The sequence below is a fragment of the Pseudomonas graminis genome (assembly GCF_900111735.1).
Classification (GTDB): Bacteria; Pseudomonadota; Gammaproteobacteria; order Pseudomonadales; family Pseudomonadaceae; genus Aquipseudomonas; species Aquipseudomonas graminis.
This window is the reverse complement of sequence record NZ_FOHW01000001.1, coordinates 113,312-170,982: the sequence shown is the minus strand read 5'-3', so window position 1 is coordinate 170,982 and position 57,671 is coordinate 113,312. Positions and strand designations below refer to the sequence as shown.

Genomic DNA, 57,671 nt, shown 5'->3' with positions numbered 1-57,671 from the left:
CGCCTTTGTTGAGCATCACGATGATCGAGCCGATGATTTCCAGGTGGCTCAGCTCCTCGGTGGCGATGTCCAGCAACAGATCCTTGCGACCTGGATCTTCTTCCGCCAGTGCTTGGGTGAAGTAGCGAGTGGCTGCGGCCAGCTCACCCTGAGCGCCGCCAAACTGCTCCAGGAGCAGATTGGCCAGACCCGGATTAGGCTCGGCAACGCGAACCGTGTATTGAAGACGTTTATTGTGCAGGAACATAGTGTTACTCCCTTCTCAGGCTAATGTGATATCAGGATTTATTAACGACAAGTTCAGCTTTTCTATTGCGCCGATCGGTCAACTCAGCAGAACGCACAGATATAAGGAGAGATCGCTGGAGATGGAATTCAGGGAAGCGAACTTGGAACCGACCAATGGTTTACCGCTGGAAGTTTAGTTAGATAGGTGAGCGTACCGACGGGCGGTCTGTTGTTTCACAAACAGTCGAACGGATTAAATTCCTCGACCGTAGGGTATCTAAACGAAGCGTTTTCGGGACCAGAATCGACGGCATTGCGCCGTCGATTGGCACCGAGATGTTTCGCAGATCGTCAGCGGGCCGGCGCAAGTGTGATCAGCTTGTGACGGCGCCCATCGGCCCGCTGGCAATAAGGGCTGCACCACAGGCGGTCTTCATGCCGTTCAACGCAACCGGCACTCCGTCCACAGCGTATGTGCTGCTGCCTTCGACGATGGGGAAAACACCTTTGCATAAAGGGCAGCTGACGTTGTGCCCCACCCCCGCGATGGGCTTGCCGTTGAGGTCGGTCTGCGGAAAAGCCTGAAGCACGACGCCGCCGTGGGTGGTGAGGTCGCCTAGGCGTATGATGTCTTTCATAGTGGTGAAAACTCTCGATCAGTTTGATTGATTAATTATCTATTTACGGTGCGGGGTTATAAGAAACTCAGCACTGCTAATTATTTCCAAGTACTCCTGACTGCAACCGCTTGCTGGCGAACGCGTTGTACCAGCCAACGCGATCCTGCGGCGTCAAGCGGCACGGACGATTTAAATCGCAAGCGGCACCCTTGGAACGTTGCCAATCGAATTACCAACTTCCATAAGGAATGCCGTGTCGGTCTATCCAGGCTTGTGCCGCCGGATTGGGGGCTCGGTAAAACAAGCCTTTTCCGTCCTGGTTGGGTCCGAGGGGACCGACTTCGGCTTGGTAGCGGCCAACTTCTTTGAAGCCCAGGCACGATCCGCCTAACCACACTTTTACAATTCCCCCTGGCGCCATTCCAAGGGTAATTGCGGCGCGATAGTCCTCCTCCTTTTTGCGTGTCCATAAGCAAAATGCTTGCTCTGGCTTGATCATCTGGTCGCGCACCCATTGCGGTATCTGAATACTAAGCTTGTAGGCTTGCGGCTCGACCAGAGATTGCCAGCGCAGAAAGATTCGCTCAGGAAGATCGACGTTGTTGATGGGTTTCGACTTGCCCGCGCCATTTCCCCAGCCCTCTGGCTGACCGGTGTAACTCGCGACTCCACCATGCACACAAAAAAAAGCCAGACCTCGCTCATCGATCACATCAACCGTCTCCACCCACACCTCCTCTGCTTGGGCCCACACGGCATGGGTCTCAACTCTTTGACCGGTTGGAACGCTGGCTTTAAAGGGCTGCGTCATCCACAAATTTTCTCGTGCTCGTGGGAGATAGCCCCCGCCCACATCGGAATGAGCGGCGCACTGGATTCTGAGACGTTCATTTGTGCGGTGGCGCGATGGGTTCGAGGCCGCAGCAGCATTACCAACTGCCATAGGGAATGCCGTGCTGTTCTACGTAAGCTTTGTTCTCCGGTTCGAGCGGGATGTACTTGCCCCTGCTTGCGCCACGGTAGGGGCCGAGCGGTTCGATTTTAGCTTGGTAACGACCGACTTCCTTGAAACCCAGACATGGCCCACCGGCCCAAACTTTCACGATACCTCCCGGAGCCATTCCCAACGTAATCGCGAAACGGTAGTCGTCTATCCATTCTTTTGAGCCACGGCAGTAGACGCGCTCTGGCCTAACCATCTCATCGCGTACCCACTGCGGTATTCGGATGCTGATTTTGTAAGCCTGAGGCTCCACGAGTGACTGCCAGCGCAGAAGTAGTTGGTCTGGTAAGTCGACGTTGTTGATGGGTTTGCCACCAGATGTGCCCTTGTGCCAGCCCTCGGGCTTACGTGTGTAACCGGCGACTCCAGCATGCACGTTGAAGAAAACATATCCCCGCTGATCAAGCACATCGACGCTTTCCACCCACACTTCCATGTGTTTGGGCGCGGCGAAGCCGATGTACCATGCCGGATAAGGCAGCTTGACAGGTGGGGGTACTGAGCCACCCGTGGCACAGGCACTCAGGCTGAGTAGCAATCCGACTGCAAAACCCATGCGCCTCATTCCGGATAACCTTCTTGCGGACGGTTGAGGTGCACGTTTCTACGATTCAGCGGCGCCGGTTTGCTAAGTAAGAAGGGACCTTCAGGGGTCCAGTGCGCGGATATGTGGATGTAACGCGCTCGTAGCAATGCCTCTTGCGCAGGTTCCAAGCTTACGAGCCGGTCCGTCATTACCTGCTGCAAGATTCGCTTAGCGATAGGCATAAGCTCCTCTGGCACTGCGAGTTCAGGCCGCGCTTCCAGACCCTTGAAGGGAACGGCGTGACGTATCCCAAGTTCACGCATGACACGCAGTGCAATCAGGCTAAGTTCGCCATGCACCGGGCGTTCAAGGAGTACGGTTATCCAGTAGTGCTCCATGGCCGACGCAGCTTTGCCGCGAGGGTTGGTTGCTGCAGGCCAGGCTTTCACCGCAACGTAGCCATCGCGGGCCACGCCTGATTCGCGCAATACCTTGGCGTGCGCCTCTGCACGGGCCCATGCGGCATGGGATTCAACCTTTTGACCGGTCGGAACGCTGGCCTTGCAGGGCTGCGTCATCCACAACTTTTCTCGTGCTCGTGGCAGATAGCCCCCGCCGACATCGGAGTGGGCGCCCGGCAGTCCGATCTGGAGGTGCGTGTGGTGGACGTTATTAAGAGAAAAGTCGGCTCGATATTCGTCGAGCGCCTGAAGCTGAATGACCTGCCGCGCGCAGTCGGGTGGCAGATAGAGATTGACGCCACGATTTACGTCGTCGCCAGGACTGAAGTCCCCATGTGCAGGGTCTGAGATGGCTGCAACGGTATCGAACAGGCCGATCAAGTTGATGGATACGTCCGTCGATGCGTCGAAGCTCTGTTGCAGACCATGACTTCTGGCGGTGAGGATTTCTCTAAATACGCCGCACTGGGGTTTGAGAAACTCATTTGCGCAGTGACGCGCGGCCGCTGCACCGCGACTGAAGCCGAAGATATCGATCTCGATCTTTTTAATCGAAATGCCGGGGTTGGTTTGTTCAAAAAAGCTTAGCTGTGTTTTTACTAAGGCTGGCGCCTGCTTCACCCGCGCTACTACCCCCGTCTCACCCTGGCCAAGACCCTGCCCAATGACCGTTGCATCCTTGCCACCGCTGCGAGTACCGATACCTTCTACGTACGCCTTGATATATGCGGTTTTGGCTTCAGCCGAAATACCATCAACCGCGTTGTCCGGATACAGCTGAAACAAATAAGCCACATTGCTCGGCGCATTCCCGTAACTGTTATTCGGCGCGCTGTTGAACGCGCTCCCGTCAAACTCACCAAACCCATACTGCTTGCACGTTGCGGCAATGCTCTCCAGCTCTTCACTGCTAAAGGTCTCCAGATCCTGCCGTCGGCAACGCTCCGTCGCCGCCGCATTGCTCTGGTTATTCCCCGTCCCGTCAAAGAACAACCCGATGCGCAGCGTGATGCCTTCGGTGATTTCCTCTTCCTCTTCTTCCTCCTCCAGTTCAGGTGTGGGACGCGGCTTCAGTCTTTCTTCGGACTGCGGAAAGTCGATCGCCACATGTCCGGGCAGCATCGTGTGGACGGGCATGGTCTTCCCGTCCTTGTCGGTCACGCCGTTGAACACTTCGCCGTTCTGCGTAGTGATCCGGTAACGGACGAAACGGGCAGCGGCCTGTTGCGCGTCGACCAGGGTGTACCCCGCCCCATAGCCATAAGGTATTGGCGTCACCGGCGTTGTCAGCGTGGTAGCACCGGCCTTCAGCACATAAGCGGCCCGGTGATAGATATTCCCCGGCGCGCCCAGCTCGATTTCGCCATCCTTGATACGGATGAATGCGCCGCCGCAGCTGAGGACGAGTTCCTTCGGGGCGCTGATTTCGATCCGGCCGGCCAGGCTTTCGATCTTGATGTCGTCTTGTGCGAGCGCATGCAGTGCGGCACTTTGGGCGTGAAGCTGAACGTCGCCCTGAACCGCTTTAACTTGCAAACCCTTGGTCACAGCACACAGGCTGATCGCACCTTCGGCGGTGCCGGTGATGTTGCGTCCGGCGCTGAGGTCGGTTGAGCGTGACGAGGTGATGGCGACGCTCTCGCGACCGGAGGAAACGCAGATCGCTTCAGGGGTGACGATGCCGATGCCGGCCGGCGCGTGCAGCAGAAGACCGGGCTCGGTGAGGTGAGTCAGCGCGTTGTTCAGTTGCGTATGGCCACTCGTATCGGCGGGAATGGCGCCCGCACTCTTTGCAGCCTGAGCCATGGTACGGGCCAGGGAGAGCGCGGTTTCGAGCTGGTCGATTGCAGCGTCCATATCCAGCTGCATCCCGTGGGCCTTGCTCTGTTCATCCGCACTGATAAACAGCCCGCTTCCCGCCCGAATCGCGCCCCAGCCATCGGTGCGCAATTCAAACCCTTCGCCGCGCTTGTCCTTCTCGTTGTCGACCAGATGCCCAAGGTTCAGCTGGCTTTTGCCGCTGTGCTCGGTGCTGAGTTTGATGTGTTCTTTGCCGCGATCATCTTCCATGCGCAGCTTATTGTTCGCCGGCGTGCGCAGTACGTTGCGTTTGTAGTCACTGCGCGTCAACGTCACATGGTCGGGATGTCTACTGTCATGCAGGGCATGGGCGATGTAGGGCCGGTCCGGATCGCCTTGCCCGAAGGCAATCGCCACTTCGGTCCCGCAGATCAGCGGCAGGTGCAGGCCGTGGGTATCGCCCGCATAAGGTCGGGCAAGGCGCAACCAATGGCTTTCCTGACCCAGCTTCCAGCTGTCGCGGTCGAACAGAAAGCTGACCTTGTAACGACCTTCGCTGTCGATGTGGCTGTAGGGATCGTTGGCCAGCGAGCTGGTGACACGGGCCGGAACAGTGCCGGCTATCGCAGGCTTGGCCAGCAAAGGCGGCCGAAAACACACGCTCTCCGAATACGGAATTGCCTCAAAGCTCAGCTCGAAACTGCGGTCCCGCGCAGCATGCAACCGCAATCGAGTGATCACCGCCCCGGGCTCAAACGCCTGCGGTGCCCCACCGGAAATTCCCAGCACCTGCGCCAATCCCAAAGACGCACTGCTGCTAATCCCGGTCAGGCGAGTTTGGTCATTCAGATACCGCTCATGCCGCAACCGGGCGTAGAAAAACCCGCTTTCGCCTTCTAAATCCTCGTCCAGATCGAGCTTGTCACCCAGCGCTTTGTACGGCTCGGCGTAGTGATACGCCTCGCCATAAGTTGTGGTGTCACCCCGGGTCTGATCCACAGTCCCATCCAGCCAGGCACTCGCATCCCGATGGTGGTAAGCCCGAAAGTGAACGTTCTTCTCCACCACCTCATGACTGACCTGCAGCCCCCAAACCCCATCCTGCCCGCTGCTGCCCAACCCTGACTGAGGCCTGAACGGCAAACTGATCCGAGGGCGAACGTAATGCCGCTGATCGTCATGAAACTCGACCACCGCAATCCCCAACCTTTCGTCATTGGTGAAGCGATACCAGATCCCCACCTCGGCCAACAACCGCGCAATAAACGAAAGATCGCTCTCGCCGTACTGCATCACCTGCTCGCGCTTGGGATATTCCCGCACCAGCGGGAACAGAAAATCCTGCCCTTCGAAATCATGCCGAGTGCGCAAGATGCTTTCGACAATCTGCGGCACGGATTGGTGCTGATAGATCCGGAACTGCCGCCCACGGCCCAGCAACGCCAGCCGCGGCTGCAAAGTAATCTCGTATCTGGCCTCGTCAGCAGAACCGGAAAGCCGCTTAAAACCCGTGACCACCCCATGCAACGTCCGCAGCGCTTCAACCCGAGGCACCGGCAAGCCACGAATCGCAACAGGCAACGTATGTGCCGCAGCATGCAGGCTGAACTGAGCGGTCTTGCCCAGCATCCGATCAGCCCCGATGTCCTGCTCAACACAAGTAAATTCAACGCGATAAAGAAACGGCTGACTCAGCTGTTCTTCACCCTCGAAGGCCAAGACGTCGAGCGCAAAGGGCAAACGATGAACAACAAGCTTGTGGCGACTGTGATCGAAGAAAGGCGGCAATACGGTGAGCATGAATGAGCGTCCGTGTCAGAAGAAACGCCCCCGACCGGTCTGCAGAAAACCGGATCAACTCGTCCATGAGAGAGGGCTGAGGCGAGCGAAGATGAGGCATTTCAAAGTGTGACTCCAGACGAGGAGACACGAAGGAGACGGTTCCAGCGGCATTTGCGGATTAATCCTACAAACAGAAAACCGACAGCAAACCCAGCCACGCTTTCTCTGGCACAATCCCCTTTTTTTTCGAGCAGGACAGGCCAGGACATGGATCTGAACAACGTTTTTCAGCGTTTGAACACCGGCAGCAAAAAGTGGAGCCAGTACCCCGAAGACGTGCTGCCGATGTGGGTGGCGGACATGGATTTTCCGGTGGCCGCGCCCATTGTGCAGGCGCTGAAGAACCGTCTGGAACATCCGCTGCTGGGCTATTCCGTGCCCCAGCAGGCGTTGCGGGAAACGCTGGTCAAGCACCTCGCCGAGCGCTACGGCTGGCAGATCGAAGCGCAGGACCTGGTCTTTCTGCCGGGGGTCGAGCCCGGCGTGAATATGGCGCTCCATGCACTGGTCTCGCCGTCCAGCGCGGTGCTGGTGCAGACCCCCAATTACTCGCCGCTTCTGCACGCACCGGCCAACTGGCAACTGCCGCGCATCGATCTGCCCTTCCATGCCAACGCCCAGGGTGAATACCCCACCGACATCGCGGCGCTGGAACGCGCCCTGCCCGACTGCGGCGCGCTATTGCTGAGCAACCCCCACAACCCGCTGGGCAAAGTCTTTGAGCGTGACGAATTGCTGGCCATCGGTGAGGCCTGTGTACGGCGCGATGCGCTGATCATTTCCGATGAAATTCACGCTGACCTGCTGTTCGACGGCCGACAGCACACGCCGATCGCGTCCCTGAGCCCGGAGATCGCGGCGCGCAGCGTGACGCTGATGTCAGCGAGCAAAGCCTGGAACATTGCCGGCCTGAAAACCGCGTTCGCCGTGGTGCAGAACGCCGAGCTGCGCCAGCGTTTCAATGCCGGGCGGCTGGGGCTGGTGGACAGCGTCAACGCCTTGGGCCTGGAGGCCACCGAAGTGGCCTATCGTGAAGGTGGCGCTTGGCTGGAACAGGTCGTGGCGTATCTGCAGGACAATCGCGATTACCTGGCCGAGGCCATCAAAAGCCGTTTCCCGGGGATCACGATGCACCTGCCCCAGAGCACCTATCTGGCGTGGCTGGATTGCTCCGGCCTGGGGCTGGACAGCCCGCAGCAGTTCTTCCTCGAACACGCGAAAGTCGCGCTCAGCGACGGCCTGGAATTCGGCGACGACTGCGGCCAGTTCGTGCGCCTGAACTTCGGCTGCCCACGGCCGATGCTGGAAGAAGGCCTGGCGCGCATGGAACGCAGCCTGCGTGACATTTGACACATTCCGGGCTAAAGCAGGTCCTACATGGCCGTTCTCAGAAGTACTTGAGCCAGGCAATGTCCCGGCGACTCGCCTTGAGCGCGGCGAACCAGTTCACCGCCGGCCATAGCACGACGGTGAGCACCGCGGCGCAACCCCACAGGCCCAGTACCGAAGTGAACCCAAAGTACTGGCCTTGGGTGGTGCCCCAGATCGCTACCGCGCCGACATACAGCAGCTTCAGCACGTAGAGGTGCAGCAGGTAGAAAAACATCGGCGCCGCGCCAAAGGTCACCAGCGGTCGCAGCCATGCCCGCCCCTGTTGCCGCTCAAGCCAGGCCAGCACCAGTAAACCGACGCCCAGGGTCAAGCTGATGAACAGCAACGACGGCGGGTACTTGGTGACGTTGAGGACGCTCATCAGCGTCTGCGCTGTGGTGTCACCTTCCACCCACGGCTTCTCGCCATAGCCGTTGATCCCGCGCAGGGCAAGAAACAGCGTCAGTGAGCCAAATCCCCAGGCAATCAGGTTTATCTCGCGCTTTTCTGCATTTGCGTGGCGGCCAAACCACGGCCCGGCGGCGTAGCCGACGGCAATCACGCCGATCCACGGCAGCAGCGGGTACGAGGTGCGCAAGCGCAAACTGTCGCCGACCTCGATCCAGCCGCGGTCATGGAGAATCGCCCACGGAATGTGCATCGCCGAGCCCACGGCGAAGTGCACGTCATCCAGCAGGTTATGCCCGGCGATGATCGCCAGTCCCAGCGCCGCCAGGACCCCACGCGGCAATACCACCATCGCTGACAGCGCGATCATGCTCAAGCCAATCGCCCAGATGACCTGTAAATAGATCACCGTCGGCGGAAACTGGAACGTCCAGGCGAAGTTCACCAGCGTCAGTTCCAGCGCGATCAATACCAGCCCGCGCTTGAACAGAAATCCCGCCACCGCGCCCTTGCCCGCGTGTCGTTCGCCATACAGCCAGGCCGAAAGCCCGGTAAGAAACACGAACAGCGGCGCGCAGAAATGCGCGAGCGTGCGGCTGATGAACAGATCGACGCTGGTGTGGGCGACGTCCATCGGATCGCTGACCTGATGGTGCAGAAAGAAGGTCTCGCGCACGTGATCCAGCAGCATGAACACGATGATCAGGCCACGCAGGGCATCGATCGATTGCAGGCGGCCGGGATGGGCGATAGACGTGGCGGGAGATTGCAAGGGGACAGACAGGGTTTGCATACGCGGTGGACTCTCGAAGCGCGATAACCGACAGGCCTGTGAACGACCTGTAAAAGCGAGTTATAACATAACACTTCGAAGCCTCCTGCGCGCAACCAAAATTGCCCGCAGGGTCTTGGTTGGGGAGAACCGGCGCACCCGTCACCGGACAGGAACACCCTGCCCCATCCGGTGAATCGTTTCCCGTCTGGGTTAATAGCCCAGCGACAACCCCGTGCTGCGACGTGGATCGTTGGCACCGTAGAAACGGTTATTACCCACTGGCTTGCCACCCAGGGACGGCGCGCCGACGAGGATCGCGGCCAGGTGGTTGGCGTCCTGGGGACCTGCAAACTTATGGCCCCAGCTTTCGAGGATCTTCTGGGTGTCAGGGCTGACGGCGAAGGCTTCCAGGTTGGTGGTTTCCGGCATCCACTGTTGGTGGAAACGAGGCGCATCGACCGCTTCCTGGATGTTCATGCCGTAGTCGATGACGTTGAGCATGGTCAGCAGGGTGGCAGTAATGATCCGGCTGCCGCCCGGGGTACCCACCACCATCACCGCCTTGCCGTCCTTGGTGACGATGGTCGGGCTCATCGATGACAGCGGCGACTTGCCCGGCGCGATGGCGTTGGCTTCGCCCTGAATCAGGCCGTACATGTTCGGCACGCCCACCTTGGAGGTGAAGTCGTCCATCTCGTCATTGAGGATTACACCGGTACTGCTCGCCATCACGCCTGCGCCGAACCAGTCGTTGAGGGTGTAGGTGACAGACACCGCGTTGCCCCATTTGTCGACGATGGAATAGTGCGTGGTGTTGTTGCCTTCGTGGGGCGCAACGCCGGGTTTGATGTTCTGGGAGATCCCGGCTTTCTGCGGTTCGATGGCGGCGCGCAGCTTGGCGGCGTAGTCGCGGTCGAGCAGATGGCTGATCGGATTCTTGACGAAGTCCGGGTCACCCAGGTAGCTGTTACGGTCGACGTAGGCATGACGCATGGCCTCGATCTGATAATGCAGCCCCTGGGCGGAGTGATAGCCCAGCTCCTGCATCGGATAGCCTTCGAGGATGTTCATGATCTCGCAGATGACCACGCCACCGGAGCTCGGTGGTGGCGCCGACACGACGTGGTAGCCGCGGTAATCACACTCGATCGGCGCCAGTTCGCGGGTCGCGTATTTGTCCAGATCGGCCTGGGTGATGATGCCCTTCCCCGCCTGGCTGGAATCGACGATCGCCTTGGCCACCCAGCCCTTGTAGAAACCGTCGCTGCCTTTTGCGGAGATTTCCTTGAGGGTTTTGGCGAGGTCTTTCTGCACGAGGGTGTCGCCAACCTGCAGTGGCTGGCCCTTGTTCAGGAATATCGTGCCCAGGTCCTTGGCGTCGGCCTTGAATTCGTCGGTGGCGGTGCCAAGCAGATCGACATCGCCTTGCTCCAGGGCGAAGCCGTTTTCAGCGAGCTTGATCGCCGGCGCAATGACTTCCGCGCGCTTTTTGGTGCCGTATTTGCTGAGCGCCATTTCCATCCCGGACACGGTGCCGGGGACGCCGACGGCCAGGTGCCCCTTGGAACTCAAGTCCGGTACGACATTGCCGTCCTTGTCCAAGTACATGTTGGCAGTCGCCGCCAGCGGGGCTTTTTCGCGGAAGTCGAGGAAGGTCTTGCGCCCGTCGGCCAGCTGGATGGTCATGAAACCGCCCCCGCCCAGGTTGCCGGCAGCCGGATAGACCACGGCCAGCGCGTAGCCCACGGCAACGGCCGCATCCACCGCGTTACCGCCGGACTTGAGCACGTCCACGCCGACGTGGGTGGCCAGGTGCTGGGCGGTCACGACCATGCCGTTTTCAGCGGCGGCCGGCGCCACGGAAGCGGCGTGAGCGCAGGACAAGCCAAGGGTGAGCACCGTCGCAACGAGCGACTGGGCGAAGGGTTCGAACTTCATGGGCGGAATTCTCTTTTTCTTGTGATGGGGAAAACGGTGGGCAGAAGGTGCCCGCACTAAAATAGCGCATGCGGGGAAAGTTGCCAGTGATTGCCGGGAATCCCGGTCAGATGAACACCGGGCCCAAGGTGCGTTTCCCCGAGATTTAGCAGTGCAGATATCGGCTTGCCGGCGAATGCGGTGGGTCATCCTGCGCTGCGTCATCTGGAAGATCGCGTTCGCGGGCAAGCGCGCTCCTACAGGTTTGCGGGGATACGGGATGGGTTGGGTGTCAGGTTGAGATTTGGATTCTGCCCGGAGGGCGTAGGAGCGCGCTTGCCCGCGAAGGCGGTGTGCCATTTTGCACACCTTGATCTGAAAGAATGCATTCGCCAGCAAGCCGGCTCCTACAGTGGGCGCGGTGTTTCAGGCGACAACATACTGAATGCAACTTCGTCTTCGCGGGTAAGCGCGCTCCTACTGTAGAAGCCTTTTCAGCCCGCAACTGGCACGGGCGGTTTGCTTCAGAACCAGCGATCGTTGCGCTTGCGGCCCTTGGTCAGCGACGGAAGGATCAGGCCCAGCAGCAGGCCAGCCCCGGCGATGCTGCCGCCGTAGACCATGTAGCGCATCAGCACTTGATTGTTCTCGTCACCCAGTTTCGCCTGGGTCGTGCGCAAGTCCGACTGGGCGCTGGCCAGCTGTGCGTTCAGGTCCTTGGTCCGCGCTTCGAGCTCGTCGACCAGCTTCTTGCGCGACTCCAGGGTTTCCTGCATGCCCTGAACCTTGGTCTTCCAGTCATCGTCGATGGTCTTCAGCTGCGCGCTGAGGTCCGCGGCTTTCTGCGTCAATTGCGGCAAGCGCTCGGCCTGGCCTGGCACTTCCTGCAGGTCAGCGGTGGGAATCCACACGTTGTCGCCGGCGCTGCCGCGCACCTGGCTGTAATCGCCCTGGGTGTTGATCAGCTCCACTTTCTGCCCGGACTTCAGGGTGCCGACGATGCGGTAGCCGTCGGTGGGGCCACTGCGCACGTAGGTGCTGAGGGTGTCGCTGACCCAGCGATCCTTGCTCGTGGTTTCGGCCAGTGCCAAGGGGCTGGCAAAGCCTGCGGTCAACAAGGTGGTCAGCACGCCGGCGTTGAGCAAACGGCGTCGAACGCCCGACACGGTGGAAAAGCGAAGGGAAGCATCGGAGGGAGAAATAGGCATGGTTAATCTTCGACAAATTGAAAAGAAGGCCGGTGGGCGGGCCGCATGCAAGGGAATCACGCCTGGTCGGACAGCACGAACAACGCACTGCAACTGCTGGAAAAGGCATCTGGCGCGGGCGAAATTCAGCCGGACACCCAAAGTCGTGACCCGGGCGTACTGCGCGCGCAGTGGTCAACAGACCATTGAAAAGATGTCAGGTTCAGTAGCGAGGGATGACATTCGTCCGGGAAACGTCCCACACGCTTGTCGGAATGGCTGAAACGACAGTGGGAGCGAGTCTGCTGGCGAATGCCCCGACCCGCCGACAGAGCCGGCGGGTAAAGACGATTCGCGAGCAAGCTCGCTCCCACAAGGTTCACAACAGTCTGGCGGGGGGAATCACCCCTCCTGTTGCAGTTGCTCCACCGTCGGTTTGAGGATCACCACGCCCAACGGCGGCAGGTTCAAGGACAGCGAGAACGCCTGGCCATGACTCTTGAGGTCGTCGGTGCGCACACCGCCGCCGTTACCGAAGTTGGAACCGGCGTAGATATCGGCGTCGCTGTTGAACAGCTCGGCCCACTTGCCGCTGAACGGAACGCCCACGCGATAGGCCTCACGCGGCACCGGCGTCAGGTTGGCGACCACCAGCAATGGTTCGCCCTCCTTGCTCCAACGCAGGTAGGCATAGACGCTGTTGCCGGCGTCGTCACCAATGACCCACTGGAAACCCTGGGGCTGGCAGTCCTGCTCGTGCAGCGCCTTTTCAGTGCGATACAACCGGTTGAGGTCGCTGACCAGCGTGTGCACGCCCTTGTGGTCGGCGTACTGGAGGAAATGCCAGTCCAGCTCGGTGTCGTGGTTCCACTCTCGCCATTGACCGAACTCGCAGCCCATGAACAGCAGCTTCTTGCCCGGGTGCGTCCACATGAACGACAGGTAAGCGCGCAGGTTGGCGAATTTCTGCCAGCGGTCGCCGGGCATCTTGTCGATCAGCGAGTGCTTGCCGTGGACCACTTCGTCGTGGGAAATCGGCAGCACGAAGCGCTCGGACCATGCGTAAACCAGGCCGAAGCTGAGCTGAGAATGATGATGCTGGCGATGGATCGGGTCCTGCTCGACGTACTTGAGCGTGTCGTGCATCCAGCCCATGTTCCATTTGTACGAGAAGCCCAGGCCGCCCTGTTGAGTCGGCTGCGAAACGCCCGGCCACGAGGTCGACTCCTCGGCGATGACCAGCGCGCCCGGCGCTTCGATCGCCACTACGTCATTGAGGTGACGCAGGAAGTCGATGGCTTCCAGGTTTTCGCGGCCGCCGTAACGGTTCGGCACCCACTCCCCGGCGTTGCGCGAATAGTCGCGATACAGCATCGAGGCCACCGCATCCACGCGCAACGCATCGACGTGGAAGTGCTTCAGCCAATGCAAGCCGGACGCGATCATGAAACCGTGGACTTCGGTGCGGCCAAGGTTGTAGATCAGCGTGTTCCAGTCCTGATGGAAGCCCTCATGGGGGTTGGCGTATTCGTACAGCGCAGTGCCGTCGAATTGGGCCAGACCGTGTGCATCCGTCGGAAAGTGCGCAGGCACCCAGTCAAGAATCACACCGATGTCGTTGCGGTGACAGGCATCGACGAATGCGGCGAAGTCTTCCGGCTTGCCATAACGGGCACTCGGTGCGAACTGCGACAGCACCTGATAACCCCACGAACCGCCGAAAGGGTGTTCCATGATCGGCATCAGCTCGATGTGGGTGAAGCCCATATCTTTGATGTAAGGGATCAGGTTATCGGCCAGCTCGCGCCAGTTATACGGGCGATCGGGCTCGTCATCGCCGCCGTGATGCCACTTCCACGAGCCTGCGTGCAGCTCGTAGATCGACAGCGGCTGGTGGATGTCGTGCTTGTCGCCACGGGACTGCATCCAGTCACTGTCCTGCCAGTCAAAGTCCAGCGGCGCAGCGACTTTCGACGCCGTAGCCGGCGGCAGTTGGGTGGCCAGGGCCATAGGGTCGGCTTTCAGCGGCAGAACGCCGTGCTGGCCGAGGATCTCGTACTTGTACGCCTCTCCCGGGCCAATACGCGGAATGAAGATTTCCCACACGCCCGTCGGGTGACGCAGGCGCATTGGATGACGACGGCCGTCCCAGCTGTTGAAATCGCCCACCACCGAGACACGGCGGGCATTCGGAGCCCACACGGAGAAACGTACGCCATCGACACCGTCGACGTTCTTCACCTGTGCGCCCAACGCGCTGCTCAGGTCACGATGGTTGCCCTCGGCGAACAGGTACAAATCCATCTCGCCGAGCTGCTCGCCGAAGCTGAACGGGTCTTCGGTGATTTGCTCGCCGGTGGCCCAGGAGATCTTCAGCAGGTAGGGCTCGCGCACCGCAAAGTGGCCGGCAAAGAACCCCGGCTTGTCGGTCATGCTCAGCTCGCCCAAGTCACGTTCGCCATCGCGAGCAAGCACGCGCACGGCCAGTGCATTGGGCAGATAGGCGCGGATTACCTGGCCTTCAGCGCCATCGCTGTGAGGGCCGAGCATCGAGAACGGGTCGCGGTGCTCCGCGCGGATCAGCGCATCCAGGTCGACGGCGCTGGGCAATATTGCGTGGTTGCCGTTACCGAATTGGTCAGAGGCACTCATTTTCATTCTCCATCAGACAGGTCTAGAAGCCCGCGCAAGCCTTGAAGCGGAACCGACAACCAAGTCGGCCGATTCTCGGCCTCGTAGGCCACTTCATAAGCGGCTTTTTCCAGGGTGAACAGCGCCAGCGCGGCCGCCTCACCTTTGGCATCTTTCCAGTCGTGACCCACTTCCACGGTGGCCTTGCGGTAGCCGTCGAGGAAGGCTTCCCGCGCCTGCAGCAAATACGTCTCGGCCACTTGCTGGCGTGCCGTCTCAGCCTGCAACGAGGTGTCGGCACTTTGCGCGTTGCGCATGGCCATCGCCGCAGCGTAGTCGAACGAGCGCAGCACGCCGCTGACATCTTTGAACGGGCTGTATTTGGCGCGACGTTCCTGCAGCGGACGCGCCGGCTCGCCCTCGAAGTCGATCAGGTAGGCATCGCCCTTGACCACCAGCATCTGCCCGAGGTGCAAGTCGCCGTGCACGCGCATTCTCAAGCCGCCAACCGACTGCTTCGCCAGGGTTTTGACCTGAGCCAGCAGCGCTTTGCGTTTGCCCAGCAGTTCAGTGATGAGCTGCTGGTCCTGGGCTTCCAGGGAGTCACGGTGCTGTTCAAGCAGCTGCAAGGCGCGCTCGATCTGCGCCGAAACGCTCTTCGCCGAGGCCTCGCTGTCCTTGACACTGGTGACTTCGGTTTTGAAGTCCGGGTTATCCGTTGGCGCGCCGAGGATCACGTGCATCTCGCCCAGACGCTGGCCCAGCAGGCCGGCGAAGTCTTTCAGTTCGATCAGCGCGTTGGCTTGCTGCTCCAGCGACGATTGACCGTGGGCCATGTGATCGCGCACGGCGCGTTCGAGATTGTTCTGCGTCCATTCCCACGCATCGCCCTGATTGCTCAGGTAACCCTGAGCGATCATCAGCAGGTTTTTCTCGCCCTGCCCGTCGACGCGCACGACCGCGCCCAACAGCGGCGAGATGTGCGGGTAGCCGGCTTCGGTGAGGTACGCACCCATTTCCAGTTCCGGGTGGGTGCCTGCCGCCACACGGCGAATCATCTTCAGCACCAGCTTCTTGCCGACCACCACCGAGCTGTTGGACTGCTCGGCCGAGAGGTAACGCACCTCGGCATCTTCGTTCAGGCCCAGCGGCGCCAGTTGCGATGTGCTCTGGAATTGCAGCTCACCGTCCGGCGTCGCCAGCACGGTATTGTCCTGCATGCCTTTTATGACGTTGCGAATGAACGGCTCAAGGGTGAATGCATCAGTGATCAAGCCGACCTGACGGCCACGACGCACGCGGGACAGGGCCAACTGTTGCGGCAAGGCGCTGCTGATGTCGTCTTCCGGCAACAGGCCAAACGGCAACTGGTAGCGCACCGTTTCGCCGCCAGAGGTGACTTCGATTTCGCTCAGCAACGCCGGCCGCACCGTGGAGCCGAAGCGCACGGCGTAGGCGATGTGAATGCTGTCGATGGCCGTGCCTTTACCCGCGAACCAGCGGCGTTTCGGCAGATACACCGACAGCGACTGCTGCTCCATGGTCTGGCGCAGGGGTTCTTCGAGCAATTCTTCCAGACGCTGCTTGAGCACCAGAGTCGGGAAGTCCGGCATGCTCTGAGCCGGTTCAACGTGCCAGCTGGGCATTTGATTCTCCGCGGCCAGCAAGAACCAGTAGAAGCCATAGGGTGGCAACGTCAGCAGGTAATTGAGCTGGCCAATAGGTGGAAAGGCGCTGCCGCCGAGCATTTCGACCGGCACTGTCCCGGCGTACGGCGCCAGTTCGAGTTCGGCGGCCTGGGAGGCGGCCGAGACGTTGGCAACGCAGAGGATGATTTCGGTCTTGCCGTCCGGGCCGGTGTATTCGCGGGTGTAGGCCAGGATGCGGCGATTGCTCGGCGAGAGCATTTTCAGGGTGCCGCGGCCGAAGGCTTTCTGCTGCCGGCGCACCGCGAGCATGCGCCGGGTCCAGTTCAGCAGCGAGTGCGGATCGTGATCCTGCGCCTCGACGTTGACCGACTGGTAACCGTACAGCGGGTCCATGATCGGCGGCAGCACCAGGCTCGCCGGGTTGGCGCGGGAAAAGCCGCCGTTACGATCGATCGACCACTGCATCGGCGTGCGCACACCGTCCCGGTCACCGAGATAGATGTTGTCGCCCATGCCGATTTCGTCGCCGTAATACAGGGTCGGAGTGCCAGGCATGGACAGCAGCATGCTGTTCAGCAGCTCGACACGTCGGCGGTCACGTTCCAGCAACGGCGCGAGGCGACGACGAATGCCCAGGTTGATCCGCGCGCGGCGGTCCGAGGCGTAGTAGTTCCACAGGTAATCACGCTCGCGGTCGGTGACCATTTCCAGCGTCAGTTCATCGTGGTTGCGCAGGAAGATCGCCCACTGGCAGTTCTCCGGGATTTCCGGGGTCTGGCGCAGGATGTCGGTGATCGGGAAACGGTCTTCCTGAGCCACCGCCATGTACATGCGCGGCATCAGCGGGAAGTGGAACGCCATGTGGCATTCGTCGCCGTCCTTGCCCTTGCGGTCACCGAAGTACAGCTGGGTGTCTTCCGGCCATTGGTTCGCCTCGGCCAGCAACATGCGGTCGGGGTAGTTGGCGTCGATCTCGGCGCGGATCTGTTTGAGGACCTGGTGGGTCTCCGGCAGGTTTTCGTTGTTGGTACCGTCACGCTCGATCAGGTACGGGATCGCGTCCAGACGCAAGCCGTCGATGCCCATGTCCAGCCAGTAACGCATGACCTCGATCACCGCTTTCATGACTTGCGGATTGTCGAAGTTCAAGTCCGGCTGGTGGGAATAAAAACGGTGCCAGAAATACTGCTCGGCGACCGGGTCCCAGGTCCAGTTGGACTTCTCGGTGTCGAGAAAGATGATCCGGGTGCCGTCGTATTTCTGCGGGTCATCGGACCAGACGTAGAAATCCCGCGCCTTGGAGCCTTTTTTGGCATGCCGCGCGCGCTGAAACCACGCGTGCTGGTCCGAGGTGTGGTTGATGACCAGTTCGGTGATCACCCGCAAGCCGCGGTTGTGCGCCTCTGCGATAAACTTCTTGGCATCGGCCATGGTGCCGTAATCGCTGTGCACGCCCCGGTATTCGGAGATGTCATAGCCATCATCGCGGCGCGGCGACGGGTAGAACGGCAGCAGCCAGATGGTGTTGACGCCCAGCGCGGCAATGTAGTCGAGCTTGGCGATCAGGCCGGGGAAGTCACCGATGCCATCGTCGTTGGAGTCGAAAAACGATTTCACGTGGACCTGGTAAATCACCGCATCTTTGTACCAGAGCGGGTCTTCGATAAAGGCAGCGTTGCGGGGTTTCTTTGCCATGACCACATCCTTTGAATTATTGGTTTGTGGCCTTGATGCGCCAGATGCCGAACGGCTGGTAAGACGGGTCCAGGCGCATGAACTGGGTCTTGCCGTACCAGGTCCAGGAATGCCCGGTCATCAAGTCTTCGCCCAACGTAGCGGCGTCGTCCGGCAGGCCCATTTCCCACAGCGGCAGTTCGAAATGCGCTTCCTGCGCGTTGCGCGGATCAAGGTTCACAGCAACCAGAATGAAGTTGCTGCCGTCCGCCGTGCGCTTGCCGAAGTACAGGATGTTGTCGTTGTACGCGGTGTAGACCTTCAGGCCCAGATGGGTCTGCAGCGCCGGGTTCTGGCGACGGATGCGGTTGAGCTGGGCGATCTCGGCAATGATGTTGCCGGGTGCGGTGAAGTCACGAGGACGAATCTCGTACTTCTCCGAATCCAAATATTCCTCTTTGCCCGGCACCGGCGCGGCTTCACACAGCTCGAAGCCCGAATACATGCCCCACAAACCCGAACCCATGGTCGCCAGCGCCGCGCGGATCAGAAAGCCCGGGCGACCCGAATCGTGCAGGAACGGCGGGTTGATGTCCGGCGTATTGACGAAGAAGTTCGGCCGGTAGCACTCGCGCCACGGCGACTCATTGAGCTGGGTGAAATACTCACTCAACTCCGCCTTGGTGTTGCGCCAGGTGAAGTAGGTGTAGCTCTGGGAATAACCGACCTTGCCCAGGCGCGCCATCATTGCCGGCTTGGTGAAGGCTTCAGCGAGGAACATGACTTCCGGGTGCTTGCTGCGCACGTCGGCAATCATCCACTGCCAGAACGGCAACGGCTTGGTGTGCGGGTTGTCGACGCGGAAGATCTTCACGCCCTCGTTCACCCAGCCGAGGATCACGTCACGCAGCTCGGTCCACAGGCCTGGAATCGCGTCTGGCGCATAAAAATCGACGTTGACGATGTCCTGGTATTTCTTCGGCGGGTTTTCCGCGTAACGGATAGTGCCGTCCGGACGCCACGAGAACCAGCCCGGGTGCTCCTTGAGCCACAGGTGGTCCTGGGAGCACTGAATGGCGAAATCCAGGGCGATTTCCAGGCCATGCTCGGCTGCAGCGGCCACCAGCTCGCGGAAGTCTTCACGGGTGCCCAATTGCGGGTGAATGGCGTCATGCCCGCCTTCAGCGCTGCCGATGGCGTAGGGGCTGCCGACGTCATCCGGCCCTGCGGTGAGGGAGTTGTTAGGCCCTTTGCGGTGGGCGCGGCCGATCGGGTGGATCGGCGGGAAATACAGCACGTCGAAGCCCATGTCGCGGATCATCGGCAGGCGCGTGTGAACGTCCTTGAAGGTACCGTGGCGCTTTTTATCATCGGTGATGGAGCGTGGAAACAGCTCGTACCAGCTGGCGAACTGGGCCAGTTCACGCTCGACGTCCAGCGGGAATTCCAGGCTGCGGCTGAGGAACGCGTGGTTGTCCGCCTTGGCCATGACGGTGGCGGTTTCGCTGTTCAACAACAGTGCGACTTTGGCCTCGTTGTCCGCAGCCTCGCCGAAGCGCTTGATCAGGCTGTCGAGCTGGCCGCGCAATTCGAGGGTGCTGCGCTCGGCGGCGTGCACCAGGTGCAGGCGCCCTTCTTCCAGCTCCAGATCGATGGTCACGCCGGCGGCGTACTTCTTTTCCAGCTCGTAGCGGTAGCTGCCGAACTGATCGATCCAGGCTTCAAGGCGATAAATGTAGCGGGTGAAGGTCGGCGGGGTGAATTCGCCAATCCAGCTGTCGTTGCCCAGCTCGCGCATGGGCACGGACTGCCATTCTTCCTGGTCGACGGCGCGATAAACGATGCGCACCGCCATCTTGTCGTGGCCGTCCGCGTAGATTTTGCTGGTGACCGTGACCGGCTGACCGACAACGGCCTTGGCGGCCAGCTGACCGTTATCGATCACCGGTTGGGTGTCCTCGATCACGATGCGCGGCAACTGCAGGGCTTGGGTCAGGGGTATAGGGTGGATAGAGTGGAGAACATCGTTGGCCAGGGAATCCGGGCCGTACGGCTGATCAGCAGTATCATTCATCGAGCATCACTCCTCACGCCCAGGGACGCCCGCTGTGGGGCGCCCATTGCTTCAGCGTCTTTGTCCATAACATAAGAGAGAGCCACGGGATCAACTCATCCGGACGTGGCAGCATAGGTTCCGAACGCCAGCCTCGGGCAAAAGTTCAAACAGCTTGCGTGACGTTTGACCAAGTCACCGCGCGGATAATGGCAGGCCAGGGGCTGCGCCGTAACGCGGTCTCCAAGCCGATTGAGTGAATCATTGTCAGGGCGATGGGGTCGACATGCTTGCGTGATGGCGGGTGTGATGCAACGTCACCTGACACGCCCCTCTCGACGAACCCAAGGAAGCGAAGACCATGAGCATTCCCGTTCCCGCAGAAACGCCCGATCCGAACATAGACGATCCTGAATTGCCGGTGCCAAAGCCCGAGGAGCCACCTTCCCCGCTCATGCCGCCGGTCATCGAACCACCCGTGGGTGATCCGCCGAGCGGTGAGCCCCCGGCTATTCTGGATGATAAGTTTCCAGAGTGATTCACTGACCCGACGCGGTGATGTAGGACCGGCTTCAGCCGGGCAGCTTTGAGACAGCATGCCGGGATGCTGAGGGTGCGCCAACTGGCCCCTTCCCGGCTAAAGCCGGTCCCACTCACAAACGCTTCGCGTCAGTGGGATCGACACTAGAATCACTGACCCAACGCTGGCTCTTGGTGGGACCGGCTTCAGCCGGGAAAGCGTCAGCCGTCGCACCCTCAAATGACCGCTGGTTCAAGGCTCCTGGGCGTCGCCACCGGTGCTCCGGGCCGGATCCTTTGCCCGTTCTTCTGGCGATTCAAAGCGTCTGACAATCCGTGGCATCAGGCTGAAGATGCCCAGGGCCAACACTGTACTCAGCACCGCCGTCATCTCCCTGCCCATTCCCGCCGCAATGCCAATGGCCGCGGTCATCCACAATCCCGCCGCGGTGGTCAGGCCTTTCACCTGAGTGGCATTGAGCGCGTCGCCCTTGAGGATGGTCCCTGCGCCAAGAAAGCCGATCCCCGCCACAATGCCCTGCACCACCCGGCTGAGTGCTGCGTCGTCGGCACCGGCCATGCGCGGGACCAGCACAAACAGCGCAGCGCCCATGCACACCAGCATGTGCGTTCGAACCCCGGCTGCCTTGCCCTTGTGCTCCCGCTCGAAACCCAGAATCCCGCCCAGCAGCGCCGCAATAACCAGGCGTATGGTCACGCGGGTGATCTGCCCGGCATCGGTGATATCAGAGAACTCGGCCTGCAGCGTCTCCACGACTTCTTCCCACCAGGCATTCATCAGCGCATTCCCCTCATTGTGCGTAAGTGCGGTATGGACCGCAGCAGCGGCCGAGAGTGCGGGAGGCACACATCGTGACTCAGCGGTTGATCCGGTTGTTGTGCGCGAATCTGCATCTGTACTAATCCGCAGGCAGCGGGCATATTCCGCCCCTGCCCCCGGCCCAACCTCCTTTCCCGCCGGCCGGCACTGCATGGCTGCTGCGCCACAGAAGCCACTCAGCACGAGCCCATCATGAAGCGTTATGAAAAGTTTGCCGATGACATTGCCGAGCTGATTCGCACCGGGGTGCTGGCTGCGGGTCAGCGCGTGCCGTCGGTGCGCTACGCCAGCCAGACCCATGGGATCAGTCCGTCGACGGTGTTCCAGGCCTACTACTTGCTGGAACGTCGAGGCCTGATCCGGGCGCGGCCGCGTTCCGGCTATTTCGTCAACGACAGCGTCCGCCTGCAAGGCCTGAGTGACGACGTCACAGAGCAGGATGTGCGTCCCGCGCCGGCGCTGAGCGAATCCACCGAAGTCGACGTCAGCGAACTGGTGTTCTCGGTGCTGGAATCCATCAAGGACCCGAACACCGTGCCGTTCGGCTCCGCCTTCCCCAGCGCCGGGCTGTTCCCCTTGCAGCGCCTGGCCCGCTCCCTGGCCAGTGCCACCCGCGACATGGACCCGCGCATGGTGGTCAGCGACCTGTCGCCCGGCAATCCGGCCCTGCGCCGGCAGATCGCGCTGCGCTACATGGTCGCCGGGCAGATGTTGCCCATGGACGAACTGCTGATCACCAACGGCGCCCTTGAGGCCTTGAATCTGTGCCTGCAAGCAGTGACCGAGCCCGGTGATCTGGTGGCCATCGAGGCGCCGGCGTTCTACGCCTGCCTGCAAGTGCTCGAGCGGCTGAAGCTCAAGGCGGTGGAAATCCCGGTGCACCCGCAACAGGGCATTGATCTGGCAGTGCTTGAGCAGGCGCTCGAGCGATACCCGATCAAGGCCTGCTGGAGCATGACCAGCTTTCAGAATCCCACCGGCGCAACCGTGCCTGAGGCGCGCAAACGGGCGCTGGTGGAGTTGCTGCGCGAGCACGAGGTGCCGCTGATCGAGGATGACGTGTACGCCGAGTTGTATTACGGCCAGCACGCGCCGAAACCGGCAAAGGCGTTCGACACTGAAGGTCTGGTCCTGCATTGCGGCTCGTTCGCCAAGAGCCTGGCGCCCGGGTATCGGGTGGGCTGGGTCGCTGCCGGGCGTTATGCGCAGAAAGTCGAGCGGCTGAAGATCATGACTTCGCTGTGCGCCTCGATGCCGGCACAGGCCGCCATCGCCGATTACTTGCAGCACGGCGGTTATGACCGGCACCTGCGCAAGTTGCGCCACAGCCTGGAAGACCAGCAGCGGGCCATGCTTGGCGCCATCGCCCGGTACTTCCCCGCGCAGACCCGTGTCAGCCAGCCCACTGGCGGATACTTCCTGTGGGTTGAGCTGCCGGCACAGATCGACTCGCTGAAGGTATTCCAGGCCGCCCTCGCCCAGGGCATCAGCATCGCCCCCGGCCCGATGTTTTCGCCAACGCGGCGCTTCCAGCCCTTCATCCGCCTGAACTACGGCAGCCCGTGGGGCGAAACCCCTGAACGGGCGATGGAGACCCTGGGGAAGATCATTCGCTCGATGATGGCGGGTTAGGACATTGCTATCAGGATCGCGACAGTATCAGGCCAGGAACGTGGTGGCGCCGCGGTGATGGTTTTTGATTCTGGCCGAAGGCCGTAGGAGCGCGCTTGCCCGCGAAGGCGTCAGTACGGACCCGAGAAAGGTGGCGGATGTACCTGCCCTTTCGCGGGCAAGCGCGCTCCTACAGGGGATTACGTTTCAGCAGGGAGGTCGCGTGCAGTCAGCAAGGTCCCACGACAGTCGGATGACCTCCCTACCTCGCAGCATCAGCGGTATCGCTATCGTCCCCCGCCCAGATCAATGAACGAACCGGTCGAATATGACGCCTTGTCCGACAGCAGCCACAGAATCGCTTCTGCCACTTCAGCGGCCAGACCGCCACGGCCCATGGGGATGGTCGGTTCCAGTTTGCTGACGCGATGGGGATCGCCGCTCAGGGCGTGGAATTCGGTAAAGATGTAACCGGGGCGCACGGCGTTGACTCGCACCCCCTCGCCTGCCACTTCCTTGGCCAGCCCGACGGTGAAAGTGTCCAGCGCGCCCTTGGACGCCGCGTAGTCGACGTACTCGCCAGGTGATCCGAGCCGGGCGGCCACGGACGAGACGTTGACAATGCTGCCGCCGCGCCCGCCGTGGCGGGGCAACATGCGCAGCAGTGCGTGCTTGCTGCAGAGCATGGGCCCGACGACGTTGCTCATCATGATCTTCAACAGGCGAAACTCGGACATCGTGTCGAGCCGCGAGGCTTCGCCCACCGTGCCGGCGTTGTTGACCAGCGCGGTGATCGGGCCCATTTCGGAATCGACCCGGGCAAACAGACGAATGATCTCGTCCTCGTTGCTGACGTCGGCCTGCACCGCGATGGCATAACCGCCCGCCTCGCGAATCTGCCCGCACAGCCGTTCCGCCGAGGCGTGATCGGACAGATAGTTGATGCACACGCGATAAGCCTGCGCCGCTGCCAGAACTGCCGTGGCGGCACCGATACCCCGGGAGCCGCCGGTAATGAGCAGATTTTTATCCATAAATGTTCCCAGTCGATCAATGCGTGGAGGTGGGATTGGCGTTGACACTCAATCGGTGATTTCGCTGAGACGTCGGGCGGCTTCGATGTCCGCCATGAACCGCTCCGCCGGCAGCGGATAACCCAGCAGGTTACCCTGCAAGGCGTCGCAGCCCAGCCGCGTCAGCAAACTCTGTTGGCTGGCGGTTTCGACACCTTCGGCGACGATGCGCAGGTTCAGCGCCTGACCCAGCGCAACGATGGCCGACACAATGGCCGCATCGTCGCCGTCGTGCTCCAGATCGCGCACGAAACCGCGATCGATCTTCAATTCGTTGGCCGGCAGGCGTTTGAGGTACATCAGGCTGGAGTAGCCAGTGCCGAAGTCGTCAATGGACAGGTCCACGTCCATGTCCGAGAGCTTCCGCAGCACGGTCATGCTCGCGTCGGCATCGCTCATGGCCGTGGTTTCGGTGATTTCCAGGGTCAGGCAGTTGGCCGGCAGCCCGTGGGTCGCCAACGCGTCCGCGACCGTCTCGACCAGCCCGACATGGCTGAATTGCAACGCCGACAGGTTCACCGCCATGCGCCAGTCGGTGTTGCCGGCGTCGTACCAGCGCTTCATCTGCTGGCAGGCCTCGCTCATCACCCACTCGCCGATAGGAATGATCAACCCGGTTTTTTCCGCCAAGCCGATGAATTGCTCCGGCATCAGCAGTCCGAGCTGCGGATGATTCCAGCGCACCAGCGCTTCGGCGCCCACCGGCCGGTGTGAGCTTGCGCAGAACTTGGGCTGATAATGCAGGCAGAATTGCCCGTCGCGCAGCGCAAGCCGCAGGTCCTGCAACAGCTGCAGCTTATTGCGCGCGTTGGTGTTCATCGAGGCATCGAAAAAGCTGTAGCCGTTCTTGCCGGCGTTCTTGGCGTGGTACATGGCGGCGTCGGCGTTCATCAGCAATTCCTGCTGGGTACGGCCGTTGCCCGGATACAGGCTGATACCGACGCTCACCGTCACCTGCAGATTATGTTCCTGCACGCTGTACGGCTGACTTACCAGCGAGACCTGCCGCGAGGCCACGCTGACCGCTTCTTCGGCATCGTCGAGTTCCACGAGCAACACGAATTCATCACCGCCGATGCGCGCCAGGGTGTCGTGGCGGTGGAAGTTCTCGCGCAATCGCATGGCCACTGCGCGCAAGAGCTGATCGCCGACGTGATGGCCGAAGGCATCGTTCACCGGTTTGAAGCCGTCCAGATCCAGAAACATCAGGGCGAACATACCGCCCTGGGCGTCCACCTTGCGCATGGCCTGATCGATACGATCGGCCAGCAGAATGCGGTTGGGAAGCCCGGTCAGATTGTCGTGCTGGGCCAGTTGCGTGAGCTCGCGATTGGCTTCTTTCAACGACAACGACAGTTGGGCGGTGCGCGCCGCCATGCGCGCGTCAAGCACCGACGTGACCAGGGTGATACCCAGTACCGTCAGGCTGGTGACCAGTACCAGCTTGTCCAGACCGTCGGTGTGCAGGCCGGTGGGAAGCGCGCCACAGAAACTGCCCGGTGGAAAATTGGCGGCAGTCATGGCGGTGTAATGCATGCCAAGGATCGCGAACCCCATGACGACCGCCGCGCCGCCGCGGGCCAGGCGTACGTAGGGGGTTTCCTTGCGCAGCCGCACGGCGATGGCCAGCGCTGCGGCGGACGCGGTGACGGCAATCAGCACCGACAGGCCGACCAGGTTGGGGTCGTAGTCAATGCCCGGCTGCATGCGCATCGCCGCCATGCCGGTGTAATGCATGGCACTGCTGCCCAGGCCCATGACCAATGCGCCGACCAGAATATTCGACAACGGGACGTGGTCGTGGCTGACCAGCCACAGCGCAAAACCCGAGGAAAGGATAGTGATCAGCAGCGAGAGCAGTGTCAGCGGGATGTCGTACGCCAGCTGGATAGGCAGTGTGAACGCAAGCATGCCGATGAAGTGCATGGACCAGATGCCGACGCCCATGGACAGCGCGCCGCCACACACCCACAGCATTCGCGCGCGACCACTGGCAGAGGCAATGCGCCCGGCCAGATCAAGGGTCGTGTAAGACGCGAGAATCGCCACAAGGACTGAAATCAGAACCAGCGGATAGGTGTAATGGCCGATCAACATGGGCTGGCCCTTGGCTCAACGGAGTGCGGCCTTTCAGACCTGATGAATTCGGCGGCGATTGTACCGAAATTCCACTGAAAGTCCCGTCACTCCGTCGCAAAGGTGGCACATCGCTAGTTAACCGGGTTAACGATCGGACACCTCAGGGCCCGGTGTCAGGCCGGTCGCTGCATCCCAACCGCCGCCCAACGCGGCAATCAACTGGGCGCTGGCGACCAACCGGCTTTCCAGCACATTCAGCACACTGCGTTCGTTGCTCAGCGCGGTGGTCTGTACGTTCACCACGTCCAGGTAGCCAATCAGCCCGGCTTTGTACTGGTTGTTGGTCAGGCGCAGGGAGTCACGCGCCGATTGCAGCGCTTCATCGCGCACCCCGGACTCCTGCTCATACACGCGCAGCTGGGCCATGTAATCCTCGACTTCCTTGAAGCCGTCGAGCACGGTCTGGCGGTACTGGGCGACAGTCTGGTCATAGACCGCTTCGGTGCGGTCCACTTCGGCAGCGCGCTGGCCACCATCGAACAGGGTCATCGCCAGTTGCGGGCCGACCGACCAGAAGCGGTTGGGCAAGGAGATCCAGTTGCTGACGGTGCTGCTGCTGTAACCGCCGCTCATGCTCAGGGTCAGGTCCGGGTAATACGCGGCCTTTGCCACGCCGATATTGGCATTGGCGGTCATCACCGAACGCTCGGCGGCGGCGATGTCCGGGCGGCGTTCGAGCAATTGCGACGGCAGCTGCGCCGGGATCTGCGGCACGGCCGGAATCGACGTGGTCGGCGCGAGGCTGAAGTCCGCCGGGGCCTGGCCCATCAGCACGGCAATGGCGTTTTCGAACTGGGCGCGCTGCCATTGCAGATCGATCAGGTCAGCCTGGGTGCTCTTGAGTTGCGTCTGCGCCTGGGCCGTTGCATCGCGGCCGGAAATCCCGGCGCGGTACTGGTTCTGGGTCATGGTCAGCGAGCGCTGATAGGCATCGACGGTCGCTTCCAGCAAACGCTTTTGCTCATCGATCACCCGCAGTTGCAGGTAGTTCTGCACCAGTTGCGATTGCAGGCTCAGGCGCATCGACGCCAGATCGGCGAGGCTCGCCTGGGCGCTGGCCTTGTCGGCTTCCAGCCCGCGGCGCAACTTGCCCCACACGTCGGCTTCCCAACTGACGCCCAATTGCGCGTTGTAGGTGTCACGGATGCCGCTGCTGGAACTGCTCAGGCTGGAACTGCTGCTGCCGGTGCCCTGGCTCGAGCGGTTTTTGCTGGTGGTCAGGTCCAGCGTCGGGAAGAACGCGCCCCGCGCACTGCGCACCAGGGCGGCAGCCTGCCGGTACTGCGCCTCGTACTGCGCCACGGTCTGGTTGGACGTATTGAGTTTTTCCACCAGCGCGTTGAGCTGGGCGTCGCCGTAGATTTCCCACCACGCGCCGCGCGCCATCGCATCGCTCGGGTTGGCCTGGGTCCAGCCTTCGGCCTGCTTGAAGTGCGCCGGCGTCGGCATGTCCGGCGTCTTGTAATCCGGGCCGACGGCGCAGGCACTGAGCAGCAGCGCGCACAAGGCAACGCCGAAGGTCCTGTGAAACGGCAACGTCCGCTGTGGGCCAGGGGCTTTCATCGAGTCGTTCATAGCGGAGTGTCCAGGGCAGCATCCGTCTGCACACCGCGCCATGTGTTGAAACGATGGCGCAGACGGTCGAGATAAAGGTAAACCACGGGGGTGGTGTACAGCGTGAGGATCTGACTGAGGATCAGGCCGCCGATGATGGTCAGGCCCAGCGGCCGACGCATTTCGGCACCTTCGGCGCTGCTGAGCAGCAACGGCACGGCGCCGAGGATCGCCGCCAGCGTGGTCATCAGAATCGGCCGCAGCCGTTGCAGGCAGGCATTGCGAATGGATTCCACCGGGGTCATGCCGCCCTGACGTTCGAGCTGCAAGGCGAGGTCGATCATCAGAATCGCGTTCTTCTTCACCACGCCGATCAGCAGGAACAGCCCCAGCAACGAGATCAGGCTGAACTGCCCGCCGGTTAGGTAGATGCTCAACAGCGCGCCGACTCCTGCCGATGGCAGCGTCGAGAGAATGGTCAGCGGGTGGATGTAGCTTTCGTAGAGGATGCCCAGCACCAGGTACACCGCTACCAGCGCGCCGAGGATCATCCACGGCTGGCTCTTCTGGGTGGCGGCGAAGGCGTCGGAGGTCCCGGCCATCTTGGCGATCACGTCCTCGGGCAGGCCCACCGCCGCGACGGCGCGCTCAATGGCGGCGTTGGCCTGGTCGAGGGTGACGCCGTCGGACAGGTCAAAGGAGATGTTTTCCGAGGCGAACTGGCCGTCGTGGCTGACCCGGTCGTCTTCCAGACTGCGCTCGTAACGGGCAATGGTCGACAGCGGCACCCGCGCGCCATCGGCAGTGATCACCTGGACCTGCTCCAGGGTGGTCGGGTCGAGGGCGTATTTCGGGTTGACCTCCATGACCACCTGGTACTGGTTCAGCGGGTCATAAATGGTCGACACCTGACGCTGGCTGTAGGCGTTGTTCAGCACGGTGGTGACCATGTTCATGTCGATGCCCAGGCGCTTGGCCGCGTCGCGATCGACAATCAACGTCACCTGCTGGGTGCCGCCGCCATCGTTGGCATCGATGGCGGTCAGCTCCTTGAGGGACTTCAGTGCAGCGACCACCTTCGGGTACCACAGGCGCAGGGTTTCCAGGTCGCCGCTTTGCAGGATGTACTGGTATTGCGAGGTGGTCTGCTCGCGGCCGCCGCCCAGTTGCAGGTCCTGGTCGGGCTGCAGGAACAGGCGCCCGCCGGGGACCAGCGGCATTTCCTTGCGCAGCCGCTCGACCACTTCCATGGCGCCGATGTTGCGCTCCTTGATCGGCTTCAGGCGCACGATGATGAACGCATTGCCGGTGCCGCCGTTGCCGCCGATGAAGCCCGCGACACTCTCCACGGCCGGGTCCTTGAGAATCGCTGCGCGGAACGTGTCCATCTTCGGCTGCATGACCGAGAACGACAGGCCGTCATCGCCCCGCACAAACCCCATCAACTGGCCGGTGTCCTGCTGCGGCAGAAAAGTCTTTGGCACCACGACGTACAGCGCGATGTTGCCGACGATGGTCAACAGCAGCGTCAGCAGGGTCAGGCGCCGATGACGCAGCACCCAGCGCAGGCTGCGGTCGTAACCGGCGACCATGCGGTCATTGACCCGCTGGCTCCAGCGCTGCAGACGGTTTTCCGAGCCCGGCACGTGGGGCTTGAGCCAGCGCGCGCAGAGCATCGGCGTCAAGGTCAGTGAGACCACCAGCGAAACGACAATGGACACCGACAACGTGATGGAAAACTCGCGGAACAGGCTCTCCACCAGCCCGCCCATGAACAGAATCGAGACGAACACCGCCACCAGCGACACGTTCATCGACAGCAGCGTGAAGCCGACTTCCCTGGCGCCCAGATAAGCCGCCTCCATCGGCGGCACGCCCTTGTCGATGTGCCGGGAAATGTTCTCCAGCACCACAATGGCATCGTCGACCACTAGTCCGGTGGCGAGAATCAACGCCATCAGCGACAGGTTGTTCAGGGAAAACCCGTACAGGTACATGATCGCGAAGGTGCCCACCAGCGACACCGGCACGGCCAGGGTCGGGATCAGCGAAGCGCGGAAATTCCCGAGAAACAGGAACACCACCAGAATCACCAGCACCACCGCAATCAGCAGCGTCATCTCGGCCTCGTGCAGGGTGGCCTTGATCACCGGCGAGCGGTCCATCGCCAGGTCGAGCTTGACGCTGGCCGGAAGCACCGCCTGTAACGCCGGCAACTGCGCCTTGATCGCCGCCACGGTTTCGATGATGTTGGCGCCCGCCTGACGGTTGATTACCAGTAGCACCGCTGCCTTGTCATTGAAGAAGCCGCTGTTGTAGCGGTCTTCCACCGAATCCTTGACCCTGGCCACGTCTTTGAGCCGCAACGCCGCGCCGTTGGCGTAATGGATGATCAGCGATTCGTAATCCTTGGCCTTCTCCAACTGATCGTTGGCCTGCACCTGCCAGTTGTGCTCGCTGTTCTCCACCGAGCCTTTCGGCCGGCGCACGTTGGCATTGGAAATGGTGGTACGCACTTCATCCAGCGACACGCCGTACTGGGACAGCAGCTTGGGCTCCAGTTCCACGCGCACGGCAGGCAGCGAACTGCCACCGATCTGCACCTCGCCGACGCCGTTCACCTGGGACAGGCTCTGGGACAGAATTGTCGACGCCATGTCGTACAGCTCGCCCTTCTCCAGCACGTCGGAGGTCAGCGACAGCACCATGATCGGCGCCTGGGACGGGTTGACCTTCTTGTAGGTCGGCATGCTGCGCATTCCGCTGGGCAGCAGGCTGCGCGATGCGTTGATGGCTGCCTGCACTTCTCGCGCAGCACCGTTGATGTCGCGGTCCATGTCGAACTGCAGAATGATCCGGGTCGAGCCCTGATTCGAACGGCTGCTCATGGTGTTGACCCCGGCGATCACCCCGAGGGAGCGCTCCAGCGGCGTCGCCACGCTCGACGCCATGATTTCCGGGCTGGCGCCAGGCAACGAGGCGCTGACCACGATCACCGGAAAATCCATGTTCGGCAGCGGCGACACCGGCAGCAGACCGAAGCTCATCCCGCCCAGCAGCATGATTGCCAGGCTCAGGAGCATGGTCGCTACGGGGCGTTTGATGAAGGGCCCGGACAGATTCATGGGCGGGAGCTCCAGGCGGCAAGCTTCAAGCGGCAATTGAACGCACCCGCCCCGACCTGCGGGGTGCTGCTTCTAGCTTGAGGCTTAACGCTTGAAGCTTGCAGCTGGCCGGTCATACCGCCACCTCGGTGTTCTCTTTGCGCTGAAACCGGCGCCCCAATCGATCGAAATACAGATAGATGACCGGCGTGGTGAACAGCGTCAGGACCTGGCTGACCAGCAAGCCGCCGACCATCACCAAGCCCAATGGCTGGCGCAGTTCGGCGCCGGAGCCTGACGCGAACATCAGCGGGATCGCGCCGAACAGCGCCGCCAGGGTGGTCATGAGAATGGGTCGGAAGCGCAGCAGCGCCGCTTCGTAGATAGCGGTCTCAGGGGCGATGCCGCGGTTGCGCTCAGCGTCGAGAGCGAAGTCGATCATCATGATCGCGTTTTTCTTGACGATACCGATCAGCAGGATGATGCCGATGATGGCGATCATGCCCAGATCGTTGCCGCTGATGATCAGCGCCAGCAGCGCACCGATGGCAGCCGATGGCAGGGTCGACAAAATGGTAATCGGGTGGATGTAGCTCTCGTAGAGCACGCCCAGCACGATGTACATGGTGATCACCGCCGCCAGCACCAGCAACAGCGTGCTGGACAGCGAGGCCTGGAAGGCTTCGGCCGCGCCCTGGAATTGCGTCTGCACGCCGATCGGCATGCCGATGTCTTTCTGCACCTGCTCGATGACTTCCACCGCCTTGCCCAGCGCAACGCCGGGGGCCAGGTTGAACGACATCATTACCGCCGGGAACTGCCCGATATGGGCAATCGCCAGCTGCGCCTGCCGCTGTTCGACCCGGCCCAGGCTCGACAACTTGACCTGCCCGCCATCGGTGGTCTTGACGTGAATCTGCTCCAGCGCTTCGGGCCCCAGCTCACTGCGGGAGTCGGCCTGCAATACCACACGGTATTGACTGGCCTGGGTGTAGATGGTGGAAATCTGCCGCTGGCCGAAAGCGTCATACAGCGCATCGGTGATGTTGGCGACGGTCACGCCCAGCCGACTGGCAGCGTCGCGGTCGATGTTGAGGAACACCTGCAGACCCTTGTCCTGCAGGTCGCTGGCGACATCGGTCAGCTCCGGTCGCTGAGCCAGCGCCTCCACCAGTTTGCCGCTCCACAGATTGAGCAGGTCGGCGTCCGGCGATGACATGCTGAACTGGTACTGGGTGCGGCTGACCCGGTCTTCGATGGTCAGGTCCTGCACCGGCTGCATGAACAGGCGGATGTCCGACAGCTGATCGACCTCGGGCTGCAGACGCTGAATCACTTCGGACGCCGTGACATCACGTTCGCTGTGGGGTTTGAGGTTGATCAGCATGCGCCCGCTGTTGAGGGTCGCGTTGTCGCCGTCGACGCCGATGTAGGACGAGAGACTGGCAACCGCAGGGTCCTTGAGGATGATTTTCGCCAGGGCCTGCTGACGCTGGCTCATGGAGGCGAACGACACCGACTGCGGCGCTTCGGAAATGCCCTGAATCACGCCGGTGTCCTGCACCGGAAAGAAGCCCTTGGGCACGGCCAGGTAAAGCAGCACGGTAATCCCGAGGGTGGCGATGGCGACCAGCAGGGTCAGCGGCTGATGCTTGAGCACCCACTGCAATTTGCGCCCGTAGGCGGCCACCAGCCAGTCGATCCACGCGCCGCTGGCCCGGTAAAAACGGCCCTGCTCTTCTTCCCTTGGTTCACGCTTGAGCAAGCGCGCGCACATCATCGGCGTCAGGGTGAGGGACACCACGAGGGAAATCAGGATCGCCACCGCGAGGGTAATGGCGAACTCGCGGAACAACCGCCCGACCACGTCGGCCATGAACAACAGCGGAATGAGCACGGCAATCAGCGAAATGGTCAGTGAGATCAGTGTGAAACCAATCTGCCGCGCCCCCTTGAGCGCCGCCTGCAACGGCGTCTCGCCCTCCTCCAGGTGCCGGGAAATGTTCTCCAGCATGACGATGGCGTCATCGACCACGAAACCGGTGGCAATGGTCATCGCCATCAAGGTCAGGTTGTTGACCGAAAAACCGGCGAGGTACATCACGCCGAAGGTGCCGATCAGCGACAGCGGCACGGCCACCGAGGGAATGATCGTCGCGCTGAAGCGCCGCAGAAACAGGAAGGTCACCAGCACCACCAGCACGATGGAAATCATCAGCTCGTGCTGCACGTCGCTGACCGAGGCGCGGATGGTCTGGGTGCGGTCGGTGAGTACAGTGACGTCGAGCCCGGCGGGCAGGTTCTGGGTGATGCTGGGCAGCAGCGCCTTGATCCGGTCGACCACGTCGATCACGTTGGCGCCCGGCTGACGCTGGATGTTCAGCAGCACGGCCTGGTTTTCATTGGCCCAGGCCGCAAGGCGATCGTTTTCGGCGCCGTCGACGATCTCGGCGACATCCTTGAGCCGCAGCGGGCCGCCGTTTTTGTACGCCAGAATCAGGTTGGCGTATTCCTCGGGGGATTTGAGCTGGTCGTTGGCGTCAAGCATCGACACCCGCGTCGGGCCGTCGAAATTACCCTTGGGCGTGTTTACGTTGGAAGCGCTGACCAGCGTGCGCACGTCGGCCAGATTCAGGCCGTTGGCCGCCAGTGCGTCGGCATTGACCTTGATCCGCACCGCCTGACGCTGGCCGCCGGCGATGGTGACCATGCCCACTCCGCTGATCTGCGCGATCTTCTGCGCCATGCGTGTGTCGACCAGATCATTGAGTTTGGGCAGCAGCATGGTTTTGGACGTAATCGCCAGCGTCAGCACCGGTGTGTCGGCCGGGTTGACCTTGTTATACGTCGGGGGCGCCGGCAGGTCGCTCGGCAGCAGGTTGGTGGCGCCGTTGATCGCCGCCTGCACTTCCTGCTCGGCGACGTCCATGTTGAGGTCGAGGCTGAAACGCAGGGTGATGACCGAGGCCCCGCCGGAGCTGGTCGAGGCCATCTGGGTCAGGCCCGGCATCTGCCCGAACTGGCGCTCGAGGGGCGCGGTCACGGCACTGGTCATCACTTGCGGACTCGCGCCCGGGTAAAGCGTCATCACCCGAATGGTCGGGTAATCCACCTGAGGCAACGCCGACACCGGCAGCAGCGTGTACGCGATCAGGCCGGCCAGCACGATGGCCAGCATGCTCAGCGTGGTGGCGACCGGCCTGAGGATGAACAGGCGTGACAGGTTCATACGTTGCCTTTCTTCGCGGTCTCGGCACCCGCTGACTCACCGGGTTCCTTCGATGGCTTGCCCTGCAATTGCTGGCCGGGCGTGGCCGGAACGTCTTTGCTGTCGTTGACCACGTCCACCGCGCTGCCGTCTTTCAGGCGGTCGGTGCCTTCGAGCACCACGCGGTCGCCGGCCGCGAGACCTTCGGTAATCACCGTCGAGTTCTCGTCGCTTGGCCCGGTTTTAAGCTGGCGAATACGCACGGTCTTGTCGCCGTCCATCACGTACACGAACGTGCCGTTGACGCCGAACTGCACCGAGGCCGACGGCACCAGCACCACGTTTTTCAGGGTGTTGGCGAGCAGGCGCGCATTGACGAACTGATTGGGGAACAGCGCTTCGTTGTCGTTATCGAACCGCGCCTTGAATTTCAGCGTGCCGGTGGTGATATCGATCTGGTTGTCGATGCTGGCGAGCACGCCGGTGGCCTGCAGCTTCAAGTCCCCGCGGTCCCACGCCTCAACCGGCAGCTTGCTGCCGCTGCGGTAGCGGGCAAGCACCTCGGCGAGGTCCTTTTCCGGCAGCGTGAAGTTGACGGTGATTGGCTTGGTCTGGGTGATCACCACCAACGGGTTGGTGTCATTGGCGGCCACGAGATTGCCGACATCCAGCTGGCGCAGGCCGATGCGGCCGGAAATCGGCGCACGGATCTGCGAGAACTCCAGGTTGAGCTTTGCGTCGCCCACTGCGGCCTGATTGGTCTTGATGGTGCCCTGGTACTGACCGACCAGGGATTCTGCGGTGTCCAGGGTTTGCTTGGCGATGCTGTCTTCTTTGTACAGGCCCCGATAACGCTGTACGTCGAGTTGAGCATTCTTGAGCAGCGCCTGGTTCTGCATCAGCGTGCCTTCAGCCTGTTGCAGGGCGATCTGGTAGCTGCGCGGGTCGATCACCGCCAGCAGATCGCCGGCCTTGACCTGCTGGCCTTCCTGGAAATTGATCTTCATCAACTCCCCCGCTACACGGCTGCGCACGTTGATCGTGTTCAGCGCGGTCACGGTGCCGAGGGCTTTGTAGTAGATGGGGAAGTCGCCGGTATTCGCTACGGCGACCCGCACCGGTACCGGGGCGGTTGAGCCGCCGAATCCGGGACGCTTGGCCACCGCCTTGCCGTTGCCACCGCTGCGGCCTGCACTGGCCTGGGCCTGATCACCTTTCTGCGCCGTGGTGCTCGGCTGCGACGCGGATCCCGGCCAGAAGCGCCAGCACAGGCCAGCGACGATCAACAGAACCAACAGGCTTATCAGCCAGCGACGGGAATTACGGGGGCCAGACGATTGCATGAATAAATCAACCAGTGTGCGCGTGAGCGTCTTCGGGAGGCTGAACAATAAGCATAGATACCGGCCAAGCAAAGGGCCTTTACCGGCAATTTACCTAGTGCTTACTTTGGATAAGGTGCTGACATACAAATAAAAAACGGCCTGAGGGAGTCAGGCCGCCTGGATGTTGCCGGGTAATGCCGTCGACTGATGGCAATACGCCGTTTGCGAGCTTACTTCAATACGGCCAGCGCCGCGTCGTAGTTCGGCTCTTGACCGATCTCCGGTACCAGTTCGCTGTGCAGCACCGTGTCGTTTTCGTCCAGCACGACCACGGCACGGGTGGTCAGACCCACCATCGACCCGTCCGCGATGGCAACGCCGTAGTCCTGCATGAACTGCGCGCCGCGCATGGTCGACAGGTTCTTCACGTTTTCCAGACCTTCGGCACCGCAGAAGCGCGCCTGGGCGAACGGCAGGTCGGCGGAGATACACAGCACCACGGCGTTGTTCAGCTCGTTGGCCTGGGCGTTGAATTTACGGATGGAGGTGGCGCAGGTCGGGGTATCGACGCTCGGGAAAATGTTCAGCACCTTGCGCTTGCCGGCGAAGGTTTCAAGGGTGGCGTCGGACAGATCGGCCGCCACCAGCTTGAAGGCCGGCGCCTTGCTGCCGACGGTTGGCAGTTCGCCGCTGATCTGTACCGGGGAGCCTTTACGAGTCACTTGTGGCATGAGCTGAGTCCTTGTTTGAGTGGCATGAAAGCTCGGAAGTTAACCATGAAAAAGCGTGGCAACCTACCGCCAGAAACGATTTTGTTGTCAGGAAACGGGGTGCATTACCGGTTTGTCCATCAGCCCCGGACGCGAGCATACGTCCACCACCCAATCGACGAATACCCTCACCCGCCGTGACGTCTGATGGTGTGCCGGGTACAGCGCGGTCAAAGGCAATAGCGGTTGCTCGACATCGCCCAGCACTTCGATCAGCTCGCGTCGACGCAATAACTCGGCGACGTGGTAGTACGGCGTCTGTACCAGTCCGTATCCCGCGCAGCACGCGGCGAGGTAGCCATCGGCGCTGTTGGTCGCCAGGGCTTTGGGCAGGTCCGGCGCCTGGGTCCGACCATCGATGACGAACTCGATCCCATAGCGCTTGTTCGTGGTCGAGGAAAAGTATTCGATGATCCGGTGGTGCTGCAGATCGGCCAGACACTGCGGCGTGCCCCTGCGTTGCAGATAACCCGGACTGGCGCACACCACCTGGCGCATCTGAGCGAGCGGTCGCGCCACCAGCGAATGATCGAGGGGCTGCCCGCCACGGATCACGCAGTCGTAGCCCTCCCGGATCAAGTCCACGGGCCGGTCATTCATGCCCACTTCCATTTCCAGCCGGGGAAACCGGTCGGTGAACTCCGGCAGCAGCGGCATAATGATCAGCCGACCGATGCCCGACGGCATGTCGATGCGCAGCAACCCTTCCGGGTCTCTGGCCACCGAGGAAAACACCGATTCGGCCGCTGCCAGTTCGTTCAGCACGTTGACGCAACGGTGGTAATAGGCTTGACCGTCCGCCGTTGGGGTCACCTGCCGCGTGGTGCGCATCAACAATTGCACACCGAGCTGAGCCTCCAGCTGCTTGATCAAAATGGTCACCGACGCCCGGGGCATGTGCAGGCTGTCGGCGGCCCTGGCGAAACCGCCCAGCTCGACGATGCGCGTGAAGGCGCGCATCGCATTGAATTTATCCATGGTCAGTCACGGTTCCGCTGAAAGATTGTTTAGAAATAACCAATAGTGAAAGCACTTTTAGCCGGTTTATCCCGACGCTGTCGAGGCGCAAGAATGGTGATCCTCTTGATCGACAAGGCATCCATCATGCAAACGCGTCAACTTGGCAAAAATGGACCGCAGGTCTCGGCTATGGGCCTGGGCTGCATGGGCATGACTGACTTCTACACGACGGGCAACAACGCCGACGAAGCCATCGCCACCCTTCACCGGGCGCTGGAGCTGGGCGTCACCCTGCTCGACACCGCTGATATGTACGGGCCCCACACCAACGAAGAACTGCTGGGCAAGGCGCTGGCCGGCAAGCGTGACCAGGTGTTCATCGCCAGCAAGTTCGGCATCGTGCGCACACCAGGTGACGCCGGCGCACGCGGGGTCAATGGCAGTCCCGAATACATCCGCGCCGCGATCGATGGCACGTTGCAGCGTCTGAAAATCGACACCCTGGACCTTTACTACCAACACCGCATCGATCCGGGCGTAGCGATCGAAGAGTCGGTTGGCGCCATGGCCGAGCTGGTCAAGGCGGGCAAGGTGCGTTTTCTCGGTTTGAGTGAAGCGTCGGCCATTACCCTCGAACGGGCGCACAAGGTGCATCCCATTGCCGCCTTGCAGACCGAATACTCCCTGTGGAGCCGCGACCCGGAAGAAAACGGCGTGCTCGACACCTGCCGCCGTCTGGGCATCGCGTTCGTGCCGTACAGCCCGTTGGGACGCGGTTTTCTGACTGGCGCACTGAAAAGCCCGGACGACTTCGCTGCCGATGACTATCGCCGCAGCAGCCCAAGGTTCCAGGGCGAGAACTTCGCCAAAAACCTGCTGCTGGTGCAGAAGGTGGAACAACTGGCGGCCGCTAAAGGCATCACTGCCGGCCAACTGGCGTTGGCCTGGGTGCTCGCTCAGGGCAATGACGTCATTCCGATTCCTGGCACCAAGCAACGCAAATACCTGGAGGAGAACGTCGCTGCCCTGGACGTAACCCTCGAAGCGGCGGAATTACAGGCGCTGAAAGACCTGTTTCCGGTAAACGCTGTCGCAGGTGGCCGTTATCCCGATGCGGCGATGAAGCTGGTCAACGGGTGAGGCGGGTTTCTCGACAGCCGCTCAAATGGCGGCTGTTGAGTGGCTTCCTGGAACCGGCTGGTTGGCGGATACGCTTTCCCGCGAGCAAGCCGGCTTCCCACGACTCAGGTCGGCCGCGTGGGATCAAAAATCCCGCTTGTAGAAGATATCCAGCGAACTCGCCACACCGCCCGCGACCTCCAGGTACACCTTTTTGCTCAGCAGATAGCGCAAGGTCAGCGTATTGGCCGGTTCGAACACCCCCACGCCGTAACGCAGGCTGAGCTTGTCGGTGATCTTGCCGCTGGCGACCACGGCGGTCTTGTCCCCGCTGCCCGAGGTGTCCAGATCGAAATCCTGAATCCCCAGCCCGGACGCCAGCTTGCCCGCCGTCGATGAACCGCCGGCCAGGCCCAGTGCCAGCGCCGCTTGGGCGACCATGTTGCTGTCTTCGCCGTTGGTGCTCAGCGGGCGACCCAGCACCAGATAGGACAGCGCCTGTTCCTGACTCATGGCCGGTTCGGAGAACACCGTGGTGGTCGGTTGCTCGGCGCTGCCGCTCAGGCGAATGCCGGCAATCACGTCGTCGGTCTGGCGAATGGCTTCGATGTCCAGATACGGCTGATCGACCGGCCCGGCGAACAACAGGCGAGCCTTGCGAATGGTCAGGCGCTGGCCGTAAGCGCGGTAGCGGCCGTCGTTGAGATTCAGCTCGCCGCGCGTGTCCATGTTGTCGCCGATGTGCACGTGCCCGACGAGATTGGCGGTCAAGCCAAAGCCGCTGAAACTCAAGGTTTCCTGGCCCACTTCGACGTTCACGTCCATGGCGATGGCCAGCGGGGTTTTGCCCTGTTTGGTCTGCTGGCCGACGATCACCGTGTCATCAGAGACTTTCACGGTAGAGGGCGGTAGCTGGCGCACGGTGATCTCGCCTTTCGGGATCAAGACCTTGCCCGACACCGCGAGCCGGTCGCCCTGCAGTGTGATCTTCAGGTCCGGCGCGGCCTCAAGCTTGGCGTAAGGCTCAACGGTGATCGGCAGGTGCGTGCCCTTCAGGGCAACGTCGACATCCAGCGCATCGGCCCAGGCCACATGCCCGCCAATGCTGCCCTGGCCCGCCGGGCCGCTGCGCCAGTTGCCGGTCAGATCAACGCGCTCGCCGGCGATCAGTGCCTGCACGTTGAGTTTCTCAAGACTCACCGGCAATTCGGGACCGGACACTTCAGCATCGTTGAGCGTGACAGTGCCGTTGACCTGGGGCGCCAGCAGGCTGCCGGAGATCCGCCCGCTGCCGTTGAGCTTGCCGTTGAGCTTTTCCACCATTGGGACGAAGGGCCGTGCGACCGACACGTCCAGGCCGCGCAGAGTAAAGTCGCCGGTTACAGGCTTGCTCCTGGCGATGGGGTCGATGCTCAACCGGGCCAGCAACTCGCCGAGCTTGCCGCCCCGAAAATCGAGGCTGGTGTCGACTTTCTTCGGGGTCAGGCTGCTGGTCAGCTTCAGCGTGTCGTAAGGGAAGTCCAGCCACTGGTTCTTGTCCTTGACCCGCAGTGTTCCGCCACTGGCGTCGATGACCACCTGACCATTGGGGCCGGCAGCAGGTAAGTCCAGCTGGATGTCCGCATTCAATGCGCCCTTCCAGGCGAAATCCTTGGGCAGCCATTGCGCCAGACTGTCCAGCGGGAAGCGCTTGAGGTGATAGCGCAGCCGCGGCTCCGGCAGCAGACGCTGGTCTTCGCCGCACAGGCTCGCAGGCCCCGATACCCAGCAATGGGCACCGAAGTTGACCTTGCCGTCAGCCAGGCGCTCCAGCTTTGCCGGCTGTTGCAGCTTCCAGTCCTGCCCGCCGCTCTGGATGTCGCCGCTGGCCAGACGCCCGCGCCAGTTGCCTTGGTCCAGATTGCCATCCAGCGCGAGGGCCAGTTTCAGCAGCGGCCCCTGTAGGTCGAGTTTCACCTGCTGGCGTTTGATGTCGCCCTGGCCGTTGACGCTCAGCGCGCCCAGTGCGGTGTCGCCGGCTCGAATGCCCGTGGTCTTCAGGTCAACCGTCGCGCGCTGGGCGTTGTCGAGTTTCGCCGCCAGGGAGAGGGTTTGCAGCGTGTTTGCCTGAAAAGCCAGTTGGGTTCCCGTCAAGGCCAGTTGGCCTTGGGGCGCCTGGACCGTGCCGGCAACGTCGACGCGTCCTTTCATCTGGCCTTGCAAACCGGGCCACAGTTGACCCAGTCGCGCAAGATTGATGTCCAGTTGTCCGGCGATTTTCTGCTGGAGGCTGCCGGTGCCTTGAATCCGGTTGTCGCCCAGACGAATGTCCAGAGCGTTGAGACTCCATTTGTTGTCGGCGCCATCGGCCTTGGCCTGCAACACCGCAGGCTGGCCGCGCAGGCGCCCCTTCAAATCCAGATCGGCGTTCAGCGTCAGTTGTTCATCGCGCATCGAGCCCTTGCTGCGCAGCGGACCGGCCAGGGAGCCCGGCAATTCCGCCACCCAGTAAGCAGGATCGATGGCGCTGAGATCCAGTGCCGTGTCCCAGGCGATGCCATCGGCAAATTGCAGGTTGAGGTGACCGCTTGCCTTGCCCTGCCCGGCTGCCAGCTCAAGTTGAGGCAGGAAGAGCTCCTGCAGATCACCGCTGAACGGGCTTTGAAGAGTGAACGGGCCGGCCGGGCCTTTGAAGTCGCCGGCGAAATGGCCGAGGTACTTGCCGTCGGTGTAGGACACCTCGCCGGTGAACGTATGCACGCTGGCCTGCGGCTCGTCGATCAAGGGGTACAAGCGATGCCAGGGGAAGTCGAGCCAGTCAATCTTCGCGTCGGCGCGCAGGCCCTGCTGCCAGTCCAGCTTGCCACTTGCCTTGAGGCGCTGGTTGTCACTCGCCGTCAGGTCCAGGGCCGCAATGTCCGCGCCCTTGGCATCGACCCGGCCTTGTAATGCCAGCGCCACCGGGCCTTTTTCAGCGGGGAGGCTGGCGCTGCCGGTGATGGCGTAGCCCTGGGCGAGATCGCCCTTCGCGTTGAGAATCAGCTGATTGAGCTGCAGCGTGTCCGGCAGATCAGCGCTCGGCTTGAAGTTGTCGCTGGTGATGGCGATGTCTGCCGGCAGGTTCTCCACCAGCGGTTGCAACTGCCCCACGAGGCTCGCGTCGAGGTAGCCCTTGCTCTGCGCGTTCAGCTTCAATGTCTTGAGCAGGTCCCCTTGAATGTTCAGCGCCATGGACAGCGGCTGACCACTGACGTCCGGCAGCTTCAACTGCCCCTCGGCGGTCAGCGGCCAGTCACCCTCGGGTTTGAGCAGGCCCGACAGATCAAGCGCGATGTCATCGCGACCGGCGTGGAGCGAGTCAATCTTCAGCCCGTCAGCGGTCCAGTGGGCTGCCAGCTGCAGGTCGCGAACCTGTTCGGTGCCGTCCAGGTGCAGGCTGCCGATCTGTACGCGACCCAGCTGCAACGCCAGCGGCAGCTTGAGGTCCGGCAGCGTGATCGGGCCGCTGGCAGCCGCGTCGCTGGAGGGTGCAAATTGCAGCCTGATGTCGCCTGTCTGCAGGTTGTCGATGCACAGCGTCATGCGCGCCAGGCACGCCGGTGACCAGTCGAATATCGGTGCGTCCACTTCGACCTTGCTCTGGCCTTGCTGCCAGATCAGGTGATCCGCCTGCCATGCGCCGCCAAGGCGACCGGAAAACCCTTCGACCGAGAGGCCCGGAACAAGACCGAGGGCCCAACGGCTGCCGCTTTGCGTGCCGAGAAGAATGCTCGCCGTCAGCACCAGCAAAATGATCAGCGACAGCAGCGTAATCGCCGTTATGGCCGCTGCACGTTTCAACAAAGCCACATTCGTCACAGTTCAGGTCCCATCGAGAAGTGCAGACGAATGCCGCCGTCTTCATCCAGTGCGTGGGCGAGGTCAAGGCGCAGCGGCCCGACCGGCGATACCCAGCGCACGCCAATGCCGACGCCGGTCTTCAGGCTGGGCAAGTCCAGCGAATTGAACGAGTTGCCCTGATCGACAAACGCGGCCACGCGCCATTTTTCGGCGATGGAGTATTGGTACTCGGCGCTGCCGGCGATCATGTAACGGCCGCCGATCTTGTCGCCTTCGGAGTTTTCCGGAGACAGCGATTGATAGTCATACCCGCGCACACTCTGGTCGCCACCGGCGAAAAAGCGCAGCGATGGCGGGATCGATTTGTAGCCGTTGGTGGCACTGCCACCGACCTGCACCCGCCCAAGGAAACGGTGATTCTGCGCCACGGTGGTCAGCCCTTTGAGCATCACCGTGCCGTGCACGAGGTTGGCGTCCGAGCCCAGCCCTTCCTTGGCGACCTGGGTGTCGAACTGCAGACGGTAGCCATTGTGCGGGTCGATGCGGTTATCGCTGCGCAGGTACGAATAGCTGACGCCGGGCATGAGCAAGGTGCTGAGGCCTGCGTCGTTGCCCAGCCGGTATTCTTCGCGCTGCCATTTCAACGAAATCACCCGCTCCCAGCCGCTGGGCAGTTTGCTGTGCCATTCGGGCCCGACGGTCAGCAGTTTGCTGAGGCTGTCGGTGTCGGCGATTTCTTCGTATTGATAGCCGCCGGCGAAGCGCAGTTTGTCGGTCAGCGGCGGGTCCAGCGGGATGTCGTAGAACAGGCCGACGTTTTGCCGAGGGGCGGAGATCTCGGCTTCAGCGCCATAACTGTGGCCCTGGGGATTGACCCAGTGCCGCGTCCAGTTGGCTTTTACTCGCGGGCCGACGTCGGTCGAGTAGCCGACGCCCAGCCCCATGGTCCGCGGTTTTCGGGTCTGCAACTGCACGTCGACCGGAATGACCTGGGCCTGGGCGTCGGTGGGCGATGCATTGACCCTCACGCCTTCGAAATAGCCGCTCGACTGCATGGCCTGGTTGAGCTCGGCGATCAGTTCGGAGTCGTAGGGCGTGTTCTGTTTGAACGGCACCATGCGCCGCAGCAGGTCTTCATCGAATGGCGCGTCGCCGCTGAAGGTCACTTTGCCAAGGGAGAAGCGCGGCCCGCTGTCGTAGACCAGTTCGATGTCGGCGACACCGGCGCGCGGATCAACGGACAGGCGCTGGGTCACGAACCGGCCATTAAAGAAGCCGTAGCGGGCGGCCTGGGTTTCGATGAGGTGCTTGGCGTCCTCATAGACGCCATGATTGAGCACCGCCCCGGGTTTCAGGGCGTCGCCCTTAGGCACCCGGAATCGTTTGAGCTGGGTCGCCTGCCCGGTCACACGAATGGACACATTGCGCAGGTGCACAGGCTCGCCGGCCTTGACCTTGAGCAGCAGTTGCAGGTTGTTGTCGATGTGGCGGACTTCGCTGTCAATCTGCGCCTGATAGTACCCAAGGGCCTGAGCGGCCTTTTGCGCCTGCTCGACGGCCCCCACGCTGAAGCGTTCGAGCGCTGGCTCGTCGCGCTCGCCGAGGCTGCCCACATACCCTTCGATGTTGGATTTGAGCGCGGCATTGGACGGCTTGATCCGGACTTCCAGCTGCGCATCGGCAAACGCCGTGCAGCTGGACAACATCAGGAGAAAGCCACTGGTGTATCGATGGGGAAACTTCATAGGCGCGAATGCTACACGAGCGACGCGGGCTGCTGAAACCCGCTCAAATTGGAAAGCTTGCGTAGCTCAAGCCACAGAGCCCAATGAAACCTGGGGGTTTGGGCGGAAAAATATGCGTTCTCGGACGGGTCCTACTTCCACTTCGCCGATTTCTTGATAACCGTGTCGATTGTAGAAATCCAGATAATGGCCATTTCCCGTGTCGAGGACGATGCCTTCCGAGTTTCTATCCTGACCGCACCAGTCATGCAACGCCAGAAGCAACTGCTCACCAAAATGCTGGCCCTGAAAATCAGGATGGACGCCGAGCAGCGGAAGCACATGAACCGCTTCCGACGGTGCACAGGCCAGCACGTCATGGTAATACTCCAGGTAGCGCTGGGTCCCGCGCAGGCCGGTGCTTATCAACATGCGAATCCGCCAGGCCCAGCTCTCGGTAATGCCCAGCCGCCGCTGGGGAGGCGCAATCAGCGCAACGCCGACCAGACGGTCCGCCACGAACAGCCCCAACGCCGGCAAGTCCTGAAGAAAGTGCTGTTTGACCAGCGCACGGATGGTCGCCTTGACCCGGTGCTCGTAGCCGGAGCGGCCGGATTCGAACAGGTACGCGAAACTCGGCTCCTGACGGTAGGCGAGGTACAGCAGCGAGCGGGTTTCGCGGGAGTAGCCGCTGTCGAGCTGACGGATCTGCGCCGTTTCGCTAGGCAGTTCAGGCATGGTGTTCGTCCTTTTGATGAGCCCCGGGGCGGCCCCTCGGGTGCGCTCTGGGTGGTGGTCTTCAAGGCTTCGAGTCGCCGCCCGCCAGCGCAGTTCCCACGACTTGGCCGCCGACTCCAAATGCGCGCAGCCCAACCGCTGTCTCACAGAGCGCCTCTGACGCTGGCCGTCGCCGGACAGGTCGGCTAGCATCGCCGTTTGTGTTTGCCAGGACCGCCGCCCATGAAAATTGTGTCTTTTAATATCAACGGCCTTCGCGCCCGACCCCATCAACTGGCGGCGTTGATCGAGAAGCATCAGCCCGACGTCATTGGCCTGCAGGAAACCAAGGTCTCCGACGAGCAGTTTCCCCAGGCCGATATCGAAGCGCTGGGTTACCACGTGCACTTCCACGGCCAGAAAGGTCACTACGGCGTTGCCCTGCTCTCGCGTCAGCCGCCGCTGTCGATTCACAAGGGCTTCGACAACGACGATGAAGACGCCCAGCGCCGTTTCATCTGGGGCACCTTCGCCGATCGCAACGGCAATCCGGTGACGGTCATGAATGGCTATTTCCCACAGGGCGAGAGCCGCGATCACCCGACCAAATTCCCGGCCAAGCTGCGCTTCTACGCGGACTTGCAGAATCTGCTGGAAACGAAATTCAGTAATGACCAGCCGCTGGTGGTGATGGGCGACGTCAACATTTCCCCGGAGGACAGCGACATCGGCATTGGCGCCGACAACGCCAAGCGCTGGCTGAAAACCGGCAAGTGCAGCTTCCTCCCGGAAGAGCGCGAATGGCTCGGCAAGCTCAAGAACTGGGGCCTGGTGGACAGCTTTCGCCATCTGTACCCGGAAGTGGTCGATCAGTTCAGCTGGTTCGACTACCGCAGTCGCGGTTTTGAAGACGAGCCCAAGCGTGGCCTGCGCATCGACCTGATCCTCGCGTCCCACGGCCTGCAACCGCGCATCAAGGCAGCGGGCGTGGATTACCATTTGCGGTCGATGGACAAGCCTTCCGACCACGCGCCGATCTGGCTTGAGCTGGAATAACCGATCCATTGAATGATGAGCCGCACGGCGCCCTGCCTGCGGCTTGCTCCTCCCACGCGCACAAACCCGCGATCTGTCATCTGGCCGTCATCGGCCTGTCTTACTCTCCGGCCACCTCACCTCCTATAAAGATGCCGCACATGCTGCGCACCCTCGCTTACCTACTGCTGTCTTCAGTGCTCGCGGTGGCCACATCCGCGAACGCGGCTGCCCTGCCCGCGCCCACTGACGGCTCGCCGGCCTTGCGCATTCAGGGCTCGAATACGATTGGCGCACAGCTGGGGCCAGCCTTGGTCAGAGGCTTGCTGATGCAGCAAGGCGCACTGGCGATTCAGGAACAACCCGGCGCGCACCCAAACGAGCTGCGTATGACCGCCCAGTTGCCGTCGGGCCAGAACGTCAGCATCGACATCGCGGCCCACGGATCGAGCACCGGGTTCGTGGCTTTAAAGGAAGGCTTGGCGGATGTAGCGGCCTCCTCCCGTCCCATCAAAAAGACCGAAGCCACCGAACTGGCGGCCTTGGGTGACCTGCGCAGTCATGAGGCCGAGCAGGTCATCGCCATCGACGGTGTTGCAGTGATTCTTCACCCCGGCAACCCGCTGCGGGAGCTGAGCACGGTCCAACTGGCGAAGATCTTTTCCGGAGAGGTCCGCGACTGGGAGCAACTGGGCGGTACTGCCGGGGCCATACATTTATATGCGCGGGATCAGCAGTCCGGCACCTTCGACACCTTCAACGAGCTGGTGCTGGCCAAGTCCGGCAAAACCTTGTCAAAGGAGGCCAGGCGGTTCGAGTCCAGCGAAGAGCTGTCCGATCAGGTCAGCCAGGACCGCCAGGGCATCGGTTTTATCGGCCTGCCCTACGTCCGGCAGGCCAAGGCCGTGGCGATCATCGATGGAGATTCCAAACCGATGCTGCCCACGGTCAGCCTGATCGCCACCGAAGATTATCCGCTGTCACGCCGCCTGTATTTTTACCTGCCGCCCGATTCAAGACAGCGCTGGGCCAAGGCGCTGGTGCGATTCGCCCAGAGTCCACAGGGCCAGTCCATCGTGGCGCAGAACGGGTTCGTGGCGCAGACGGTTCAGGCGGTGAAAGTGCGGACGACGACGCAGATGCCACTGGCGTACCAGGATCTGGCCCGTGAGGCGGAGCGGCTGTCGGTGAATTTCCGTTTCGCCCAAGGCAGCGCGACCCTCGACACCAAGGCGATGGTCGATCTCAAGCGGGTGGTCGAGTACCTGAAGGCCCATGAAAAACTGGATAAGAAGGTCACGCTGGTGGGGTTTGGCGATGCCAAGAGCGACCCGGCGCGAGCGCAATTGCTGTCCAAACTGCGCGCCATGGCGGTACGCCGGGAATTGCTGAAACATCAGGTGGTACTGCGTGACGTGCGCGGGTTTGGCGACGAAATGCCGGTGGCGACCAATGACGGCGATGAAGGCCGGATCAAGAACCGCCGGGTAGAAGTCTGGGTCGACTGAGGCGGTTCAGCCCTCCAGCAATGTACGGCTTACCGGCGACGTCGTGGTCGGTCACCGATGTTCGCTGCGCATCATCTCTTTCGGCACGTACTTGCCGATTTCGAACTTGCCGATCGCCGCGCGGTGGACTTCGTCCGGACCGTCGGCCAGGCGCAGGGTGCGCTGCATGGCGTACATGTAGGCCAGCGGGAAATCGCCGGACACTCCCGCGCCGCCGTGCATCTGAATCGCCCGGTCGATCACCCGCAGGGCGACGTTCGGCGCGACCACTTTGATCTGCGCGATCTCGCTTCTCGCCACCTTGTTGCCCACGGTGTCCATCATGTAAGCGGCCTTTAGGGTCAACAGGCGGGCCATGTCGATTTCCATGCGCGAGTCGGCAATCTTGTCGATGTTGCCGCCCAGTCGTGCCAAAGGCCGGCCAAACGCGGTGCGCTGCACGGAGCGTTTGCACATCAATTCCAGCGCGCGCTCCGCCATGCCGACCGAGCGCATGCAGTGGTGAATCCTTCCCGGGCCAAGGCGTCCCTGGGCAATCTCGAAGCCGCGCCCTTCACCCAACAGGACGTTTTCGTACGGCACGCGCACGTTCTCGAACAGCACTTCGGCATGACCGTGGGGCGCATCGTCGTAGCCGAACACCGGCAGCGGTCGTACGATTTTCACGCCGGCCGCGTCAGTCGGCACCAGAATCATCGAATGCTGCTGGTGACGGGGGCCGTCCGGGTTGCTCAGGCCCATGAAGACCATGATCTTGCAGCGCGGGTCACAGGCGCCGGAGGTCCACCATTTGCGGCCATTGATGACCCACTCATCGCCATCGCGCACCGCTGTCGCGGCCATGTTGGTGGCATCCGAAGAGGCGACATCGGGTTCGGTCATGGCGAAGGCCGAGCGAATCTCGCCGCGCAGCAAGGGTTCCAGCCACTGTTCCTTCTGCGCTTCACTGGCGTAGCGCACCAGCACTTCCATGTTGCCGGTGTCCGGGGCGGAACAGTTGAAGGGCTCCGGGCCCAGCAGCGAGCGACCCATGATCTCCGCCAGCGGCGCGTATTCGAGGTTCGACAGCCCTGCCCCGCGTTCGGATTCCGGCAGGAAGAGGTTCCACAGCCCCTCGGCCTTTGCCTTCGCCTTGAGCTCCTCCATGATCGCCGTCGGTTGCCAGCGGTCGCCTTCGGCCACCTGGCGCTCGAACACCGGCTCTGCCGGGTACACGTAGGTGTCCATGAAGGCAGTCACGCGCTCGCGCAGTTCCTGAACCTTGGGGGAGTAAGCGAAATCCATGGGCTGCTGCCTTCTGTGAGGTGTTATCAGGTCGTGATCCGATGCTAGAACAGCGCCCCCCATTTATCTAACCTATTCTCTGCGTGTATAAACATTCATAACCGATATATGATTCGGCGCATTCCAAACAACAAGAACTGCACGAGGCGCACAGCAATGAACCTGAGCAAGGTCGATCTCAATCTCTTTATTGTGTTTGACGCCATCTACACCGAAGCCAATCTAACCCGCGCCGGTCAGATCGTCGGCATCACCCAGCCTGCCGTGTCCAACGCCCTTGCACGCCTGCGCGAAACCTTCAACGATCCGCTGTTCGTGCGCACCGCTCAGGGCATGGTGCCCACGCCGATGGCGCAGAACATCATCGGCCCGGTGCGCAACGCCCTGTCGCTGCTGCGGGTGTCTGTGCAGGAGAGCAGGATTTTCAATCCGCTGCAGGCCAACAAGAATTACCGGATCAGCATGACCGACCTCACCGAAGCGGTGATTCTGCCGGCGCTGTTCCAGCGGCTGCGGCGTCTGGCGCCCACCGTGACCATCGAAAGCTTTCTGTCCAAGCGCCGGGAGACCACCAAGGAACTCGCGGCGGGCCGCCTGGATTTCGCCGTCGACGCGCCGCTCAATACTGATCCCCAGGTACGCCACGTCAAGCTGATGGAAGACCGCTATGTCTGCGCCATGCGCCGCGGCCACCCGCTGGCGAACAAGGAGGCCATCAGCCTGGATGACTACCTCGGCGTGGCGCACATTCACATTTCCAGCCGGCGCAGTGGCTTGGGCTATGTGGATCTCGCGCTGGGGAAAATGGGGATCCAGCGCAAGGTCGCGTTGCGTTCGCAGCATTACCTGATGGCCTCGCAAGTGCTGCAGCAGACCGACATGGTGATGACCGTTCCCGAGCGCTTCGCCCGCCGCAACGACCTGCATTTCGTGTACTTGCCGGTGAACGACGTGCCGACCGTGGAAACCCACCTCTACTGGCACGAAAGCACCGATCAGGACCCGGCGAACCGCTGGATGCGTGAGCAGATCATTGAGCTTTGTCAGTTGGTGACGGCGCAGGAACGCAAGTTGGGCAAGACCCTTGAAGCAGCGGTGAAGTAGGTCTTGTGTTCCAGCCAGTACATCGGGTGCATGCGGTCCTGCGATTTGATGCTCCATCCATCGCCATCGGTTGCACGCGGGCTTTTAGTGGGACCGGCTTTAGCCGGGAAGAGGCTGGTCTGAACACCATCAGTTTTGATGCGTGGCTGCAGACGCGGCTTTTGTAGGACCGGCTTCAGCCGGGATGAGGCCCCTGTGGACACCATCAATTGTGCGGCGTGGCTGCTGGCCCTTTCCCGGCTGAAGCCGGTCCTGCATTCAAAACGCGGTCCTGCGATTGGCAAAAGCTGTCCAGTGCTTGATAACGCCACTTGACGTTAACGTAAAGCCCCACTTACGTTACGCCCAGGCCTTCCGTATCGAGCACTGCCATGACCGCCACCACGTACAGCATTTCCGACCTCGCCCGCGAGCTGGACATCACTACCCGGACCATCCGCTTCTACGAAGAGCAAGGCATGCTCACCCCCGAACGGCGCGGGCTGGAGCGTGTTTATTCGGCCCGTGACAAAGTCACCCTCAAGCTGATTCTGCGCGGCAAGCGCATCGGCTTCTCCCTCGCCGAGTGCCGCGATCTTATCGATCTGTACGACCCCGCCGGCGGCAACCACAAGCAACTGAGCACCATGCTGGAGAAGATCGCCGAGCGTCGCGCCCAGCTGGATCAGCAGCTCCTGGACATCCAGCAGATGCAGCTGGAGCTCGACACAGCCGAAGAACGCTGCAAGGCAGCACTGAAAATATCCAGCTGATTCAGTCCCATAGAACAACAACCTAAAGCCAAATCTTTCAGGAACGATGCCGCTATGTCTCTCCCTCAACGTGTGCGTCTGGTCGAAGTAGGCCCCCGGGATGGCCTGCAGAACGAATCCCGCCCCGTCAGCGTCAGCGACAAACTGCAATTGGTGCATGACCTCGCCGACGCCGGCGTCAGCTACATCGAAGCGGGCAGTTTCGTTTCGCCGAAATGGGTGCCGCAGATGGCCGGCTCCGCTGAACTGTTCGCCGGCATTCAGCGCAAGGACGGCGTGACCTACGCCGCGCTGGCGCCCAACCTGCGCGGGTTCGAAGACGCGCTGGCCGCTGGCGTGAAGGAAATCGCCGTGTTCGCCGCCGCGTCGGAGTCGTTCTCCCAGCGCAACATCAACTGCTCGATCAGCGAGAGCCTGGACCGGTTTCTGCCGATCATGGAGGCCGCACGCCTGCACGGCATCAGCGTTCGCGGCTATGTGTCCTGCGTGCTGGGTTGCCCCTATGAAGGTGACATTGCGCCGAGGCAAGTGGCGGCAGTCGCCAACGAGCTGTATGCCATGGGCTGCTACGAGGTTTCCTTGGGCGACACCATCGGCACCGGCACGCCGGGCGCCACCCGCACCCTGTTCGACGTGGTGGCCGGGCAGATCCCGCGCGGCAAACTGGCCGGGCATTTCCACGACACCTATGGCCAGGCGCTGGCAAACATCTATGCCAGCCTGCTGGAAGGTATTCAGGTGTTCGACAGCTCCGTGGCTGGCCTCGGCGGATGCCCCTACGCCAAAGGCGCTTCGGGCAACGTGGCCAGTGAGGACGTGGTTTACCTGCTGAACGGCCTCGGCATCGAGACCGGCATCGACCTGGACAAGTTGATCGCAGCCGGTCAGCGCATCAGCGACACCCTCGGTCGGGCAAACGGCTCACGGGTGGCGAAGGCACGTCTGTCGGCCTGATGTGCGACAAGTTGTCACACAGTGTTACCCTGCCCGCCATCGCGTTCAGGGAAACGGGTAACACGGAAACACCTGGCGACAGATTCAGCTCTGAATCCACGCGGGTGAAACCCGCAAAGCCCCGGAATCCGGGAATTTTGAAAAGTTGGCATGGCTTCTGCTATCTCTTACGCACAACAAAAATAACAAATGCAATAACCCAATAAAAACAAGACGTATCGGCTCTGACATAACAAGAACAACACGGACAGAGACGCAGCTAACTGATTTTTTTGGAGTGGATCGCTCTACTTGAGGCCTTGGCCTCATGACCGGACTGAGAACAATAAAACTGCGTTCAGGCAGCTACCAGACCAGTCGGATCGAAAGATCGAAGCGGATCAGCGCTCAAAAAAATACGTTTGCTCTTGGTCCCCATTGGGGGTCGCTCAGAAAAGCAAAAAAAGCTGGCTGCCAAAAACAACAATAGGCCACTTACTAATAAAAACGAGCATGCAATCGAACTTGAAGGGGAGCCCAGGCTCCCCTTCGTGCTATCCGGCATTTGTAAACCTCTCCCCCTTCCGTAACTCCCTGCCCTACGCGTTGTTCCCGTTGACATCACCACGACTGCAGGCTTACGTTAACGTAAAGGTGACACACATTTTTACCCCTGACAGCCCTCCAATAACAATACGGGATGCAGTCCATGAATTACCCCACGCTTAATTTCGGCCTCGGCGAAACCCTCGACATGCTGCGCGACCAGGTGCGCGCCTTCGTTGCTGCCGAGTTGGCTCCGCGCGCTGCACAGATCGACAAGGACAACCTCTTCCCCGCCGACATGTGGCGCAAGTTCGGCGACATGGGCCTGCTGGGCATTACCGTGGATGAGGAATATGGCGGCGCGGGCCTCGGTTACCTCGCCCACGTGATCGCCATGGAAGAGATCAGCCGGGGCTCTGCTTCTGCGGCGCTGTCCTACGGCGCCCATTCAAATCTCTGCGTCAACCAGATCAACCGCAACGGCACGGCCGAACAGAAGGCACGCTACCTGCCCAAACTGATCAGCGGCGAGCACGTGGGCGCCTTGGCCATGAGCGAGCCCAACGCCGGCTCCGACGTGGTCTCGATGAAGCTGCGCGCCGACCGACGCGGCGACCGCTTCGTCCTCAACGGCAGCAAGACCTGGATCACCAACGGCCCTGACGCCAATACTTACGTGATCTACGCCAAGACCGACCTGGATAAAGGCGCCCACGGCATCAGCGCCTTCATCGTCGAGCGCGACTGGCACGGCTTCTCTCGCGGCAACAAGTTCGACAAGCTCGGCATGCGCGGCTCCAATACCTGCGAGCTGTTCTTCGATGACGTCGAAGTGCCGGAAGAAAACCTGCTCGGTGCGCTCAACGGTGGCGTGAAGGTGCTGATGAGCGGCCTGGATTACGAACGCGTCGTGCTCTCGGGCGGGCCGGTCGGGATCATGCAGGCGTGCATGGACGTCGTCCTGCCGTACATCCATGACCGCAAACAGTTCGGCCAGAGCATCGGCGAGTTCCAGCTGATTCAGGGCAAGGTTGCCGACATGTACACCCAGCTCAACGCCAGCCGCGCCTACCTGTACGCCGTGGCCCAAGCCTGCGAGCGCGGCGAGACCACGCGCAAGGACGCCGCCGGGGTGATCCTCTACACCGCCGAACGGGCGACCCAGTTCGGCCTGGACACCATCCAGATTCTCGGCGGCAACGGCTACATCAACGAATTCCCGGCCGGACGACTGCTGCGCGACGCCAAGCTCTACGAGATCGGCGCCGGCACCAGCGAGATTCGCCGCATGCTGATCGGGCGCGAGCTGTTCAACGAAACCCGCTGACAGCGCCGGAGGCTCCATGACCACTCTGCACACCCTGATCAACCCGCGCTCGCCGGAATTCGCCACCAACAGCCAGGCCATGCGCAAGCAACTTGACGCGCTGCACGGCCTGCTCGACCACGTCCAGCGCGGTGGCGGTGCCAAGGCGCAGGAACGCCACACCTCCCGGGGCAAGCTGCTGCCGCGGGAGCGAATCAATCGCCTGCTGGACCTGGGTTCGCCTTTCCTCGAACTCAGCCAGCTCGCCGCCCATGACGTGTACGGCGAAGACGTCCCGGCCGCCGGGTTGATCGCCGGCATTGGTCGGGTTGAAGGCGTCGAATGCATGATCATCGCCAACGACGCCACGGTGAAAGGCGGCACCTACTACCCGCTCACCGTGAAAAAACACCTGCGCGCCCAGACCATCGCCCAGCAAAACCGCCTGCCGTGCATCTACCTGGTGGACTCCGGCGGCGCCAACCTGCCCCGTCAGGATGAAGTGTTCCCGGACCGCGAGCACTTCGGCAGGATCTTCTTCAATCAGGCCAACATGAGCGCCGAGGGCATTGCGCAGATCGCGGTGGTCATGGGTTCCTGCACCGCTGGCGGCGCCTATGTGCCGGCCATGGCCGACGAAACCATCATGGTCCGCGAACAAGCGACCATCTTTCTCGCCGGACCGCCGTTGGTGAAAGCCGCCACGGGCGAAGTGGTCAGCGCCGAAGACCTTGGCGGGGCCGATGTGCACTGCAGGGTTTCCGGGGTCGCCGATCACTACGCCGACAGCGATGATCACGCACTGGCGCTGGCACGGCGCTGCGTGGCCAACCTGAACTGGCGCAAGCTCGGCCAGTTGCAGACCCGCCCGCCCCAGGCGCCTTTGTATGGCGATGACGAGCTGTACGGCGTGATCCCGGCGGACGCCAAGCAGCCGTTCGATGTGCGCGAAGTCATCGCGCGGCTGGTGGACGGTTCGGTGTTCGATGAATTCAAGGCGCTGTTCGGCACCACGCTGGTCTGCGGCTTCGCCCATCTGCATGGCTACCCGATCGCTATCCTCGCCAACAACGGCATCCTCTTCGCTGAAGCCGCGCAAAAAGGCGCGCACTTCATCGAACTGGCCTGCCAGCGCGGCATTCCGCTGTTGTTCCTGCAGAACATCACCGGCTTCATGGTCGGCCAGAAGTACGAGGCCGGAGGCATCGCCAAGCACGGCGCCAAGCTGGTGACTGCCGTGGCCTGTGCGAACGTACCGAAATTCACGGTGATCATTGGCGGCAGCTTTGGCGCGGGCAACTACGGCATGTGTGGCCGCGCCTACGACCCGCGCTTTCTGTGGATGTGGCCCAACGCGCGCATTGGCGTCATGGGCGGCGAACAGGCCGCCGGCGTGCTGGTGCAGGTCAAGCGTGAACAGGCCGAACGCAGCGGCCAGACCTTCAGTGCCGAGGAAGAAGCGGCACTGCGCCAGCCGATCCTCGATCAGTACGAGCATCAGGGCCACCCCTGGTACTCGAGCGCCCGGCTGTGGGACGACGGCGTCATCGACCCCGCCCAGACCCGCGACATTCTCGGCCTGGCCATCAGCGCCTCGCTCAACGCCGCCATCGAACCGACCCGCTTCGGCGTGTTCCGGATGTGACCCGAGAGAATCGCCCCATGAATGATTTCGCCACACTCGACATCGTCCTCGACCCTCGTGGGTTCGCCACGCTCTGGCTCAATCGGCCGGAGAAAAACAACGCCTTCAACGCGCAGATGATTCGCGAGCTGATCATCGCCCTGGATCAGCTACAGAAGGACGACAGCCTGCGTTTTCTGCTGTTGCGCGGCCGCGGCCGGCACTTCAGCGCTGGCGCCGATCTGGCCTGGATGCAGGAGTCGGCCAACCTCGACTACAACACCAACCTGGGCGACGCCCGCGAGCTGGGCGAGTTGATGTACAACCTCGCCAAGTTCAAGGCGCCGACCCTCGCCGTGGTGCAAGGCGCTGCCTATGGCGGCGCACTGGGCCTGATCAGTTGCTGCGACATGGCCATCGGTGCCGATGACGCGCAGTTCTGTCTGTCGGAAGTGAAGATCGGCCTCGCCCCGGCAGTGATCAGCCCGTTCGTGGTGCAAGCCATCGGCGAACGTCACGCGCGACGCTATGCGTTGACCGCTGAACGTTTCGACGGCAACCGGGCGCGGGAAATCGGCCTGCTGGCCGAGTGTTACCCGGCCGCCGAGCTTGAACAGCAACTGGAACACTGGATCGCCAACCTGCTGCTTAACAGCCCCCAGGCCATGCGCGTCAGCAAAGACCTGCTGCGCGAAGTCGCCGACGGTGAGCTGACCCCTGCCCTGCGCCGCTATTGCGAGAACGCCATTGCCCGCATCCGCGTCAGCGCCGAAGGCCAGGAAGGTCTGCGCGCGTTTCTGCAGAAGCGCGAACCTGCCTGGCGCGGCGAGCCCCGCACGCTATGCCAACCGCTGCAAGACCCGCGCAGCCCACAAGGAGAGTCGCACTGATGAGCGTTCCGCACACACAACCGCTGAATTCGGTGCTGATCGCCAACCGCGGCGAAATCGCTTGCCGGGTCATGCGCACGGCCAAGGCCATGGGCCTCACCACCGTCGCCGTGCACAGCGCCACCGACAGCGATGCGCGGCACGTTCGAGAGGCGGACATCGCGGTGAACCTCGGGGGCAGCAAGGCCAGCGAAAGCTATCTGCAAATCGACAAGCTGATAGAGGCTGCCAAGGCCAGTGGCGCCCAGGCCATCCACCCCGGTTATGGGTTTCTCTCGGAAAACGCAGGCTTTGCCCGCGCGGTGGAACAGGCCGGACTGATATTCCTCGGCCCACCCGCCTCGGCCATTGACGCCATGGGCAGCAAATCGGCGGCCAAGTCGCTGATGGAAACCGCTGGTGTGCCGTTGGTGCCCGGCTATCACGGTGATGCCCAGGACGCCGCGACCTTCCGCGAAGCGTCCGCCCGTATCGGCTACCCGGTGCTACTCAAGGCCACCGCCGGCGGTGGCGGCAAGGGCATGAAGGTGGTCGAGCGCGACGAGGATCTGGCCGAAGCGCTGGCCTCGGCGCAACGGGAGGCTCAGTCGTCGTTCGGCGATTCCCGCATGCTTGTCGAAAAGTACGTGCTCAAGCCGCGCCATGTGGAGATTCAGGTGTTTGCCGATCAGCACGGCCACTGCTTGTACCTCAACGAGCGCGACTGCTCGATTCAGCGCCGTCACCAGAAGGTCGTCGAAGAAGCCCCGGCGCCGGGGCTGACACCGCACATGCGTCAGGCCATGGGCGAAGCGGCCGTGCGTGCGGCGCAGGCGATTGGCTACGTCGGCGCGGGGACGGTGGAGTTTCTGCTGGACGCGCGAGGCGAGTTCTTTTTCATGGAAATGAACACGCGGTTGCAGGTCGAGCACCCGGTGACTGAGGCGATTACCGGGCTGGACCTGGTGGCCTGGCAGATTCGCGTGGCCCAGGGCGAGCCGCTGCCGATCACCCAGGCCGAAGTGCCGCTGAACGGCCATGCGATTGAAGTGCGGCTGTATGCGGAAGATCCGGCCAACGACTTTTTGCCCGCCACCGGCACGCTGACGCTGTATCGCGAATCATCTGCGGGGCCGGGGCGCCGTGTTGACAGCGGCGTGGCAGAAGGCGACGAGGTCTCGCCCTTCTACGACCCGATGCTCGGCAAACTGATCGCCTGGGGCCAGACCCGTGAAGAAGCGCGCTTGCGGCTGCTGGCGATGCTGGATGAATTTGCCATCGGCGGTTTGCGCACCAACCTCGCGTTCTTGCGTCGCATCATCGCCCACCCGGCCTTCGCCGACGCCGAGCTGGATACCGGTTTTATCCCTCGCTATCAGGATGAACTGCTGCCAGCGGCCGAGGGTTTGACGGCGGACTTCTGGCAGTTGGCGGCCCAGGCTTACCTGAGCACTGCACCGGTGACGGCCAGAACGGACGATGCCCATTCGCCCTGGTCGACCCGCTACGGCCTGCGCCTAGGCGGCCCTTGCGAAGTGACGTTGCGCCTGGCGTGTGGCGCAGAGTCTCGAAGCATTGTGCTGCCGAGTGACTCCCGGCAGGGGGTTCGGCTGAACGGCGAGCATTTGCTGATCGAGCAGGACGGCGTGCGTCACCAGACGATTGCGATCCGTCGGGCCGACACTTTGTACCTGCGCTGGCAGGGCGACGTGCACGCGGTCCGCGCGGTTGACCCGATTGCTGAGGTGGATTCGAGCCACTGCCATCAAGGCGGCCTCACCGCCCCCATGAACGGCAGCATCGTTCGAGTGTTGGTCAGCGTGGGCGAACAGGTGCAAGTCGGCACACCGCTGGTGGTGCTGGAAGCCATGAAAATGGAACACAGCATCCGCGCGAACACCGCCGGCACCGTTGCAGCGCTGTATTGCGCCGAAGGCGAGATGGTCAAGGAAGGGATGGTGCTGGTGGAGCTGGAAGCTATGGTACAGGCCGAATGATCGACTGCTGGCTGGCTGCAATCTAATGTGGGACCGGCTTTAGCCGGGAAAGCGTCAGTGGTCACACCGGAATTGAGGGTGTTAA

Annotated in this window: 36 protein-coding genes and 2 pseudogenes (1 of these 38 cut by a window edge); 13 read left to right on the top strand and 25 right to left on the bottom strand. The window is 61.9% G+C overall.

All coding sequences use genetic code 11. The annotated features are described in order from the left end of the window. The 6 genes and pseudogenes from BMY98_RS00695 to BMY98_RS27495 all read right to left on the bottom strand — a co-directional run. Positions 1 to 247: the beginning of a manganese catalase family protein gene (locus BMY98_RS00695; protein WP_074883321.1), read on the bottom strand. The gene continues 638 nt to the left of window position 1, outside the view; only the first 247 of its 885 coding nucleotides appear in the window; its start codon is at positions 245 to 247; its stop codon lies beyond the left edge, outside the window. Between the two features lie 355 nt (positions 248 to 602). Beyond that, positions 603 to 866 (bottom strand): PAAR domain-containing protein, encoded by a 264-nt coding sequence (locus BMY98_RS00690; protein WP_074883319.1) that lies wholly within the window; start codon positions 864 to 866, stop codon positions 603 to 605. Positions 867 to 1,077: 211 nt separating this feature from the next. After that, positions 1,078 to 1,659 (bottom strand): DUF2931 family protein, encoded by a 582-nt coding sequence (locus tag BMY98_RS00685; RefSeq protein WP_083398675.1) that lies wholly within the window; start codon positions 1,657 to 1,659, stop codon positions 1,078 to 1,080. Positions 1,660 to 1,777: 118 nt separating this feature from the next. Beyond that, positions 1,778 to 2,407, bottom strand: coding sequence for a DUF2931 family protein (locus BMY98_RS00680; RefSeq protein WP_342742079.1), 630 nt, complete (start codon positions 2,405 to 2,407; stop codon positions 1,778 to 1,780). A 5-nt stretch (positions 2,408 to 2,412) separates the two neighbouring features. Next, positions 2,413 to 3,246 (bottom strand): annotated as a pseudogene (locus BMY98_RS27955) (phospholipase effector Tle1 domain-containing protein); the annotation flags it as partial. 855 nt (positions 3,247 to 4,101) lie between these two features. Next, positions 4,102 to 6,438, bottom strand: a pseudogene (locus BMY98_RS27495) (type VI secretion system Vgr family protein); the annotation flags it as partial. A 249-nt stretch (positions 6,439 to 6,687) separates the two neighbouring features. On the opposite strand from BMY98_RS27495, the gene BMY98_RS00670 reads away from it, so the two are divergent. Then, positions 6,688 to 7,830: a MalY/PatB family protein gene (locus BMY98_RS00670; protein ID WP_074883314.1), complete on the top strand. Its 1,143-nt coding sequence runs from the start codon at positions 6,688 to 6,690 to the stop codon at positions 7,828 to 7,830. A 37-nt stretch (positions 7,831 to 7,867) separates the two neighbouring features. Here BMY98_RS00670 and BMY98_RS00665 read toward each other — a convergent pair whose 3' ends face one another. The 6 genes from BMY98_RS00665 to BMY98_RS00640 form a co-directional block, all read right to left on the bottom strand. After that, positions 7,868 to 9,052: an acetyltransferase domain-containing protein gene (locus BMY98_RS00665; protein WP_074883311.1), complete on the bottom strand. Its 1,185-nt coding sequence runs from the start codon at positions 9,050 to 9,052 to the stop codon at positions 7,868 to 7,870. 192 nt (positions 9,053 to 9,244) lie between these two features. Continuing rightward, positions 9,245 to 10,972, bottom strand: a complete 1,728-nt coding sequence (ggt, locus tag BMY98_RS00660) for a gamma-glutamyltransferase (protein ID WP_074883308.1) — start codon at positions 10,970 to 10,972, stop codon at positions 9,245 to 9,247. A 503-nt stretch (positions 10,973 to 11,475) separates the two neighbouring features. After that, positions 11,476 to 12,159 (bottom strand): TIGR04211 family SH3 domain-containing protein, encoded by a 684-nt coding sequence (locus BMY98_RS00655; RefSeq protein WP_074883305.1) that lies wholly within the window; start codon positions 12,157 to 12,159, stop codon positions 11,476 to 11,478. Positions 12,160 to 12,540: 381 nt separating this feature from the next. Further along, entirely contained in the window at positions 12,541 to 14,790 is a 2,250-nt protein-coding gene (glgB, locus tag BMY98_RS00650; RefSeq protein WP_074883301.1) for a 1,4-alpha-glucan branching protein GlgB, read from the bottom strand. Positions 14,791 to 14,792: 2 nt separating this feature from the next. Continuing rightward, positions 14,793 to 18,113 (bottom strand): maltose alpha-D-glucosyltransferase, encoded by a 3,321-nt coding sequence (gene treS, locus BMY98_RS00645; RefSeq protein ID WP_074883298.1) that lies wholly within the window; start codon positions 18,111 to 18,113, stop codon positions 14,793 to 14,795. A 16-nt stretch (positions 18,114 to 18,129) separates the two neighbouring features. Further along, complete coding sequence (locus BMY98_RS00640; protein ID WP_074883296.1) at positions 18,130 to 20,166, bottom strand: alpha-1,4-glucan--maltose-1-phosphate maltosyltransferase; 2,037 nt, start codon at positions 20,164 to 20,166, stop codon at positions 18,130 to 18,132. A 340-nt stretch (positions 20,167 to 20,506) separates the two neighbouring features. Between BMY98_RS00640 and BMY98_RS27210 the strand changes: the two genes are divergently transcribed. Beyond that, entirely contained in the window at positions 20,507 to 20,683 is a 177-nt protein-coding gene (locus tag BMY98_RS27210) for a hypothetical protein (RefSeq protein ID WP_175514129.1), read from the top strand. A gap of 234 nt (positions 20,684 to 20,917) precedes the next feature. On the opposite strand, the gene BMY98_RS00635 is transcribed toward BMY98_RS27210, so the two are convergent. Further along, complete coding sequence (locus tag BMY98_RS00635; protein ID WP_074883293.1) at positions 20,918 to 21,463, bottom strand: MgtC/SapB family protein; 546 nt, start codon at positions 21,461 to 21,463, stop codon at positions 20,918 to 20,920. 234 nt (positions 21,464 to 21,697) lie between these two features. On the opposite strand from BMY98_RS00635, the gene mapR reads away from it, so the two are divergent. Beyond that, positions 21,698 to 23,137: a GntR family transcriptional regulator MpaR gene (gene mapR / locus BMY98_RS00630; RefSeq protein ID WP_074883291.1), complete on the top strand. Its 1,440-nt coding sequence runs from the start codon at positions 21,698 to 21,700 to the stop codon at positions 23,135 to 23,137. A gap of 266 nt (positions 23,138 to 23,403) precedes the next feature. Here the strand turns inward: mapR and BMY98_RS00625 are convergent, their stop codons facing one another. The 8 genes from BMY98_RS00625 to BMY98_RS00590 form a co-directional block, all read right to left on the bottom strand. Then, positions 23,404 to 24,150 (bottom strand): SDR family oxidoreductase, encoded by a 747-nt coding sequence (locus tag BMY98_RS00625; protein ID WP_074883288.1) that lies wholly within the window; start codon positions 24,148 to 24,150, stop codon positions 23,404 to 23,406. A 48-nt stretch (positions 24,151 to 24,198) separates the two neighbouring features. Next, on the bottom strand, positions 24,199 to 26,286 hold the full coding sequence (locus BMY98_RS00620; protein WP_074883285.1) for a putative bifunctional diguanylate cyclase/phosphodiesterase: 2,088 nt from the start codon (positions 26,284 to 26,286) through the stop codon (positions 24,199 to 24,201). Between the two features lie 126 nt (positions 26,287 to 26,412). Beyond that, positions 26,413 to 27,891, bottom strand: a complete 1,479-nt coding sequence (locus BMY98_RS00615) for an efflux transporter outer membrane subunit (RefSeq protein ID WP_074883823.1) — start codon at positions 27,889 to 27,891, stop codon at positions 26,413 to 26,415. Positions 27,892 to 27,899: 8 nt separating this feature from the next. Further along, positions 27,900 to 31,007 carry an efflux RND transporter permease subunit gene (locus BMY98_RS00610; RefSeq protein WP_074883281.1) on the bottom strand — a complete coding sequence of 1,036 codons (3,108 nt, stop codon included), beginning with the start codon at positions 31,005 to 31,007 and terminating at the stop codon, positions 27,900 to 27,902. A gap of 112 nt (positions 31,008 to 31,119) precedes the next feature. Then, positions 31,120 to 34,215, bottom strand: coding sequence for an MdtB/MuxB family multidrug efflux RND transporter permease subunit (locus BMY98_RS00605; RefSeq protein ID WP_074883278.1), 3,096 nt, complete (start codon positions 34,213 to 34,215; stop codon positions 31,120 to 31,122). Next, positions 34,212 to 35,552 (bottom strand): MdtA/MuxA family multidrug efflux RND transporter periplasmic adaptor subunit, encoded by a 1,341-nt coding sequence (locus BMY98_RS00600; RefSeq protein ID WP_074883820.1) that lies wholly within the window; start codon positions 35,550 to 35,552, stop codon positions 34,212 to 34,214. The genes BMY98_RS00605 and BMY98_RS00600 overlap by 4 nt, the downstream gene beginning before the upstream one ends. Positions 35,553 to 35,749: 197 nt before the next feature. Next, positions 35,750 to 36,250: a thiol peroxidase gene (tpx, locus tag BMY98_RS00595; RefSeq protein ID WP_074883275.1), complete on the bottom strand. Its 501-nt coding sequence runs from the start codon at positions 36,248 to 36,250 to the stop codon at positions 35,750 to 35,752. 87 nt (positions 36,251 to 36,337) lie between these two features. After that, positions 36,338 to 37,267 (bottom strand): LysR family transcriptional regulator, encoded by a 930-nt coding sequence (locus BMY98_RS00590; protein WP_074883272.1) that lies wholly within the window; start codon positions 37,265 to 37,267, stop codon positions 36,338 to 36,340. 126 nt (positions 37,268 to 37,393) lie between these two features. On the opposite strand from BMY98_RS00590, the gene BMY98_RS00585 reads away from it, so the two are divergent. After that, positions 37,394 to 38,389 carry an aldo/keto reductase gene (locus tag BMY98_RS00585; protein WP_074883818.1) on the top strand — a complete coding sequence of 332 codons (996 nt, stop codon included), beginning with the start codon at positions 37,394 to 37,396 and terminating at the stop codon, positions 38,387 to 38,389. Positions 38,390 to 38,512: 123 nt separating this feature from the next. Here BMY98_RS00585 and BMY98_RS00580 read toward each other — a convergent pair whose 3' ends face one another. From BMY98_RS00580 to BMY98_RS00570, 3 genes are all read right to left on the bottom strand, one after another. Continuing rightward, on the bottom strand, positions 38,513 to 42,187 hold the full coding sequence (locus tag BMY98_RS00580; RefSeq protein ID WP_074883815.1) for a translocation/assembly module TamB domain-containing protein: 3,675 nt from the start codon (positions 42,185 to 42,187) through the stop codon (positions 38,513 to 38,515). 14 nt (positions 42,188 to 42,201) lie between these two features. Then, positions 42,202 to 43,932 (bottom strand): autotransporter assembly complex protein TamA, encoded by a 1,731-nt coding sequence (locus tag BMY98_RS00575; protein WP_074883267.1) that lies wholly within the window; start codon positions 43,930 to 43,932, stop codon positions 42,202 to 42,204. Positions 43,933 to 43,998: 66 nt separating this feature from the next. Continuing rightward, positions 43,999 to 44,649, bottom strand: a complete 651-nt coding sequence (locus BMY98_RS00570; RefSeq protein WP_074883265.1) for a GNAT family N-acetyltransferase — start codon at positions 44,647 to 44,649, stop codon at positions 43,999 to 44,001. Between the two features lie 222 nt (positions 44,650 to 44,871). Between BMY98_RS00570 and xthA the strand changes: the two genes are divergently transcribed. Next, positions 44,872 to 45,684 (top strand): exodeoxyribonuclease III, encoded by an 813-nt coding sequence (gene xthA, locus BMY98_RS00565; protein ID WP_074883262.1) that lies wholly within the window; start codon positions 44,872 to 44,874, stop codon positions 45,682 to 45,684. Between the two features lie 140 nt (positions 45,685 to 45,824). Next, a complete protein-coding gene (locus BMY98_RS00560; RefSeq protein WP_074883259.1) occupies positions 45,825 to 47,171 on the top strand; it encodes a substrate-binding domain-containing protein in 1,347 nt (448 codons plus the stop codon). 51 nt (positions 47,172 to 47,222) lie between these two features. Here the strand turns inward: BMY98_RS00560 and BMY98_RS00555 are convergent, their stop codons facing one another. Next, positions 47,223 to 48,455 (bottom strand): acyl-CoA dehydrogenase, encoded by a 1,233-nt coding sequence (locus BMY98_RS00555; protein ID WP_074883255.1) that lies wholly within the window; start codon positions 48,453 to 48,455, stop codon positions 47,223 to 47,225. A 156-nt stretch (positions 48,456 to 48,611) separates the two neighbouring features. Between BMY98_RS00555 and BMY98_RS00550 the strand changes: the two genes are divergently transcribed. The 7 genes from BMY98_RS00550 (at position 48,612) to BMY98_RS00520 (ending at position 57,586) form a co-directional block, all read left to right on the top strand. Then, entirely contained in the window at positions 48,612 to 49,559 is a 948-nt protein-coding gene (locus tag BMY98_RS00550) for a LysR family transcriptional regulator (RefSeq protein WP_074883252.1), read from the top strand. A 371-nt stretch (positions 49,560 to 49,930) separates the two neighbouring features. After that, the gene (locus BMY98_RS00545; protein WP_074883249.1) at positions 49,931 to 50,311 is read left to right on the top strand and encodes a MerR family transcriptional regulator; all 381 of its coding nucleotides are present in this window, start codon (positions 49,931 to 49,933) and stop codon (positions 50,309 to 50,311) included. 54 nt (positions 50,312 to 50,365) lie between these two features. Next, a complete protein-coding gene (locus BMY98_RS00540; protein ID WP_074883246.1) occupies positions 50,366 to 51,265 on the top strand; it encodes a hydroxymethylglutaryl-CoA lyase in 900 nt (299 codons plus the stop codon). A gap of 688 nt (positions 51,266 to 51,953) precedes the next feature. After that, positions 51,954 to 53,117, top strand: a complete 1,164-nt coding sequence (locus BMY98_RS00535) for an isovaleryl-CoA dehydrogenase (RefSeq protein ID WP_074883243.1) — start codon at positions 51,954 to 51,956, stop codon at positions 53,115 to 53,117. 16 nt (positions 53,118 to 53,133) lie between these two features. Continuing rightward, on the top strand, positions 53,134 to 54,741 hold the full coding sequence (locus BMY98_RS00530) for a carboxyl transferase domain-containing protein (RefSeq protein ID WP_074883240.1): 1,608 nt from the start codon (positions 53,134 to 53,136) through the stop codon (positions 54,739 to 54,741). Between the two features lie 17 nt (positions 54,742 to 54,758). Further along, a complete protein-coding gene (locus BMY98_RS00525) occupies positions 54,759 to 55,610 on the top strand; it encodes a gamma-carboxygeranoyl-CoA hydratase (RefSeq protein WP_074883237.1) in 852 nt (283 codons plus the stop codon). Next, positions 55,610 to 57,586, top strand: a complete 1,977-nt coding sequence (locus tag BMY98_RS00520; protein WP_074883234.1) for an acetyl/propionyl/methylcrotonyl-CoA carboxylase subunit alpha — start codon at positions 55,610 to 55,612, stop codon at positions 57,584 to 57,586. Before BMY98_RS00525 ends, BMY98_RS00520 begins: the two co-directional genes overlap by 1 nt. Positions 57,587 to 57,671: the final 85 nt, after the last annotated feature.

Excerpts from the sequence above, each read along its gene's own strand:
- BMY98_RS00690 (WP_074883319.1), bottom strand. The coding sequence starts at position 866 with ATGAAAGACATCATACGCCTAGGCGACCTCACCACCCACGGCGGCGTC.
- BMY98_RS00685 (WP_083398675.1), bottom strand. The coding sequence starts at position 1,659 with ATGACGCAGCCCTTTAAAGCCAGCGTTCCAACCGGTCAAAGAGTTGAG.
- BMY98_RS00680 (WP_342742079.1), bottom strand. The coding sequence starts at position 2,407 with ATGGGTTTTGCAGTCGGATTGCTACTCAGCCTGAGTGCCTGTGCCACG.
- BMY98_RS00670 (WP_074883314.1), top strand. The coding sequence starts at position 6,688 with ATGGATCTGAACAACGTTTTTCAGCGTTTGAACACCGGCAGCAAAAAG.
- BMY98_RS00665 (WP_074883311.1), bottom strand. The coding sequence starts at position 9,052 with ATGCAAACCCTGTCTGTCCCCTTGCAATCTCCCGCCACGTCTATCGCC.
- ggt (WP_074883308.1), bottom strand. The coding sequence starts at position 10,972 with ATGAAGTTCGAACCCTTCGCCCAGTCGCTCGTTGCGACGGTGCTCACC.
- BMY98_RS00655 (WP_074883305.1), bottom strand. The coding sequence starts at position 12,159 with ATGCCTATTTCTCCCTCCGATGCTTCCCTTCGCTTTTCCACCGTGTCG.
- glgB (WP_074883301.1), bottom strand. The coding sequence starts at position 14,790 with ATGAGTGCCTCTGACCAATTCGGTAACGGCAACCACGCAATATTGCCC.
- treS (WP_074883298.1), bottom strand. The coding sequence starts at position 18,113 with ATGGCAAAGAAACCCCGCAACGCTGCCTTTATCGAAGACCCGCTCTGG.
- BMY98_RS00640 (WP_074883296.1), bottom strand. The coding sequence starts at position 20,166 with ATGAATGATACTGCTGATCAGCCGTACGGCCCGGATTCCCTGGCCAAC.
- BMY98_RS27210 (WP_175514129.1), top strand. The coding sequence starts at position 20,507 with ATGAGCATTCCCGTTCCCGCAGAAACGCCCGATCCGAACATAGACGAT.
- BMY98_RS00635 (WP_074883293.1), bottom strand. The coding sequence starts at position 21,463 with ATGAATGCCTGGTGGGAAGAAGTCGTGGAGACGCTGCAGGCCGAGTTC.
- mapR (WP_074883291.1), top strand. The coding sequence starts at position 21,698 with ATGAAGCGTTATGAAAAGTTTGCCGATGACATTGCCGAGCTGATTCGC.
- BMY98_RS00625 (WP_074883288.1), bottom strand. The coding sequence starts at position 24,150 with ATGGATAAAAATCTGCTCATTACCGGCGGCTCCCGGGGTATCGGTGCC.
- BMY98_RS00620 (WP_074883285.1), bottom strand. The coding sequence starts at position 26,286 with ATGTTGATCGGCCATTACACCTATCCGCTGGTTCTGATTTCAGTCCTT.
- BMY98_RS00615 (WP_074883823.1), bottom strand. The coding sequence starts at position 27,891 with ATGAAAGCCCCTGGCCCACAGCGGACGTTGCCGTTTCACAGGACCTTC.
- BMY98_RS00610 (WP_074883281.1), bottom strand. The coding sequence starts at position 31,007 with ATGAATCTGTCCGGGCCCTTCATCAAACGCCCCGTAGCGACCATGCTC.
- BMY98_RS00605 (WP_074883278.1), bottom strand. The coding sequence starts at position 34,215 with ATGAACCTGTCACGCCTGTTCATCCTCAGGCCGGTCGCCACCACGCTG.
- tpx (WP_074883275.1), bottom strand. The coding sequence starts at position 36,250 with ATGCCACAAGTGACTCGTAAAGGCTCCCCGGTACAGATCAGCGGCGAA.
- BMY98_RS00590 (WP_074883272.1), bottom strand. The coding sequence starts at position 37,267 with ATGGATAAATTCAATGCGATGCGCGCCTTCACGCGCATCGTCGAGCTG.
- BMY98_RS00585 (WP_074883818.1), top strand. The coding sequence starts at position 37,394 with ATGCAAACGCGTCAACTTGGCAAAAATGGACCGCAGGTCTCGGCTATG.
- BMY98_RS00575 (WP_074883267.1), bottom strand. The coding sequence starts at position 43,932 with ATGAAGTTTCCCCATCGATACACCAGTGGCTTTCTCCTGATGTTGTCC.
- BMY98_RS00570 (WP_074883265.1), bottom strand. The coding sequence starts at position 44,649 with ATGCCTGAACTGCCTAGCGAAACGGCGCAGATCCGTCAGCTCGACAGC.
- xthA (WP_074883262.1), top strand. The coding sequence starts at position 44,872 with ATGAAAATTGTGTCTTTTAATATCAACGGCCTTCGCGCCCGACCCCAT.
- BMY98_RS00560 (WP_074883259.1), top strand. The coding sequence starts at position 45,825 with ATGCTGCGCACCCTCGCTTACCTACTGCTGTCTTCAGTGCTCGCGGTG.
- BMY98_RS00555 (WP_074883255.1), bottom strand. The coding sequence starts at position 48,455 with ATGGATTTCGCTTACTCCCCCAAGGTTCAGGAACTGCGCGAGCGCGTG.
- BMY98_RS00550 (WP_074883252.1), top strand. The coding sequence starts at position 48,612 with ATGAACCTGAGCAAGGTCGATCTCAATCTCTTTATTGTGTTTGACGCC.
- BMY98_RS00545 (WP_074883249.1), top strand. The coding sequence starts at position 49,931 with ATGACCGCCACCACGTACAGCATTTCCGACCTCGCCCGCGAGCTGGAC.
- BMY98_RS00540 (WP_074883246.1), top strand. The coding sequence starts at position 50,366 with ATGTCTCTCCCTCAACGTGTGCGTCTGGTCGAAGTAGGCCCCCGGGAT.
- BMY98_RS00535 (WP_074883243.1), top strand. The coding sequence starts at position 51,954 with ATGAATTACCCCACGCTTAATTTCGGCCTCGGCGAAACCCTCGACATG.
- BMY98_RS00530 (WP_074883240.1), top strand. The coding sequence starts at position 53,134 with ATGACCACTCTGCACACCCTGATCAACCCGCGCTCGCCGGAATTCGCC.
- BMY98_RS00525 (WP_074883237.1), top strand. The coding sequence starts at position 54,759 with ATGAATGATTTCGCCACACTCGACATCGTCCTCGACCCTCGTGGGTTC.
- BMY98_RS00520 (WP_074883234.1), top strand. The coding sequence starts at position 55,610 with ATGAGCGTTCCGCACACACAACCGCTGAATTCGGTGCTGATCGCCAAC.